Raw genomic sequence first — 55,155 nt, 5'->3', positions numbered from 1 at the left:
CCGCCGCCGCCACGACCGGCCCGGCCAGCGGCCCGCGCCCGGCCTCGTCCACCCCGGCCACCAGCCCCGGATGGTGCAGCAGTTCATGGGCGAAATCAGGCATGGTCGTGAAATCCGAAGGGCGCGCCCATCGGCCCATGGCCCTGCCCCAGACCCGGCGCCAACGCCAGCGCCGCCCGCACATATTTGCGCGCCCGCTCGATGGCGTCGATCAGGTCCAGCCCCTGCCCCAGCCCGGTCGCGACCGCGCTGGCCAGCGTGCAGCCCGTGCCATGGCTGTGCCGCGTGTCGATCCGCGCATTGCTCCACGCCTTCACCACGCCCCGCGGCCCGATCAGCCGGTCGGTCAGCATCGGCCCCTCGCCATGCCCGCCCTTGGCCAGCACATGCGTCGCGAAACGGACCGCGATCTCCTCCCCGCCCAGCGCCGCCAGTTCCGGAATATTGGGCGTCACCAGCGTGGCGAGCGCCATCAGCCGCTCAAACGCCGCGATGGTCTCCCCGTCCGCCAGCACGGACCCGCTGGTCGCCACCATGACCGGATCGAACACGATGGGCACGCCCTCCAGCGCCGCCAGCCGCTCCGCCACCGCCACGGCGGTCTCCGCCGATCCGATCATGCCGATCTTCACCGCATCGACGCCGATGTCGCCGATCACGCTCTCCATCTGCCGCAGCACCATGTCGGTCGGAACGGGATGGACGCCCTGCACGCCGCCCTGAACTCCCAGGGTATTCTGTGCCGTGATCGCGGTGATCGCGGTCATCGCATGGCCGCCCAGCAGCGTCACGGTCCGGATATCCGCCTGGATGCCCGCGCCCCCGCCACTATCGGACCCAGCGATGATCAGGATGCGGGCGACACTCATGCCTTATATTTGCGCTCCGTCGACGCCGGATGCCGCGTCAGCGCATCCCCCATCCGCGTCGGCCGGTCCATCAACTCCCCGCCGCAATTGGGGCAACGATCGTCCAACGCCTCCGCGCAGGGCGCGCAAAAGCTGCATTCGAAGGAACAGATGAACGCCCCCGGCTCATCGGCGGGCAGGTCGACCCCGCAACGCTCGCAATCGGGCCGCATCTCAAGCATCACGCCGCCGCCTTCGCCACCGCGTCGCAGATGCGCTCGACCACATCCTTCACCTGATCCTCCCGGTCGCCCTCGGCCATCACCCGGATCACCGGCTCCGTGCCCGAAGGCCGGATCACCAGCCGCCCGCTGCCGTTCAGCTCCGCCTCCGCCTGGGCAATCACCCGCTTCACATCCTCATGCTCCAGCGGCTTGCCGCCGGAAAAGCGGACATTCTTCAGCAATTGCGGCACCGGATCGAACTGGTGCAGCACTTCGCTCGCGGGCTTGCCGGACCGCACCAGCGCCGCCAGCACCTGCAACGCCGCCACCGTGCCGTCGCCGGTGGTCGCATAGTCGGACAGGATCATATGCCCCGACTGCTCGCCGCCGACGTTGAAGCCGCCCTCCCGCATCCGTTCCAGCACATAGCGGTCGCCGACCTTGGTCCGCTCCAGCGCCATGCCCTGGCCGGACAGGAACCGCTCCAGCCCCAGGTTGGACATCACCGTCGCCACCAGCCCGCCGCCGCGCAGCGTCCCCGCCCGCGCGAAATTGCCCGCGATCAGCGCCATGATCTGGTCGCCGTCGACAATGGCGCCATGCTCGTCCACCACGATCAGCCGATCAGCGTCGCCGTCCAGCGCAATGCCGATATCCGCCCCCGCCGACACAACGCTTTCCTGCAAAAGCTGGGGCGATGTCGAACCGCAACGGTCGTTGATGTTGATGCCGTTGGGCGTGACGCCGATCGCCACCACCTCCGCCCCCAATTCCCAGAAGGCGGAGGGCGCGACCTGATAGGCCGCCCCATTGGCGCAATCGACCACGATCTTCAGCCCGTCCAGCCGCAGATCGGCCGGAAAGCTGGATTTGACCGCATGGATATAGCGGCCCCGCGCATCCTCGACCCGGCGGGCGCGGCCGATGTCCTGCGATGCGGCGAGCGGAATCTCCTGCTCCAGCATCGCCTCGATCTTCATCTCGTCCTCGTCCGACAGCTTGTAGCCGTCCGGCCCGAATAATTTGATGCCATTGTCGAAATAGGGATTGTGGCTGGCCGAAATCATCACGCCCAGATCGGCGCGCATCGAATGGGCCAGCAGCGCCACCGCCGGAGTCGGGATCGGCCCGAACTGCACCACGTCCATGCCCACGGCGGTGAAGCCCGCGACCAGCGCATTCTCCACCATATAGCCGGAAAGCCGCGTATCCTTGCCGATCACCACGCGATGGCGATGCGTGCCGCGCTTGAAATGCTTGCCCGCCGCCATGCCGACCTTCATCGCCAGTTCGGCGGTCATCGGCCATTGGTTGGTGCGCCCGCGAATGCCGTCGGTGCCGAAATATGTCCTGCTCATCGTCCCTGCCCGCCCAGCGGTGAAGCTCTCATGCTTCCCATAGCAATCTTTGTTCGACTTTCCAGCAAGGACCGGCCATCCCCTTGCAAATGGACGGATTCAACGCAGCGGTCGACGCCCTTTCCGGCGCGGTCTTCATGAAGGTGCCGGTGCTGGGCGCGCAGATCGAACTGATCGTGCTCTACCTCGCGCTGCCGATGCTGTTCTTCACCCTCTGGCTCGGCTTTCCCAACCTGACCGCGGTGGGCCGGGCGCTCCGCATCCTCAGGGCGCAGCCGCATGCGGGCGAGGCGAAGGGCGACGTCAGCCAGTGGGGCGCGCTGTCGACGGCGCTGTCGGGCACCATCGGCCTCGGCAATATCGCGGGCGTCGCGGTCGCGCTGACGATGGGCGGGCCGGGCGCGATCCTCTGGATGTTCGTCATCGGCTGGTTCGCCATGACGGTGAAGATGGCGGAAGTGACGCTGGGCCTCAAATATCGCGTCTTCGACGCGCAGGGCCATGTGCATGGCGGGCCGATGTATGTGCTCAAGGCCGTGGGCGCGGCGCGCGGCTGGCCGAAGGCGGGGCTGATCCTGGGCGGCTTCTACGCCTTCTTCGCGCTGTTCGGGGCGATCCCCATGGTGCAGGTCAACCAGAGCTTCGCGCAGGTGAAGGTGGTGACGGGTTTCGCCAATGGCTGGGCCTATGGCACGATGCTGGCCGGCGCGGTGGCGCTGGTGACGCTGGGCGGCGCGGCCTGGCTGGGCGAGGTGGCGAAGCGGCTGACGCCGCTCAAGGTCGCGGTCTATCTGATCGGCGTGGCGACCGTGCTGATCCTCCATGCCGCCGCCATTCCGGGCGCGCTGGCGGACATCTGGCGCGGCGCATGGAGCGGCCAGGCCGCGACCGGCGGCGCGGTGGGCGCCTTCGTCGCGGGCATGCGGCGCGCCGTCTTCGCCAGCGAGGCGGGCGTGGGATCGGCGGTGATGGCGCACAGCCTGGCGCGGGTGCGGCATCCGGTGTCGGAGGGGCTGGTCGCCCTGCTGGAACCGCTGCTCGGCACGATGATCGTCTGCGCGCTGGGCGGGCTGGCGCTGGTCGTGGCGGGCACATGGAATGGCGGGCTGGAGGGGATCGCCATCACCTCCGCCGCCTTCGCGCAGGTTTCGCCCTCCTTCCCCTGGCTGCTGGCGGTGGTCGTGGTGCTGTTCGCCTATTCGACGCTGGTGGCATGGGGCTTTTACGGGCTTCAGGCCTGGGGCTATCTGTTCGGCAACGGGCCGAAGGCGCAGTGGAGCTACAAGATCCTCTACATCGTCGCCCTGCCCCCCGCCGCCGCCATCGACCTGGGCCGGGTGGTCGGCATCGTCGACAGCAGCTTCTTCCTGATGGCGATCCCGAATGTCATCGCGCTCTACCTCTGCGCTGGCGAACTGCGGCGCGACGTGCGGGACTATCTGGCAACGCCCGAAGAGAATTAACGCCCTTTATTTCAGCAAGCCGTGCTCCTGCGAAGGCAGGAGCCCAGTTCCGCCCTTGGGGCCAGGCAGCGTGGACAAAATTCAAGAGAGCCGCCGGATCGAGAGATTTGGGTGGAAAGCGGACCTACCCCATTCCTCCCCATCGAAGGATGGGGAGGGGGACCGCGCGAAGCGTGGTGGAGGGGAATGGGGCACGACCTGGGTATTTCCCCCTCCACCACTCGCTTCGCGAGCGGTCCCCCTCCCCACGCTTAGCGTAGGGAGGAATTAACGTCGGCTATTGGCCATGAGCGGACATCATTTACCGTCACCCCGGACTTGATCCGGGGTCCCGCTTTCTTTCTGAGTCCGCGCCCAGCCCAAGGCAGCGGGACCCCGGATCAAGTCCGGGGTGACGAATAGGGGAACGTCCGCTCCCCACCCAAATTTGTCGCTCCCGCGAAGGCGGGAATGACGATAGCCTTCCGGAAAGACCTTACCCCCCACCAGCCCCCATTATAGAACGCTCGAAAAAATTCCCCTTGCCAGCCACCCCCAACCCGGCAACCCCTGCACAGGAAGGGAGACCGCAATGAGCTGGACGCGCCGCAAACCGATGGAGGCGATGATGCCCGCCCATGAAGGGCACAGGCTGGCGCGCACCCTGTCCTGGCCGCATCTGCTGGCGCTGGGCGTGGGGGCCATCGTCGGCACGGGCATATTGACCCTGATCGGCGTCGGCGCGGACCGGGCGGGGCCTGCGGTGCTGCTGTCCTTCGCCATTGCGGGCGCGATCTGCGCCTGCGCCGCGCTGGCCTATGCGGAACTCTCCACCATGATGCCCGCCGCCGGGAGCGCCTACAGCTACAGCTATGCCGTGCTGGGGGAGGGCATCGCCTGGATGGTGGGATGGAGCCTGATCCTGGAATATTCGCTGGTGGTGTCGACCGTGGCGGTCGGCTGGTCGGGCTATGCCGCGCCGCTGCTGACCTCCGTGGGATTTCCGGACCTGCTGACCAGAGGACCAGAGCTTGGCGGCCTCGTCAACCTGCCCGCCATCTTCATCATCGCCGTGGTCGCCGCGCTGCTGATGCTGGGCACGCATGAAAGCGCCCGGCTCAACAGCCTGCTCGTCCTCATCAAGATCGCGACATTGAGCCTGTTCGTCGCCATCGCCCTCCCCGCCTTCGACGCGCAGAATCTCCAGCCCTTCATGCCCTTCGGCTTCGCCAAGTCGATGGGGCCGGACGGGGTGGAGCGCGGCGTCATGGCGGCGGCGGCGATCATCTTCTTCGCCTTCTACGGCTTCGACGCCATCTCCACCGCCGCGGAGGAGGCGAAGAATCCGGAGCGCGACCTGGCCATCGGCATCGTCGGTTCGCTGTTTGCCTGCACGCTCATCTATGTACTGGTCGCGGCGGCTGCGGTGGGGGCGATGCCCTTCACCCGCTTCGCCGACAGCCCGGAGCCGCTGGCGCTGATCCTGCGCGAAATGGGCAAGGGGCAGGTGGCGCGCATCGTCGCCATCGCGGCGGTGATCGCCCTGCCGACCGTGCTGCTGGGCTTCCTCTACGGCCAGAGCCGCATCTTCCTGGTCATGGCCCGCGACGGTTTCCTGCCGCAAGGGCTGGCGCAAATCTCCAGGCGCGGCACCCCCGCCCGCATCACCGCCGTCACCGCCCTATTGGTCGCCATCGTCGCAGGCCTGCTGCCCATCGACGAGATCGCGGCGCTGGCCAATGCGGGCACGCTGATCGCCTTCACCGCCGTGGGCGCCTGCCTGCTGATCCTGCGGCGGCGCAGCCCGGACATGAAACGCCCCTTCCGCACGCCCGCCGGATGGCTGGTGGGCCTCGGCGCCATCGGCGGCTGCGCCTATCTGTTCGTCAGCCTGCCGGTGAAGACCATCATCGCCTGCCTGATCTGGAACGCCATCGGCCTGGCCGTCTATTTCCTCTATGGGCGCAGGCGGGCATCCCTGAGCACCGCTTAGGGTGGCTTTTTCGCCTCACAGGCCCTACATGCGCCGCACTATGGGCCGTTTTTCGAAAATGCATGGACTGGGCAACGACTTCGTCGTGATCGACGCGCGCGATGGCGCGCTCGACATGACGGAGGCGCGCGCCATGGCCATCGCCGACCGCCATGCCGGGATCGGCTGCGACCAGCTCATCCTGATAGGAAATAGCGACCGCGCCGACGTGTCGATGCGCATCTTCAACAGCGACGGCAGCGAAGTGGAGGCCTGCGGCAACGCAACCCGCTGCGTCCCCCTGTTCGTCGGCCGCGACGTGCTGATCGAGACGAAGGCAGGCCTGCTGGACGCGAAGGCCGTCGACGGCGGCGCGAGCGTCGACATGGGCCAGCCCCGGCTGGAATGGGACGCAATCCCGCTCGCCTACGCCATGGACACGCTGGCCATGCCGGTAAGCTGGGAAGACCTCCCCGCCCCGGTCGCGGTCAATGTCGGCAATCCGCACGTGATCTTCTTCCTGGACGATCTGGACGGTGTGAATTTCGACCGTCTGGGACCGCTGATCGAGCATGATCCGCTCTTCCCCGCCCGCGTGAACGTCAATTTCGCGGCAGTGGTGGGCGACAATCACATCCGCCTCGTCGTCTGGGAACGCGGCGCCGGGCTGACCCGCGCCTGCGGCACCGGCGCCTGCGCGACGGCGGTGGCGGCGGTCCGGCGCAAGCTGGTGAGCGGCCCCACGACGGTCAGCCTGCCGGGCGGCGACCTGGTGATCGACTGGACGCCGGGCGGGCACATCATGATGACCGGCCCCGCCACCCATGTCTTCGACGGCGAGGCTGACTGGGCGCGCTTCTGACATGAGCGGCCCGCAGATCATCACGCTCGGCTGCCGCCTCAACATCGCGGAAAGCGAGGCGATTCGAGAGATGGCTGGCGGCCGGGACGATCTGATCGTCGTCAATAGCTGCGCCGTGACGGCCGAAGCGGTCCGCCAGACGCGGCAGGCGATCCGCCGCGCCCGCCGCGACCGCCCCGATGCGCGGATCATGGTGACGGGCTGCGCGGCCCAGACCGAGCCTGAGACTTTCGCCCAGATGGCCGAGGTCGATGCGGTAATCGGCAACCGCGAAAAGATGACCCCTTCCCCCTACTCGTCATCCCAGCGAAGGCTGGGATCTCAGGCGATAGGGCACGGCGTTGGGCCTGGGATCCCAGCTTTCGCTGGGATGACGCATGAGGAGGGCGCGGCGCAGAAAGTCCACGTCTCCGACATCATGTCGGTCCGCGAGACCGCCCCCCATATGGCGAGCGCCTTCGCCGAACATGCCCGCGCCTTTCTGGAGGTGCAGAATGGCTGCGACCACCGCTGTACCTTCTGCATCATCCCCTATGGCCGGGGCAACAGCCGCTCCGTCCCGGCGGGCGCCGTCATCGACAAGGCCCGCGAACTGGTCGACGCGGGCTACAAGGAAATCGTCCTCACCGGCGTCGACGTCACCAGCTACGGCCCCGACCTGCCCGGCGCGCCCTCGCTGGGCCTGCTGATCGAGCGCATATTGAAGGGCGTGCCCAACCTCCCCCGCCTGCGCCTGTCCTCGCTCGACAGCGTGGAGATCGACGAGCGGCTGTTCGACCTCATCGCCCATGAACCGCGCATGATGCCGCACCTCCACCTCTCGCTCCAGGCGGGCGACGACATGATCCTGAAGCGCATGAAGCGCCGCCACGGCCGCGCCGACGCCGTCCGCATCGTGGAGCGGCTCAAGGCCGCCCGCCCCGACATCAGCATCGGCGCCGACATCATCGCGGGCTTCCCGACCGAGGATGAGGCCATGTTCGAAAACAGCCTCAGGCTGGTTGAGGAATGCGCCATCGTCCACGGCCATATCTTCCCCTATTCCCCCCGCGCCGGCACCCCCGCCGCCCGCATGCCGCAGGTCGACCGCGCCGCGGTCAAGGCCCGCGCCGCCCGCCTCCGCTCGGCCTGCGAAGCGCAGCGGGAAGGCTGGCTGCGAAACCTCATCGGCTCGACCCAATCCGTGCTGGTCGAACGCAACGGGCTTTCGGGCCATGCCGAAAATTTCGCCCCGGTGCGTTTCGGCGCGCCGCAAACGCCTTCCTCCATCATCCATGCGACCATCACGGGCCTTGAGAATGGCGCGCTGATCGCGCAAGAGGCGCAGCAATGACTGAACCCGGCACAAGCTGGCGCGATCGCCTCTTCGGCGGCCTGAAGCGCACGTCCGACAAGCTCGGCGAGAATCTCACCGGCCTCTTCACCAAGGCCGCGCTGGACGAGCAGACGCTGGACGAGATCGAGGAAGCGCTGATCGTCAGCGACCTTGGCCCCGCCATGGCCGCCCGCGTGCGCGACCGCCTATCCGAAGGCCGCTACAATCGCGAACTGACCGAAGATTATCTGCGGGAGATCATCGCGGAGGAGATCGAAAAGACCCTCGCCCCCGTGGCGCGCCCGCTGGAGATAGAGGCCTTCCCGCGCCCGCAGGTCATCCTCGTCATTGGCGTCAACGGCTCCGGCAAGACCACCACCATCGCCAAGCTCGCCAATAATTTCCTGGAGCAGGATTATGGCGTGATGCTGGCGGCGGGCGACACGTTCCGCGCCGCCGCCATCGGCCAGCTCAAGGTCTGGGCGGATCGTCTGGGCATCCCCATCGTCGCGGGCAAGGAGGGCGGCGACGCGGCGGGCATCGTGTTCGACGCCGTCAAGCAGGCGACCGCCACCGGCATCGACGTGCTGATCGTGGACACGGCGGGCCGCCTCCAGAACAAGACCGAGCTGATGGACGAACTGGCGAAGATCCGCCGCGTGCTGGGCCGGTTGAACCCGGCGGCGCCGCATGACGTCGTGCTGGTGCTGGACGCCACCACGGGGCAGAATGCGTTGAGCCAGATCGAGGTTTTCAAGGAAGTCGCGCAGGTGACGGGGCTGGTCATGACCAAGCTGGACGGCACGGCGCGCGGCGGCGTGCTGGTCGCGGCGGCGGAGAAATATCGCCTGCCCATCCATGCCATCGGCGTGGGCGAGAAGATCGAGGATCTGCGCCCCTTCGATCCGGGCGACATGGCGCGGGCAATCGCGGGGACCGCCTATGCGCGGTGAAATCATGCGCTGCAAAGAAATAGCGTGCTCCTGCGAAGGCAGGAGCCCAGTTCGGACGGCGGGCCTGGGCTCCTGCCTTCGCAGGAGCACCGGAGCACCTAGTCATGGCTGACCCCCAAAAACCTACCTCCAAAAAACCCGCCCATAACGGCAATCTCAGCCTGGCGCTGGACTTCGGCCCGCTCCTCGTCTTCTTCCTGACCTACAAGGGCGCGGGGTGGCTGTGGGGACCTGGCAATCCGATCACCGCCATGACCTTCGGCACCGCCGCCTTCATGGCCGCCATCGTCGTCGCCGTCATCGTGTCGAAGGTGAAGCTGGGCCGCGTGTCGCCCATGCTCTGGCTCTCGGCGCTGCTGATCCTCTTCTTCGGCGGGCTCACCATCTATTTCCGCGACCAGAGCTTCATCCAGATCAAGCCGACCATCATCTACGCCTTCTTCGCGCTGATGCTGTTCGCGGGGCTGATGCGCGGCAAGGCGCTGCTCAAATATCTGCTCCAGGCCGCCTATGACGGACTGACCGAGGAAGGCTGGCGCAAGCTGTCGCGCAACTGGGCCTTTTTCTTCGTCTTCATGGCGCTCGCCAACGAAATCATGCGCCGGACGATGAGCTTCGATAGCTGGCTCGCCGTCAAGGTGTGGGGCGTGACCGTCGTGTCGGTCGTCTTCGCCGCCGCCAACATACCGATGCTGATGCGCCACGGCCTGGACCTGGGCGAAAAGCTGGACAGCGAGGATGTCGGCGAAACCACCCCGCCGCAGGGATAGGGGCAGGCGCCACGGGACGCCCGCCCCGCCAGATCAACTGAAATTGACCATGCAATAGAGCATCGCCAGCGACAGCAGGGTGTTGAGGCGGCTGAACATCATCGCGGTTGTGGCCGCCTTCGCCTTCGCGTCGTCCTCCGCCGGAACGATGCCCAGCGCCTTCTTCTGGTTCGGCCAGATCAGGAACCAGACGTTGAACGCCATGATCAGCGCCAGCCACATGCCGATGCCGATCAGCGTGTAGGGCGCCTGCACCAGCAGCGCCTGATGCACATAACCCGCCAGCCAGGCGACGATCAGGCCCGTCAGCACCGTAAAGGCCGCCGCCCAGCGAAAGTAGAAGAGGGCGGCGGGCGCGATATGCTTGGAAACGCCCGGTTTCAATTCCGCCGGGATTTTCGGCATGGTCGGGATCTGGACGAAGTTGAAATAATAAAGCAGCCCGATCCAGATGATGCCGAAGAAGAGGTGCAGCCAGCGGAAAACCGCGTTGGCGTCGACCAGCCCGGCATGCGCGCCGAACATGACAACGATCGCGAGCAGCAGCCCCGCGACCAGCACGAGATTCAGATTGCCGAAGAATTTTGCCATGGACCCTTCCCCCAAGTTCCGACCGCCGCATTCTCCGGGCGGCCTGACCGGCGATGCTATGCCATCGTTACGCCGCTGTCACATGGATATTTCCGCATCTTGGACGAAAATATCCTGTTTTCCGTAGGGCGGTAACACTGCTAGGGGCGGGGAGCCTTCCGGCCGCATCGTCGTTATGCGGCCACCCGACCCAAGAACCCGAGGAGTTCCGACATGGCCTTTGTTCTGCCCCCCCTTCCCTATGCCAAGGATGCCTTTGGCGACATTCTGACCGCCGAAACCTTCGACTTCCACCATGGCAAGCACCACAATGCCTATGTCGTGAAGGCCAATGAACTGGTCGCCGCCGACGCCTCGCTCCAGGGCAAGTCGCTGGTCGAACTGATCAAGTCGTCCAAGGGCGGCCTGTTCAACCAGGTCGGCCAGATCTGGAACCACACATTCTACTGGCAGTCGCTCTCGCCCACCAAGACAGCGCCCAGCGGCGACCTGCTCGCCAAGATCGAGGAAGCCTTCGGTTCGGTCGACGCCCTGATCGAAAAGCTGAAGGCCGAAGCCGTCGGCCATTTCGCCAGCGGCTGGGCCGCGCTGATCCTGAAGGACGGCAAGCTGGAAGTCACCAGCTATCACGACGCCGACACGCCCGTCGCGCATGAGGGCCATGCGCCGCTGCTGATCCTCGATGTCTGGGAACATGCCTATTATATCGACTATCGCAACGCCCGCCCTAACTATGCCGACCGCGTCCTGAAGGAAGCGATCAACTGGGATTTCGCCGCCCAGAATCTGGATGGCCAGGGCGTCAGCCGGGCCGACCAGCCGGCCTGAAAGCCGGGATGCCCGCCGCGTGGAATGCGTGGCGGGCATCCGTTCAAACCTTTGTAAATTCCCGACAACCGTTTCTTAACCCCGTCATTGGAAAATGCCCGGCGGGGATGAGGAAAACGGTGCATGGACCTCGACGAATTGCAGAGGCAGCATGATGAGATCGAGGCGATGATCGCCCGCTTTCATCAGGCGATCGCGGACGAGAATATTCCGCAAAGGCTTGGCCCGCTGCGCTGGCAGTTCGCGCGCCTGCTGATGGCGCATCTGGCGCTGGAAGATCGCATCTTCTACCCCAATATGCAGCGGCAGCCGCATGAAAAGCTGCGCGGCACGGCGGCGCGCCTCGAAAGCGAAATGGCGCCCATGGCCAGCGACTTCGCCGCCTATATGGCGCGCTGGAGCGATGATCGGATCGAACGCGAATGGGCGGATTTCTGTCGTGAAACCCGTGAGATGCTGGCCGGCATCCTGAACCGCCTGCAAAAGGAGGAAGGGCTGCTGATGCCCTTGCTGTTCGACGCCGGGCTGATCGAATCGTCCCGGATCAGGCGGGCAGGCTGATTTCAGCCTCGCCTTCCGGCAGGCAGGTTCAGCGCTCCGGCCAGTTCATCCAGATCGGCGCCGGGACGCACCAGCAACCAGTCGCGCGATTGCCCGCCGTCCACGACCGTCACCGCTCCCTTGGGGCAGACGCCCAGGCAATTGACCTCGACGATCCCCGCCGCCGCCTTGCGCCCCTTTTTCAGCGAAAGGTGCCGTCGCAGCGCTTTGGCCAACCGCTCGCCGCCGTCGGGACCGAAACCGCCGTCCAGCCTCTTCGAACATTTGCGGCAGACGAGCACCGCATGGTCCCAGTCAGACCGGACGCGATCCTTCAATCCGCCCGCTCCCGCGGTTTCCACGTCCGCCGCTCCTCCGCGGCGCGCAGCACTTCATAGGCGGCCTGGATCGTCTGGAAGCGCACGGCCGCCTGCGCGTCGCCGGGCTTCACGTCGGGATGATATTCCTTCGCCAGACGCCGCCAGCTTTTCTTTACCGCGTCGAAATCGGCGTCATCCTCCAGCTCCAGCGCCTGGAGCGCGTGCATCTCGTCCCGCGAGCGGCTGCCGTCGCCCGGTCCGCCCCAGCCATGATAGGCGCTGTTCTGATAGCCGCCCGCGTCGCGCCGCTCCGTCCGCTCGCGCTGTTCGCGTTCCTCCTGGTCGAGGCCCTGAAAATAGTCCCAGTTGCGGTTATATTCCGCCGCATGGTCGGTGCAGAAATACCAGCGTTCGCGGCTATTGGGCGATTTGGGCGCGGGACAGTCGCCGGGCCGGTCGCAACCATGCCGGTCGCACAGGCGCACCTGCTGCGCCTCACGCGATGCGCCATAGCTGCGCCAGCGGGGAAAGCCCCAGTCGTTGGATCGGCTGCTTCTTGCCATGGTTCCAAATTAGGCAGGCCGCAGGCAGAACGCCACCCCGGAAGGCAATGAAATTGCGGTTATGGGTGGAAAGCGCACCTATCCTAGTTCCTCCCCATCGGGAGATGGGAGGGGGACCGCGCAAAGCGTGGTGGAGGGGAATGGGGCACGACCTCCGAAATTTCCCCTCCACTATTTGCTTCGCGAACGGTCCCCCTCCCCATGCTTCGCATAGGGAGGAATTTAGTGGCAGCTAATGACCAATCCAAGACATTCCCCTCCCGCAGGCGGGAGGGGCCAGGGGTGGGCGCGAGCGAAGCGAGCTTCTGACTTAGCCGTTGCAAAACAACGCTGATGTTGCGCCAGCCCACCCCCTAACCCCCTCCCGCAGGCGGGAGGGGGAACGTCCGCTCTCCACCCAAATCTCTCGGTCAGGCGGCTGTCTTGAATTTGTCCACGCTGCCCAGGCTCCTGCCTTCGCAGGACCACTTTTCCCCGGAACGGAAACACACCCTCGACAAGTCCATCGCCCTCTGCAACTCTCAACCCCATGAAAGAGCGGGAACTCAGGCTCGCACTGGTCTGCTATGGCGGGATCAGCCTGGCTGTCTACATGCACGGCATCACCAAGGAAATCTGGCATCTGGCCCGCGCCAGCCGGGCGTTCCATGACGACGTGCCGTCCGGCAACAGCAGCGAGGCGGTCTATCGCAAGCTGCTGGAGGATCTGGAAAAGGCCTGCGGCATCAAGTTGCGCGTGATGCCCGACATCATCGCCGGGGCCAGCGCGGGCGGCATCAACGGCATCTTCCTGGCGCAGGCGATAGAGACGGGCCAGTCGCTGGACCCGCTGACCGACATGTGGCTGGACAATGCCGATGTCGAAAAGCTGCTGGACCCCGACGCCCGGCCGGCGCGGCGGATCACCAAATTCTGGGCGACGCCGCTCGTCTGGATGGCGGCGCGGCATCCGGGCGACACGGTCGAGCGCACAGTCGCCCCCGACACGCGGGAGGAGGTGCGACACAAGCTGTCCCACTTCATACGTTCCCGCTGGTTCGAACCGCCCTTCGGCGGGGACATCTTCACCGCCATGATCCTGGACGCCTTCGACGCGATGGAGGCGACCGGGCACGGCCCCGCGCTGCTGCCGCCCGGCCATCCGCTGGACCTGTTCGTCACCGTCACCGATTTCGAGGGGCATCCGCAAAGCCTGAACCTCAACAGCCCGCCCCAGGTGGTGGAGACGGAACATCGCCTCTCCATCGGCTTTCGCGCCCGCGGCCATGGCGAGCGCAATCTTGCCGATCCCGCCGAACTGGTCTTCGCCGCCCGCGCCACGGCCAGCTTCCCCGGCGCTTTCCCGCCCTTCACCGTGCGCGAGCTGGACCGGGTGCTGAAACGCCGTCATCGCGCCTGGCCGACGCGGGACGCCTTCCTGGCGCGCGCGCTGCCCCGCCATGCCGCGCGGGGCCGTGCCGAGGATGCGGTGCTGATCGACGGTTCGGTGCTGGCCAACGCCCCCTTCGCCCAGGCCATCGGCGCGCTCAGGAACCGGCCCTCCCGGCGGGAGGTCGACCGGCGCTTCGTCTATATCGATCCCAAGCCGGGCCATCGCTCGATCCAGCTCAATCGCCACGGCGAGGCGGAGGACGCGCCCTCGGGCGCGGATGCGCCGCTGCCCAGCTTCTTCCGCACCATCTTCGGCGCGCTCAGCGACATTCCCCGCGAACAGCCGATCCGCGACAATCTGGACGCCATAGACCGGCACAGCGCCCGCATCCGCCGCATGGCGCGCATATTGAACGCGCTGCGGCCGGGCATAGAGGCGGAGGTGGAGAGCGCCATCGGCGGCATGCTGTTCTTGGACCGGCCGACGCCGGCCCGGCTGTCCGCCTGGCGCAGCAAGGCGCAGCAGCGGGCGGCCGGTTCCGCCGGTTTCGCCTTCCCCGCCTACGGACATCTGAAACTCTCCGGCATCGTCGAGGATCTGGCCGACCTGCTGTTCCGCCTGAGCGGGGAGGAAAGCCCGCTGATGCGCGAAAGCTACCGCCAGGCGCTGTGGGGCCATGTGCGCGCCGTCGGCGCGGACCGGCTGACGGAGGATGTCGGCCCCGCCTCCGCCCCGGTCGGCTTCTTCCGCCAGCACGACCTGTCCTTCCGCATCCGCCGCCTGCGTTTCCTGGCCCGGCGGCTGTCCGAAACGCTGGAGGTGGAGGCGACCGCCGACGACGCCGTCATCCAGAAGATGCACGACGCCATCTACGCCGCCCTGTCGCACTATACCGAATGCGAGGGCGCTGACTTCTACAATGGGGAGATCAAGGCGGCGGCCGGGCAAGTCCCCAACGATCCGGGCGCCGCGCTGGAGGCGGTCGCGCGGCTGCGCGGCCTGCGCGAACGGGACGAAGCGGCGGACATGATGCTGGCCGAAGCCCTGGCGGCGCTGCCCAAGGCGGCGCGTCGGACCATGCTGCTCGCCTATCTGGGCTTCCCCTTCTACGACATCGCCACCCTGCCGCTGCTGCAAGGCCATGGGATGGACGAATATGACCCGGTCAAGGTCGACCGCATCTCGCCGGAGGATTGCGGCGCGATCCGCTCCGGCGGGGCGGAAGCGACGCTGAAAGGCATAGAATTCAACAATTTCGGCGCGTTCTTCAGCCGCGCCTATCGGGAGAACGACTATCTCTGGGGGCGACTGCATGGGGTGGAGCGGCTGCTGGATATCGTAATTTCGGCATGTCCCGCGGCAAGCCGTCTTTCCCAGGAGGCCGTGCATCAATATAGGCGGACCGCTTTTCTGGCGATTCTCGATGAAGAGCAGAAGCGGCTGGACCATGCCGCCGACCTGATCGCCGGCTTGAGAGAGGAGATCGGGTGAACGCAGGCAAGACGCTGTTTCCGATGCTGGCGCTGGCGCTGGTCGCCGGTTGTTCTCCAGGCTCCAACGGACAGAGCGGCGCAAAGGCGGAGGAACGGCCGGGCGAGCCGCGTGAGGCCGTCGGTTCCCTCGCGATGCCCGACATGCCTCCGCGCCGCGAAGAGGCGGCAGAGGCGCTTCCCGCGTCTTCCGGCATTGACGCCGCGCCTTTGCACGCTGGCGAAAAGGGCGCCGGACGGCTGGCGGACGCCGGCGCGGCGAGCGCCGCGCCCCTGCGGTTGCTGCCGATGAAGCCTTCGGTGGTCAACATCCCGCCGCCGCCCTATGTCCCGGACCTGCCGCCATCGGACGGGGCAGCCGACCTCCAGCCCTTTCCCGATGAAGTGACGCGTTACATGGTCGACCGCGACGGGTGCGACCATTTCCGCGGCGAGGAAGCTTATGACGCGGAACGGCTGGCCTATTTGCAGGACAATATCGCCGCGCTCTGCACCGGCACCGATGCGCGGCTGGCGCTGCTGCGGCACCGCTACGCCCATGACCCGGCGGTCATGTCCGCGCTCAGCGGCTATGACGACCGGATCGAAGGGAACGCATCGCAATAGAGGCCTATAGAAGGGCGTCGATCCGAGCGGCCAGCTCGACGTCCCGGCGCGACAGGCCGCCCGCATCATGAGTGGTGAGCAAGATGTCTACCCGGTTGTAGACGTTCGACCATTCGGGATGATGGTCCGCCTTTTCCGCCAGCAGCGCCACCTGCGTCATGAAGCCGAAGGCGGCCGTGAAATCCCGGAAGGCGAAAAGGCGACGGATGCCGTCCGGATCCTGCACCGGCGTCCATTCCGGCAGTTGCCTCAGCGCCAGCGCGCGTTCCTCCCCGTCCAGTTTCGCGATCATCTGTCTTTTCCCGTCCCTTGCCCGGCCGATTCCGGCGGCGTTAACTCATTTTCCCATGCGTCGGCGGTTTGCAGACGATTCGGAACATGCTTTATGTCTCTCCCATGGACGATGCCGGTCAACCGCCCCGATTTGCGCCGACGCGCGAGGATATAGAAAGCCTGGCGCTGGCGGCCCTGTCGCGCCTGCCCGAACCGTTCCGATCGCACCTGTCGAACGTCGTGCTGTTCGTGGAGGAATTTGCCGATCCGCAGGTGCTCAAGGAAATGGAGATCGACGATCCCTTCGGCCTCACCGGCCTCTACACCGGGCGGCCGGTCGGGGAAGCGGCGCAGACCGGCGACCTGCCGCCGACCGTCCACCTGTTCCGCCGGCCGCTGCTGGACGAATGGGTGGAAACGGGCGTGCCGCTCGACATGCTGATCACCCATGTGGTGGTGCATGAGATCGGCCATCATTTCGGCCTGTCCGACATCGACATGCATGTGCTGGAGGACATGGTCACCCTATGAGCCGGGCGGGATTGCACCTGTCGGGCGTCGCCTGCGCGCGCGGCGGGCGGCTGCTGTTCCGCGGCGTCGACCTGGCGATGGAGCCGGGCGGCAGCGCCTTGCTGAAGGGGCCGAACGGCATCGGCAAGTCCAGCCTGATCCGGATCTGCGCCGGGCTGCTGCGCGCGACCGCCGGAACGGTCGCGCGCCATGGCCGGGTCGCGATGACGGACGAGCGGCTGGCGCTGGACATGGAACAGCCGCTCGAAGCCGCGCTGCGCTTCTGGGCGCGACTGGATGCCGCGGCGCCCATGGCGCTGGACGCGGCGATGGCGGCGATGGCGCTGGAACCGCTCCGCCAAGTGCCGGTGCGCATGCTGTCGACCGGGCAGCGCAAGCGCGCCGCGCTGGCGCGGGTGATCGCGAGCGGCGCGCCGATCTGGCTGCTCGACGAGCCGGGCAACGGGCTGGACGAGGCGGCGCTGGACCTGCTGGGGCAGGCGGTCGCGGGGCATCTGGCAAAGGGCGGCATGGTGGTCGCCGCGTCGCACCAGCCGCTGCCGCTCGCTAGCCCGGTCGTCCTGGCGATGCGGGACCATGCATGGGCGGAGGAGGAGGCATGACCATCCTCCTGGCGCTGGCGGCGCGCGATTTGCGGCAATCCTGGCAATCCGCCGGGCTGTGGCTGCCGATCGCATTCCTGTTGCTGGTCGCCAGCCTCTACCCCTTTGCCGTCGGCCCCGACGCGGCGCTGCTGCGGCGGAGCGGCGGCGGCATGCTGTGGATCGCGGCGCTGCTCGCCAGCCTGCTGCCGGTGGACCGGCTGGTGGCGCCGGACCGGGACGCGGGCGTGCTCGACCAGATCGCGCTGCGCGGCATCGGGGAGGAGACGGTCGTGCTCGCCCGGCTGGTCGCGCATTGGCTGGGCTTCGGCCCGGCGCTGATGATCGCGACCCTGCCCGCCGCCGCGCTGTTGAAGCTGGACGCGGCGACCATAGGCTTGCTGGAGGCGGGATTGCTGATCGGCACGCCCGCCCTGGCGGCGCTGGGACTGCTGGTGGCGACGCTGACGGCCGGATTGCGCTCCAGCGGCGCGCTGGCGGGGCTGCTGGCCCTGCCGCTTGCCGTGCCGTTGCTGATCTTCGGCGCGGGGACGCTGGGCGACGGCAGCGGCGCCGCACTCAAATTCCTGGGCGCGGCCTCCCTGCTGCTGGTCGCGATCACGCCCTTCGCCGGCGGCGCGGCCATTCGCGCCGGACGGGAATGAAGCGGGTTCGGGTGGAGAGCGGACCTATTCTATTCCTCCCCATCGATAGATGGGGAGGGGGACCAGCCGAAGGCTGGTGGAGGGGAATGGGGCACGGTCTGCGTATTTCCCCTCCACCATCGGCTGCGCCGACGGTCCCCCTCCCCACGCTACGCGTAGGGAGGATTTAATGTCCGCTATTGGCCAACCCCAGCCACACCCACCGCTTTCCTGACCCATCGCACGCCTCGACAGGCGGACGCCGATAGGCCAAAGGCCGGCGCATGATCGTTGGCCTCGCTTCCCTTCTGTTCGTCCTTATCTGGTCGACCGGCTTCATCGTCGCGCGGGCGACGGTGCCGCATGCGACGCCGGAGTTGATCCTGGCCGTGCGGCTGGCGCTGACGACGGCGTTGCTGGGCGGCGCGGCGTTCCATGCGCGGCAGGCCCTGCCGCGCGGGCGGCGACTGGGGCTGCACCTGGCGGCCGGCGCGATGCTGCACGGCTTCTACCTGACGCTGAGCTGGTGGGCGGTGAACAACGGCATGCCCGCCGGCGTCATGGCGCTGCTGGGATCATTGCAACCGCTGATGGTGGCGGTGGCGAGCGTGGCCTTCCTGGGCGACCGGCTGCCGCAGCGCGCCTGGGTCGGCCTGGCCGCCGCGATCATCGGCGTGGGGTGCGTATTGCTGCCCGCGATCGAGCGGTCAGGCGCCGGATCGATCGCGGTCGGCCCGGCGGTCGCGGCCGTGTTCGCCGTGCTGAGCATGGCGGGCGGCACGCTGATCCAGCGCGGATCGATAGCGGGCGACGGCATCGCGATTTCCGGGGCGGTGCAGAATGGCGGCGGCGCGATGATCGCCATCGCGGCTACGCTGTTCGTCGGGGACTATCGCTGGGACGGCTCACCCATGCTGTGGATCGGCCTCGCCTGGTCGGTGCTGGCGCTATCGACCGCCGGACTGTCCTTGCTGGTATGGCTGGTGCGGCACCAGGGACCGACGCGCATGTCGATGCTGTTGCTGCTGGTGCCCCCGCTCGCGGCGGTCGAGGCGTGGCTGCTGTTCGGGGAGCGGCTGGGTCCGGTTCAGCTTATCGGCTTCGCGCTGGCGCTGGGCGGGGTGATGCTGGGCCGGTCGACGCGGCCCGCGCGCGACCGGGACATCGCCGAACCGGCTTAGGCTGTAATATTCAGCCCTCGCGCAGCCTTTCATGGTGGCGGATCACCTCGTCGATGATGAAGCGCAGGAATTTCTCGGTGAAATCGGGGTCCAGATGGGCGTCGGTGGCGAGTTGGCGCAGGCGCGCGATCTGGCGTTCCTCCCGACCCGGATCGGCGGGGGGCAGGTCGTGGGTCGCCTTATGCTCGCCCACCGCCTGGGTGATCTTGAACCGCTCGGCCAGCATGAAGACCAGCGCCGCGTCGATATTGTCGATGCTCTCGCGATAGCGCTTCAAAGTCTCGTCCACCATGGTCCTCCAGCAGAGCATCGCCAGGAAAAGCGGGTACGGGTTTTCCGCCCGAGCGATGCGTCATCCAATATCGGGGGCTTTTTGCCTCTTCCGCGGCGTCAGGCAAGCTATTCCCGCTTGCCTTTAGCATTTCGCGCCGCCACATGGCGCTTGTCATGACAGCATCCGCCACCGGCAATGTCCATCCCATCGGCCGCGCCAGCAGCGCGCCTTCGCTCGCCCCCATGATGGCGCTGGTCGCCGAGGGCATGAACCAGGTGAACGCCGTCATCCTGGACCGGATGCAGTCGCGCATCCCGCTGATCCCCGAACTGGCCGGCCATCTGATCGCGGGCGGGGGCAAGCGGATGCGGCCGATGCTGACGCTCGCCTGCGCCGATCTGGTCGGCTATGCGGGGTCGCGCCACTACAAGCTGGCCGCCGCGGTCGAGTTCATCCACACCGCGACCCTGCTGCACGACGATGTGGTCGACGGATCGGGGCTGCGCCGGGGCCGCAAGACCGCCAACATCATCTGGGGCAACAGCGCCAGCGTTCTGGTGGGCGATTTCCTCTTCTCCCGCTCCTTCGAACTGATGGTCGAGGCGGAGTCGCTGAAGGTGTTGAAGATCCTCTCCAACGCATCGGCCGTGATCGCGGAGGGCGAAGTCAACCAGCTTACCGCCCAGCGCAAGATCGACACCAGCGAAGAGCAATATCTGGACATTATCGGCGCGAAGACGGCCGCCCTGTTCGCCGCCGCCTGCCGCATTTCCGCCGTGGTGGCCGACCGCGACGAGGCGGAGGAGCAGGCCCTGGACGTCTATGGCCGGAACCTCGGCATCGCCTTCCAGCTTATCGACGACGCCATCGACTATGAATCGGACGGCGCGACCATGGGCAAGGATGCGGGCGACGATTTCCGCGACGGCAAGGTGACGTTGCCGGTCATCCTGGCCTATGCGCGGGGTTCGGACGAGGAACGCGCCTTCTGGAAGGCGGCGATTGCGGGCAACCGGGTGAGCGACGAGGATCTGGCCCATGCGACCGGCCTGCTGCGCAAGACCGGCGCGATTGCGGACACGCTGGCGCGGGCGCGGCACTATGGCCAGCGGGCCATCGACGCGCTCGGCATGTTCGACAATGGCAAGGCCAGGGCGGCGCTGACCGAAGCGGTCGAGTTCGCCATTGCGCGCGCCTATTGAGGGAACAGGCGGCCGGTTCGTTTGAGTTTGGTGTTCCTGCGAAGGCAGGGACCCAGTTCAGACGGCAGGACCGGGTTCCTGCCACACATACCCTTTTTCATTCAGCAAGACCAAACCGCCGCTTATGATCCCCTCCCCTGAAACCATTGCCTTCCTGATGGCCGCCGCGTTGATCGCGGGGTGCATCGACGCGATGGCGGGCGGCGGCGGGCTGATCGCGATGCCCGCCTTGCTGGCCGCCGGAATCCCGCCCGTGGCCGCGGTCGCGACCAACAAGCTGCAAAGCTCGCTAGGCACGTTCGGCGCCTGCGTCGCCTATGCGCGGGCGGGACATATGGATTTGAAGGCCTATCGCTGGCCCATATTCGCGGCGTTTGCGGGATCGGTCGGCGGCGCCTGGCTGGTGCAGAGGGTCGATCCGTCCATTCTCGCCGGACTGATGCCCGCGCTGCTGATCGCGCTGGCGGCCTATTTCACCTTCTCGCCCAAGGTCGGCGAAATGGACCGGCACCAGCGGGTCGGCATGGTCGCGCTCAGCCTGCTGATCGGCGTCATCGGCTTTTACGACGGTTTTTTCGGGCCGGGCGCGGGGGCCTTCTACACCACCATCTTCATCGCTCTCGGCGGCCTTGGCCTCGTGCGCGCCACGGCCCAGACCAAGGCGGCCAATTTCGCCAGCAACCTGGCCGGACTGATCACCATGATCGCGGGCGGCCATGTGATCTGGATCGTCGGGCTGGCCATGGCGGTGGGCAGCATCACCGGCGGGCAGATCGGTTCGCGGCTGGCCATGCGCTTCGGCAGCCGACTGATCCGGCCGCTGCTGATCATCCTGTCGCTGGCGCTGACCGCCAAGATGCTGCTGGACCCCAAAAACCCGATCCATATTCTGTTGTTCGGCTGAATCATTGCGTTGAGGCGTGAATGGCGCGAGAGGAAGCGGCGATGACCGCCCTGCCCATCCATGCCGTATTGCCCGACCTGCTCGCCGCGCTGCGCGAAGGGAGCAATGCCGTGCTGGTGGCTCCGCCGGGCGCGGGCAAGACCACCGCCGTCGGACCCGCCCTGCTGGACCAGTCCTGGTGCACGGGCCAGATCCTGCTGCTCTCCCCCCGGCGGCTGGCGGCGCGGGCAGCGGCGGAGCGGATCGCCGAACTGATGGGCGAGGATGTCGGCGGCACGGTCGGCTACGCAACCCGGATGGATTCGAAGGTTTCGAAGGCCACGCGGCTGCTGGTCCTGACCGAGGGCATTTTCGTGCGGCGGATTCAGGACGATCCGGAGCTTTCGGGCGTCTCCGCCATCCTGTTCGACGAAGTGCATGAGCGCAGCCTGGACAGCGATTTCGGGCTGGCCCTGGCCCTCGACGCGCAAGGAGCGCTGCGGCCCGACCTGCGGATCATACCCATGTCGGCTACGCTGGATGGCGCGCGTTTCGCGGCCCTGCTCGACGGCGCGCCCGTGGTGGAGAGCGAAGGCCGCATCCAGCCGCTGGCGTTACGCCATGTCGGGCGCGCATCGGAAAAGCGGATCGAGGAGGAGATGGCGGCGACCATCCGCCGGGCGCTGAGCGAGGAGGCGGAAGGCGACCTGCTCGCCTTCCTGCCCGGCGTGGCGGAGATCGAACGGACAGCGGAACGGCTGGAGGGCGCGGGGGTGGAGGTGCACAAGCTCCACGGCTCGCTCGACCCGGCGGCGCAACGGGCGGCGATCCGCCCCTCGCGGGAGGGACGGCGGAAGGTGATCCTCGCCACGTCCATCGCGGAAACCAGCCTGACCATCGACGGCGTGCGGATCGTGGTGGATAGCGGTCTGGCGCGGCGGCCGCGTTATGACCGGGCGGCGGGCGTAACGCGGCTGGTGACGGAACGCGCCAGTCAGGCGGCGGCGATCCAGCGGGCGGGCCGCGCGGCGCGGCAGCGGCCGGGCGTCGCCTATCGCCTCTGGGAAGCGGCGGCGACCGCCGGCATGCCGCCCTTCGACCCGCCGGAGATATTGGAGAGCGACCTGTCGAGCCTGATCCTGGACTGCGCGCTTTGGGGGGTGGGCGATCCGGGCGAGTTGCGCTGGCTGGACCCGCCGCCCGCCGCCGCCGTGGCGGAGGCGCGCAGACGGCTGACGGCGCTGGAGGCGCTGGACGAGGACGGACGCATCACCGCCCATGGCAAGGCGCTCGCCGCCCTGCCGCTGGAACCGCGCATCGGCCATATGCTGGTGCGGGCGGGCGAAATCGGACTGGCGGAGGTCGCGGCGGAGGTTGCCGTGCTGCTGAGCGAACGGGGAATCGGCGGGCAGGATACGGACCTGACGCAGCGACGAATGCGCTGGCGGCGTGAGAGCGGCAAGCGCGCCGATGCGGCACGGACGATGGCGCGACGATGGGCGAAGCTGGTTCCACCGCTTGCGGCCAAGGGAACCCTTGGCGCGGAGCATGGCCATGAAACCGGCCTCTGTCTCGCCCTCGCCTTCCCGGATCGCGTTTCCAAGCGCCGCTCCGCCGACGGCGCGGACTGGGCAAGCGTCGGCGGACGCGGCTTCCGGCTCGATCCGCTCAGCCCCCTGGCGCGGGAGGAATGGCTGGCGGTGGGCGAAGTGCAAGGCAGCGCGGCAGGCGCCCGCATCCTCTCCGCCGCGCCGATCGGCGAGGCGGAGGTGATCGCCCTGTTCGCGGCCCGGATCGCGGAGCATCGCACCGTGCGATTCCGGGCCGCCAATGGCGGGATAGAGGCGTTGCGCGAAAGGCGGCTGGGCGCGGTGCGGCTCTCGTCCGGCTCTGATGACCGGCCCGATCCGGATGCCGTGGTCGCAGCCCTGACCGACGGCGTGCGGCTGGGCGGGCTGGACCTTCTCCCCTGGTCCGACGCGGCGCGATCGCTCAGGATGCGCGCTGCCTTCGCCGGCGTGGAGGCCCTGTCGGATGCCGCGTTGATGGAGACGCTGGACGAATGGCTCCCCCCGCTGCTGCAAGGCAGGCGCCGTCTCTCCGACATCGACCGTTCGCAGCTTTCCGGCGTGCTGGAAGGGCTGATCGGCTGGGACGGCAAGCAGCAGGTCGACCGGCTCGCCCCGCCCGAATTCCGCTCCCCCGCCGGCAGCGGCCATGAGATCGACTATGCGGCGGAGGGCGGCCCCCGCGTCGAACTGCGCGTCCAGGCCCTGTTCGGCCTCAACGAGCATCCGGTGGTCGGCAGCGCGCGCGTTCCGCTGGTGCTTTCCCTCACCTCGCCGGCCGGCCGGCCGATCCAGACGACGCGCGACCTCCCCGGCTTCTGGGCGGGCAGTTGGAGCGCGGTGGCGAAGGAAATGCGCGGCCGATACCCCAGGCATCCCTGGCCGGACGATCCGGCGGCGGCCAGCGCCACGCTGCGCACGAAACGCGCCGAGGCCAAGGGGAAGCCTTGACTTCGATCCATTCGCTGGTGCAACGCAACCCGATCTTCCCTCAGGAGTCTTCCTCGCGATGAGCGCGCGCATCTATCAGATCCAGAAGAACGCCATGCAGTCCGGCAAGGCGCTGACCCGCAAATGGGTGCTGGAATATGTGGCGGCCGAAGCGAAGAAGCCCGATCCGCTGACCGGCTGGGCTGGCTCGGGCGACACGAAGCAGCAGATCAGGCTGACCTTCTCCTCCGAAGAAGCCGCCCGCGCCTATGCGGAGCGGGAGGGGATCGCCTATGCCGTCATTCCGACCGCGCCCAAGACGCTCAAGATCCAGGCCTACGCCGACAATTTTCGGTAATTTGCCGGGGCATTCGCCCGCCCCTTCCCCGTCATGCTGATGGGGGCAAGCAAAGCGCTCCCCTCAACCCCACCCCAGTCCCAAATCCACCACCAGCGCGACAAAACTCGTCACTACGCCCGCCAGGAACAGCCGATAGGCATAGCCCAGCCAGCGATATTTCCGCCGCTGGAGCACCTGCCCGTTCTGGTACATGTCGCGCAGCATCGCCCGGCACAGCGCATCGTCGTCCGACACCAGGGCCATCATCCGGTCGCTGAATTCCGCCTCGCTGAGGCTGGTGAAGATGCCGAAGAACAGCAGATTGTCGTCCGTTCCCACATCCCCGCGCGACCGGCCGACGCTGGGCAGCACGGCCATGATCGCGCAGGTCGCGGCCAGGAACACGCCCACCGCCAGCACCGCCACCGGCCAGACCAGCGCCCCCGACCGCAATTGCGCGACGCAAAGCGTGAAGATCACCATCGACGCGCCGATCAGCATGTTGGCCTTCTGATCGGCCATCTGGCTCAATTGCATATTGGTCTGCACCGCCGTGCGCAGCAGGTGGATCGCATTGGGCACCGGAGCATTCGTCGCGTCCATCTTTTCCCCCTCCCCCTTTTTCGCGACAGTCATGCCCGATTGCCGCCTTATTCCCTTGCCAAAGAGCGACGCTTGAGGGCAAAAGCCGCTCTTTCACGGAAAGCACCACGGATAATGACGGATCGCCAGCCAATTTTCGACAGCGTTTTGAGCCAGATCGCGCCTTTCAACAAAAAGGGCGTCGAACTGACCGAAGCCACCACCTTCGCGGGCGATCTGGAATGGGACAGCCTGACGGTGATGGATTTCGTCGCCGCGATCGAGGATGAATTCGACATCATCATCACCATGAACATGCAGGCCGAGATCGAGACCGTCGGCCAGCTCGTGGACGCCGTGGCGAAGCTGAAGGGCTGAAAGCCGCCTGACTTTTATTGCCGTTCGTCCTGAGTAGCCATTGAGCCTGTCGAAATGGCGCATCGAAGGACAGGGACCGGCGCAGGGCGCTTCGATACGAGGCCTTTGCCTTCCCACCTAACTCAGCACGAACGGGTCGAGGAACCAATATGACGACGCAAACCCGCGACCTCTTCTCCAAATTCGACCCCCTGATCGCCGAGCGCGAGGCGCTGTTGGCGACAGGCGTGCGCGATCCCTTCGCCATCGTCATGGACGAGGTGAAGTCCCCCACCCAGGCCGTCATCAAGGGCAAGGACACGATCCTGCTCGGCACCTACAACTATATGGGCATGACCTTCGACCCGGACGTCATCGCCGCGGGCAAGAAGGCGCTGGACGATTTCGGCGCGGGCACCACCGGCAGCCGCCTGCTGAACGGCACCTATCAGGGGCACAAGGAAGTCGAGGAAGCGCTCAAGGACTTCTACGGCACCAGCGGCGCGATGGTCTTCTCCACCGGCTATCAGGCCAATCTGGGCATGATTTCCACCCTGGCGGGCCGGGGCGATTATGTCGTGCTGGACGCGGACAGTCATGCCTCCATCTATGACGGCTGCTTCCTGGGCGATGCGGAGATCGTCCGTTTCCGCCACAACAGCGTGGAGGATCTGGACAAGCGCCTGGGCCGCCTGCCCGCCGACGCGCTGAAGCTGGTGGTGCTGGAAGGCGTCTATTCGATGCTGGGCGACGTCGCGCCGCTGCCGGACATGGTGGCCGCCGTGCGCAAGCATCCCAATTGCATGATTCTGGTGGACGAGGCGCATGGCATGGGCTTTTTCGGTCCCAATGGCCGCGGCGTCTATGAGGAGCAGGGCGTCGAGAAGGACGTCGATTTCGTCGTCGGCACCTTCTCCAAGTCGGTCGGCACGGTCGGCGGCTTCTGCGTGTCCAACCACCCGAAGTTCGAGGTGTTGCGCCTCGTCTGCCGTCCCTATGTCTTCACCGCGTCGCTGCCGCCCAGCGTCGTCGCCACCGCCGCGACGTCGATCCACAAGCTGATGCATGCGGGCGAGAAGCGCGCCCATCTGTGGAAGAACAGCCAGCGGCTGCACAAGGGCCTCACCGACCTCGGCTTCAGGCTGGGCACGGAAACGCCGCAGTCCGCGATCATCGCCGTTATCCTGACCGACCAGACCCAGGCGGTGGCCATGTGGCAGACGCTGCTGGAGCTGGGGCTCTACGTCAACATGGCGCGCCCCCCGGCGACCCCCGCCGGAACCTTCCTGCTGCGCTGTTCGCTTTGCGCGGAACATAGCGATGAACAGGTCGGCCAGATCATCGCCATGTTCGAGGCCGCGGGCAGGGCCACGGGCGCGATCGGCTGATCGCTCCTTCGCGTCGACGCCGCGACCGGACGGGCATTTAACGCGATGGAATCTGCCGCAAAAGCGGAACCTTTCACCTGCGGCATTTCTCCGTTAATATTGTTCATCTAGTGTAACTGTCGATGGCGGACGGGTTTTTCATGGATGAACATGCGACAGGGTGGCGGGCGTTCGTGGCGCGCTTCCTGCCGCTGGTGCTCGTCATCCTGCTGGTGGGTTCTCTCGGCACGCTGCTCTACAGCGCCAGCCACGCGGCCCGCGACCATGAGCGCGCGCTGAAGGAACAGCGCCGCAGTTTCGAGGTGATCGCCCTCGCCCGCGCTTTCGAGGCGAAGACGGCGCGGGCCGAAGTGACGCTGGCCCGCTATGTCATCAGCCTGGACCCCGATACCGGCCGCCTGTTCCAGGACCAGTGGCGCACCGCCGCAAGCCAGCTCAAGACGCTGAACTACACCACCCGCCATTCCGACTGGCAACGCGGCAATGTGATGGCGTTGCAGGCGGCGTTCGAACAGCGCGGCAAGACGCTGAGCGAGATCGGCCTGCGCACCACCTACGATCAGAAGATGGCGGCGCTCGCCCAATTCCACCAGGCTGGCAAGTCCCGCGACCTGATGCGCATCACGGCGCTGCTGGACCGGGTCATCCAGGCGGAAAACGCCCGGTTGCAGGAACGCAGCCAGGCCGTGTCGCTGGCGGGGGACCGCAATGCATGGTTCGGCAAGACGTCCCAGCTTTTCGGGCTGGTGCTGCTGGTCTGCGTGCTGTTCGCGCTCTGGTTCGCCAATGCCGCCTATAGCGAGCGGCGCAATGCGCGCAGGCAGGCGGACGACGAGGCGGAGCGCGCCGACCGGCTGGAGGAGGCCGTCGCCACCCGCACCGCCGAATTGTCGGATGCCTATGAACGACTCAAGAAGGAGACCGCCGAACGCGCCGCCGCCGAGGAAAATCTGCGCCAGATGCAGAAGATGGACGCGGTGGGCCAGCTGACCGGCGGCATCGCCCACGACTTCAACAACATGCTGGCGGTGGTGGTCGGCGGGCTGGAACTCGCCAAGCGCAAGCTGCGCCTGAAACCGCAGGAGGCGAACCGCCATCTCGACAATGCGATGGAGGGCGCAAACCGCGCCGCCGCGCTGACCCGCCGCCTGCTGGCCTTCGCCCGGTCGGAACCGCTGCTGCCCAGCGCGGTGGATCCCGATGCGCTGGTGGCCGGGCTGTCCGACCTGATCGACCGATCGATCGGGGACCAGATCACCATGGCCTTCGAAAATGAGGCGAAGGGCTGGCGGATCTTCGTCGACCAGCATCAGATGGAAAATGCGATATTGAACCTGTGCGTCAACGCCCGCGATGCGATGGACGGACGAGGTCGCCTGATCATCCGGACCGGGCAGGTCCAACTCGCCCACCATGAGGTCGGCGAATGCGCCGGCGGGGAATATGTAACGCTCAGCGTCAGCAACGACGGCTGCGGCATGACGCCCGAAATCCTCTCCCGCGTGTTCGAACCCTTCTTCACCACCAAACCGGTGGGCAAGGGGACGGGCCTCGGCCTCAGCCAGATTTTCGGCTTCGTGCATCAGAGCGAGGGCGAAATCCGCATCGAATCCGAACCCGGCAGGGGCACCAGCGTCCACCTCTATCTGCCCCGCCATATCGGCGCGGAAGGCGAGGACGCGATGGATGCGCCCACGCTGGACCGGGAACCCGTGCTTCATCCCCCGACCCGCATCCTGGTGGTGGAGGACGACCCCCGCGTCCTCAACCAGACGATGGCGGCGCTGGCCGAACTGGGCCACCTGCCCGTCGCCTGCGACCATCCGTCCAAGGCGGTGAAGCTGCTCGCCAGCCATCGCGACATCGGCCTGATCGTCAGCGACGTGCTGATGCCCGACATGACGGGGCCGGAAATGGTCCGCACCCTGCCCGCCGTCTACGCGCACCTGCCGGTGCTGTTCGTCACCGGCTATGCCGGCGACACGGCCGAAAGCGCGGATTTCGGCGGGCATGAAGTGCTGCGCAAGCCCTATACGCTGACCGTCCTGGCACAGGCGCTGTCGAATGCGCTCAGCGGATCGCACCACCCCGGAACAGCCGCGGCAGCAGAGTAAGCGCGCCGATCAGCGGCCAGCGGCGCTGCCATGGCTTGATCTGTATCGCGGTGCCCGCATGGCGGTTGATCTTCCATGCCAGATAATCGATGCCGCCGGCATAGGTGAAGCTGGCCTTGGCGAGGCGGACGACGGACAGCCATTTGCCGCGCCTTTGCAGCACCCGCCAGCGGGCAGCCGCCTGATCCGGCTCCGGCGATGGCGGCAGGCCCTGGGTCAGCGCGGCGTTCCCGAAGCGGCGATAGCGGTCGGGATCGGCATCGACGATGGAAAGCGACCGGCCCTTCCGCTCGGCCCGCAATTCCGCGCCATAGGTCAGGGCGAAACCCGTCCGCCAGAGCGACAGCGCGTCCTGCTCCTGCGCCATCGGGCGGGCGAGCGACAGCAGGGTCGGGGCGGCGCCGGCGACGGCGGCGATGGCGCGTTGGCGGGCCAGATCGTCCGCCGCCCAGAGCAGCCGCGCAGGCTGGGCAAAGCGCGCCCAGACAGAGACATTGTCGGCGGCCGGACTGTTCAGCCGCGCAAAGTCGGCCTCCGACAGCACGGCATATTTGGCGACCAAGCCATTATGCTCGAAGGGAAAGACATTGGGCGGGATCAGCCGGTTGGCGGTGGCGAGCCAGCGCTTTCCATAAGCTGCCCGATAGTCGGACACGATCAGGTAGAAATCCAGCATCAGGCCATCGAGATTCTTCTCCCGCAGGCAGGAGCCGTAAAAGAGCACCGCTCGCGAAGCCGCGGGATATTGCGCCGCCAGCGCGCCCGCCATCGCCGCCGCGCGCGGGTCGACGGGCGCGGCCAGTTCGACGGTGACGAGGGAGAGGAGAGTGTGAGGCATTCATTCCGTTCGGCGCACGCCGTGCCCCCGCGAAGGCGGGAGCGCAGTTCCGGCGTCCGGTCTGATGTCCTGCCTTCGCAGGAGCGGGGGTGACTTTCAAGCCCGCCGTTCGAATATCGGGGAGGGTTCATTCGCGGGAGGGCGGGGCGAACGCCATTGCATCCAAATCCGACCGAAACCCGATCCCCGCGCCAAGCGTTTCGCTTGCGCAATGTCTTGATCTATGCCCTTATTCTTCCATCGAGGGAGTGATCTATGACCGACAGCCAGGATGCCGAAATGCGAACCCACGACCGCCGGAACGCTTTGGCGGCGATGGCCGCCATTGCCGCTGGCGTCGGTTTCGCGTCGGAAGCGTCCTCGCAGATCATCAAACGCACGGATTTGGGAGGGATCGATCCTTTCGACCCCACCAATTTCGTGCCTATCGAGCCGATTCAGGTTCCCAAGGTCAAGATATTCGACGGAACGACCGAGGCGGAGGTCTATTGGGCATCGCTGGCCGAAAAGAAAAGACGCGCCCTGATGTCGAATCAGGATGCGAAGGTCACTGTCGAAAAGGTGAATGACGGCGGTGGCCTGACATTCCTGACGGGCGCGCTGACCGGCGAAAAGGGCCGCTATCGCGTCACTGTCGACTATATGCGGTTCATGCAGGACAGCATCATGATGGACGGGAAAACGGCCGGCCGCGCAAAAGTAGGCGTGGGACTTCGCGTGATCGCGAACATCCACACGAAGAAAGCCGGACTGAATCTGAACGGCCTGTTCCCGATTGGCTTCAACGCTTCGACGGATGCGCTTTCGGGAGATTTGGAGGTCAAGACCATCGGATTGAATTCGGATCAAATCTCCAAACTGATCACGACTCCGTCGGAATTGAACCAGACGTCGATCACCAAGGCGCTTGAGGCGATGGGAGCCGTTCGCGTCCTCGTTGATGCCGAAACCACGGAAAGCGTCCCTCATATATTGGCGGTCAGCCGGAATGTGCGGAATACGCCCGATCTGATCAAATTCCTCGGTTGAACCTCGCCGATTCAGTTCCCGGCCGTTTCGATCAGGACCGGCGCGAACGGTAAATCAGGATGAGATTGTTGGCCGGCATTTCCATCCGCCGGACTTGCGCAAGGCCGAATGCGTCGCCGACCCGATCGAGCTCGGCGACATCGCGAAGCCCCCATTCGGGGTTACGCGCCTTCAGCGAGCGATCGAACGCCCTATTGGTCGGAGCCGTTTCGACGTCGGCTTCGAGGAAAGGGCCATAGATTATCAGCGGAGCGCCGGCGGGCAGCAGTTTAGCGCATCCTTTGAACAGCCCGGCGGTGGCCGCCCACTGGCTGATGTGAACCATGTTGATGCACAGGACTGCGTCAGCCGCTTCCACCGGCCAATCGGCGGCTGCATCCAGCCGGATCGGTGGACGCACATTGGCAAGGCCCGCTTCCTCCCGCCATGCCTCTATGGAGGCGAGCGCCGCCGGATCGGGATCGCTCGGCTGCCAGTCGAGCGCGGGCAAGGCCGCGGCGAAATGGACTGCATGCTCGCCGCTGCCGCTCGCCACCTCCAGCACGAGGCCGGAGGATGGCAGTTCCTCGCGAAGCACCGCCAATATGGCGTCGCGGTTGCGCGCCGTCGCCGGCGCGTGGCGCTTGCCCGCAGAGGCGGGGCCGGAACCGGGTTCCCACGGTTCCGGCCTGTCCGTCATTCGGCGGCTTCCGCCAGTTCCGGCTCGGTCCAGGTCAGGACCGGCTTGCGGGCGGCCAGCGTCTCGTCCAGGCGGCGCCGGGGCGCGAAATAGGGCGCGCCCTTCAACGCCTCGTCGCCCGCCTTGGCGCGTTCCGCCAGGCTGCGCAGCGCCAGGATGAACTGGTCGAGCGCGGCCTTGCTTTCCGTCTCGGTCGGTTCGACCAGCATCGCGCCGTGGACGACCAGCGGGAAATACATGGTCATCGGGTGAAAGCCCTCGTCGATCAGCCCCTTCGCGATGTCGAGCGTAGTGAAGCCTTCCGCCAGCCCCTTGTCACTGAACAGCGCCTCATGCATGCAGGGGCCGCTGCCGCCGAAGGGCGCGTCCAGCACATCGTCCAGGCTGCGCAGGATATAGTTGGCGTTCAGCACCGCATCGCTGGCGACCTGCCGCAGGCCGTCCGCGCCATGGCTGAGGATATAGGTCAGGGCGCGGGTGAACATGCCCATCTGGCCATGGAAGGCGACCATGCGGCCAAAGGTCTGGCCGTGATGGTCTTCCGCCGTCTCTTCCTCGACCAGCACGAATTTGTCGCTCTGCCTTTCGACGAAGGGCAGCGGCGCGAAGGGGGCGAGCGCTTCGGACAGCACCACCGGGCCGGAGCCGGGACCGCCGCCGCCATGGGGCGTGGAGAAGGTCTTGTGCAGGTTGATGTGCATCGCGTCGACGCCCAGGTCGCCGGGGCGGACCCGGCCGACAATGGCGTTGAAGTTCGCGCCGTCGCAATAGACGAAGGCCCCGGCGGCGTGCACCGCGTCGGAAATCGTCTTCATGTCCCGCTCGAACAGGCCGCAGGTGTTGGGGTTGGTGATCATCACCGCCGCGACATCGGGGCCGAGGCGGGCCTTGAGCGCCTCCAGATCGACACGGCCGTCCGGGGTCGCCGGAATATCCTCTACCTTGTAGCCGCAGAAGGCGGCGGTGGCGGGGTTGGTGCCGTGCGCGCTTTCGGGGACCAGGATGACGCTGCGCGCATCGCCGCGCGCTTCCAGGGCGGCGCGGATCGCCAGCAGGCCGCAAAGTTCGCCATGCGCGCCCGCCTTGGGGCTCATCGCGACGGAATGCATGCCGGTCAGCGTCACCAGCCAGGCGGCCAGTTCATGGATCACCGCCAGCGCGCCCTGCACCGTCGATTGGGGCGCAAGCGGGTGGAGATCGGCGAAACCGGGCATCCGCGCCACCTTCTCGTTCAGGCGCGGATTATGCTTCATCGTGCAGGAGCCGAGGGGGAACAGGCCAAGGTCGATGGCATAATTCTGGCGGCTGAGGCGGGTGTAATGGCGCACCGTCTCCTGCTCCGACAGGCCGGGCAGGCCGATGCCGTCGGTGCGGGCGAGGTTGCCCAGGCGGCTGGCGACCTTGGGCGCTTCGGCGAAATCGACGCCGGTGGTCTCGGTCGAGCCGATCTCGAAGATCAGCGCCTCCTCCAGCATCAGGGCGCGGTTGCCCGTGGCGGTCGCGGGGACCGCATCGGCTTCGTTCAGGGCTTGCGGCGCGGTGGGGCGGCCTTCCTTCAGCATGGTCATTGTGCTTTACCTTCCCAGAACCGCTCGGGCTGAGCTTGTCGAAGCCCTTCCCTTTTCTTGAAGAACAGTGGAGCCCTTCGACAAGCTCAGGGCGAACGGGGTAAGGGGGCAAATCATGCCAGTTCCTCCTCAAGCGCCTTGGCAAAGGCTTCGATATCCTCCGCGGTCACGGTTTCGGTGACGGCGACGACCAGCCCGTTGCCGATCTCCGGCGCATCCGGGAACAGGCGGCCGAGCGAGACGCCGCCCAGAACCCCTTTGTCCGCGAGGTTGCGGACGACTTCGCGGGCGTCCTTCGACAGGATCAGGGTGAATTCGTTGAAGAAGCTGTCGTTGAGCAGCGTGACGCCGGGCACCCGGGCCAGCCGGTCGGCGGCCTGAACGGCGAGGGCATGGTTGAGCGCCGCCAGTTCCCGCAGCCCCTTTTCGCCCAGCAGCGTCATATGGATGCTGAACGCCAGCGCGCAGAGGCCGGAATTGGTGCAGATGTTGGACGTCGCCTTTTCGCGGCGGATATGCTGTTCGCGGGTCGAAAGCGTCAGCACGAAACCGCGCTTGCCCGCCGCGTCCACCGTCTCGCCGCAGAGGCGGCCCGGCATCTGGCGGACATATTTCTGCTTGCACGCGAACAGGCCCAGATAAGGCCCGCCAAATTGCAGGCCGACGCCGATGGACTGGCCCTCGCCCACGACGATGTCCGCGCCCATATGACCCGGCGTCCGACAAGCGCCCAGCGCCACAGGCTCGGTGACGACAGCGACCAGCAGCGCGCCCGCCGCATGGGCGGCGTCGGCCAGCGGCGTCAGGTCGGCGATGCGGCCGAGAATGTCGGGATATTGGACGACGACGCAGCTTGTATCCTTGTCGATCCCGGCGATCAGCGCGTCGATGTCGGGCGCGGCGTCCAGAGTCGGCGCCTGATGCACCAGCGCGTCGCCGGTGAACTTCGCCATGGTGTTGGCGACCGAGACATAATGGGGATGCAGGCCGGATGACAGGATCGCCTTGCCGCGCTTGGTGATGCGGCGGGCCATGCCGATGGCCTCCCAGCAGGCGGTCGACCCGTCATACATGGAGGCGTTGGCGACGTCGCAACCCAGCAGGCGCGCCACCTGCGTCTGGAATTCGAACAGCACCTGGAGCGTGCCCTGCGCGATTTCCGGCTGATAGGGCGTGTAGGCGGTCAGGAACTCGCCGCGCTGAATCAGATGATCGACGCTGGCGGGGACATGATGGCGATAGGCGCCCGCGCCCAGGAAGAAGGGCGCTTCCCCCGCCGACAGATTCTTCCGCGCAAGGGCCGCCATGTGCCGCTCGACCGCCAGTTCGCTGGCATGGTCGGGCAGGCCCGCGATCTTGCCGGGAAGCCGGGCTTCGGCGGGAACGTCCACGAACAGGTCGTCGACCGACGATGCGCCGATGACGGTCAGCATGTCCTGCCGGTCAGTGTCGGTAAGGGGTAGGTAGCGCATTTCACATATCTCCTCTCCCCTCCCCTTCAGGGGAGGGGCCCGGGGTGGGGGCTATCCACAGGCGCGGCGCTCAGGGCGATCCCCCACCCCAACCCCTCCCCTGAAGGGGAGGGGCTATTTGTCCTCAAAGGCTCGCCACGAACTTCTTGTAGGCGGCTTCGTTCATCAGGCCTTCCAGTTCGCTCGCATCAATGACGCGCAGCTTGAAGAACCAGCCATCCTCTTCGGCATCGCTGTTCACCAGCGCGGGTTCGTCCTCCAGCGCGCTGTTGGTTTCGACCACTTCGCCCGAAATAGGCGCATAGACGTCCGACGCGGCCTTGACCGACTCCACCACGGCGGCGTCGTCGCCCTTTTCGAAGGCCGTACCCTCGGCGGGCAGTTCGACGAACACGATGTCGCCCAACTGCTCCTGCGCATAGTCGGTGATGCCGACGGTAGCGATTTCGCCCTCGACATCGATCCATTCATGTTCGTCGGTGAAATAACGGCTCATAATTTACTTCCCTCCGAGTGATTTGCTTGAAAATCACGACCAATCAGAAACCAGAAAGGACTCAGGCTTTGCGGCGATAACGGTGCGGAACGAACGGCATCTGCGCAACCTCCGCCGCGATGCGCTTGCCGCGCACCTCGATCTCCAGCGCGGCGCCGATCGCGCTGTGCGGCAGGCTGACCCAGCCCATGGCGATCGGCGCGCCCACGGTCGGCGCGAAGCCGCCGGACGTGACCTCGCCCACCCGCGCGCCGCCGGCAAAGATAGGCGCGCCCTCGCGCGCGGGCAGGCGACCCTGAATCCTCAGGCCCACGCGCTTCGAACCCGGCCCGTCCGCCAATTCCTTCATCACCCGCGCATGGCCGATGAAGCCGCCTTCTTCGCGCCTGCGCTTCTGGATGGCGAAGCCCAGATCGGCGCCGATGGTGCTGACGGCAGGCGTCAGGTCATGGCCGTAGAGCGGCAATCCCGCCTCCAGGCGCAGCGAATCGCGTGCGCCAAGCCCGATCGGCTTCACCTGCGGCAACGCGCAGAGCGCATCGGCGAGCAGAGCGGCATCGGCGGCGGGAACGCTGATCTCGAAGCCGTCCTCGCCGGTATAGCCCGACCGGCTGATCCACAGCGGAACGCCGCGCCAGGTGAAGAGACCGGATTGCATGAAGATCAGATCGGCGGTTTCGGGGATCAGCGTGGCCAGCGCCTCCCCCGCCTCCGGACCCTGCAAGGCGAGCAGGGCCTGCTCGTCCATGTGGTTCATCACCACTTCGTCGGGCAGATGCTCGATCATCCAGCCCATGTCGTCATATTTGGTCGCGCCGTTGACCACCATATAGATGTCCGCGCCGCCGAAAGCGCCGTCCCCCAAGCGGGAGACCATCAGGTCGTCCAATATGCCGCCTTCTTCGTCGAGCAGCATGGAATAACGCTGGCGAAAGGGCTTCAGCCCCTTGATGTCGCTCGGCAACAGGATTTCCAGCGCGTCGTCCACGCCCTCGCCGGAGAAGCCGAGCTGGCCCATATGGCTGACGTCGAACAGCCCGGCATGTTCGCGAGTCCAGACATGTTCGGCCATGATGCCTTCATATTGGATCGGCATGTGATAGCCCGCAAAGCCGACCATGCGCGCGCCCCTGGCGCGGTGCCAACCATCAAGCGGCAGGTTCTGCAACGGCAATTCTTCTTCGATATGGGCGATGTCGTCATTGCCGGACATGAGGGGCGGCCTTTCCATGCGAGGGTCATTGGCGACAGACGCGCCCGTCCGGAGTCGGACTCATCGCGTTTGCCACCCCCTCTGTCACGGAACCTGAGAGCTTTGACCACCGGCCAGGCGACCGGATGGCTTACCCCTTCGGTGGGACAGCATGAACCGTCCGCTTTCCAGAGTGCCTGCCCATGATGCGGTCCATTGGCCTGAGAGATTCCGGGGCGGTTGCTCCTTCGGCGACGGGCTGGCCTGAAAGGCCTCCCATGCTCTCCCGCATCAAGTCCGATAACCGAATCCACGGCACCGGCGACAGTTCCGCATTGCGTGAAACGCGCCGCGCCGTCAATCGCTCAATCGGCGCGCTCCTCTTTTGCCGGCCGTTCGGCCCTATGCGCCCGGCCTGCCGCCGTCCGCCTCAGGCCAATGCCGCTTCGCCGAAAATCTCGGCATGACGCTTTTCGGCGTAGCGGTCGGTCATGCCGGCGATGAAGTCCGCTATATGGCGGCTGCGCCGGGGTTCGAAAGTCGCGCAATCGTCGCGCCACTCCTGCGGCATCAGCGTCGGGTCCGCCTGATAGGCGCGGAACAGGTCGGTCACGATCACGCGCGCCCGGTCGGCCGCCGCCAGTTGTGAAGGGTGGTGGTAGAGCGTCGCATACATGAAGCGCTTAAGGTCGCGCTCCTGCGCGGCGAGTTCGGGCGAAAAGCCCACCAGCGCGCGCCCGGCCCGGCGGACGTCGTCGACGCTCTCCACGCCCGCCGCCGCGATATTGGCGCGGGTGGCGGCGATCAGGTCGTTCGCCATCACGCCGATCTGCTCCCGCACCAGTTCGCGCAGCAAGCGATCCTGCGCCACATCGGGATAGCGCGCGCGAACCCGGTCCCAGCAGCCCTTCACCAGCGGCACGCTCAAAAGCTGGTCCAGCGTCAGCAGGCCGGCGCGCAGCCCGTCATCGATGTCGTGATTGTCATAGGCGATGTCGTCCGCAATCGCCGCCAACTGCGCCTCCAGCGACGCATGGCTGGCAAGGTCGAGCGGGAACAGCGCGTCCACCTCCCGCATTGCCCAGCCGGGCCGCGTGACCGGGCCGTTATGCTTTGCCAGCCCCTCCAGCATCTCCCAGCTCAGATTGAGGCCGCGGAATAGAGGATAGGGACTTTCCAGCAGCATCAGCGTGCGCAGCGTATGGGCATTATGGTCGAAGCCGCCATGCGCGTCGAGCGCCGCCTCCAGCGCGTCCTCCCCCGCATGGCCGAAGGGCGGATGGCCGATGTCATGCGCCAGGCACAGCGCTTCGGTCAGGTCTTCGTTGAGGCCCAGCGTCCGCGCCGTCGTGCGGCCGATCTGCGCCACCTCCAGGCTGTGGGTCAGGCGGACGCGGAAATGATCGCCGTCGGGCGACACGAACACCTGCGTCTTGTGGCGCAGGCGGCGGAAGGCGATGCTGTGGATGATGCGGTCGCGGTCCCGCTGGAACATGTCGCGTGGCCCCCGCACCTCCCCGCCGGGTTCGGCGTGGAGGCGGCCCCGGCTGCGGCCGGGATGCGAGGCATAGGGTGCAAGCAGCGTCATGCCGCGCCCTTTAAAGTCCTTTTCGGCCATTGCCGAGTCGTTCGATGTGCCCGCCGTGGTAAATCGCCTTATTTGGCCGGGAGCCGCTCGACCACTTCCCCGGCATCGCTTTTCCAGGCGAACACGTCCGCGCCCGCCGCCTTCAGCTTGTCCTCCAGCGTCCTGGCCCGCGTGAAGCTGCTGAACGGCCCGACAAGCAGGCGATTGGTGCGGCCCCAGCTCGCCACCCAGGCGTCCTGCGGTTCGAGCGACGCATATTTCTTGCGCAAGCCCTTCATGGTGAAGGCCAGCGCGCCCTTGTTCGCACCCGTACCCACCTGGAGCCAGCTACGCGAGGGATTGGCGGCAAGGCGCGCCTTTTCCTCGGCCGCCTTCTTCTTTTCCTCGGCCAGTTGCTTGGCCTTGGCGTCCGCTTCGGCCTTCGCCTTGGCGGCGGCGGCCTTCTTCGCCTTGTCCGCGGCGGCGGCGGCGGCCGCCTCCCGCTCGGCGCGGCGGGCGGCCTGGATCTGGGCGATCTCCGACAGGTCGACCGCGACGACGCTCGACCGGCGCTCGGATTCGGGCACGTCGATGGCGTGGATGATGTCCGCCAGCGAACGGGTGACGGCCGGGTCGATCTGCTGCTGCGGCGGGGGCGCTGGGGCCGGCGTCGCGGCGGCCAGTGGGGCGGGGGGCGCCGTCTCGCCCTGCGGCGGGGTGGATGTGCGCGGCGCCGACGCCTGGGCGAGCGTGATCGCGTTGAGCTGGCTCGGCGGCGGACTGGCGGGTGCCGGGCTTTGCGCCGGGACGGATTCGAAGCCGGGCGCTGGCGGACCCTGCACATTGGAGGCGGCGGGAGCGGCAGCCCGCGGCGGCGCCTGCGTCTGTGGAGCGGAGGCGGCGGGAACGGGCTGGCTTGGCGCCGGCGCGCTAAGGGGCGGCGCTTCGGCCTGCGCGAGCCTCGTGGCGGTTTCAGCGCGGCGCGAACGACGATCCTGCTGCGCGGATCGAGCCGGCGGCGTCTGGGCGGCAGGTTGGCTGGCCTGCGGTGCGGCAGGGGTGGCGGAGGCGAAAGCGGGCGGGGTCGGCGTGATCGCGGCCATGGTCGAACCGACATTGGCCGGGAAATGCCCGAAATGCACCGCCGCCGCCTTCTGCGCGGCGGTCAGATAAGGCATTTTCTGCATATAGGGCAGGATCGCCGCGGCAAGCTGCGACGGCATGGTCTGCTCCGCGATCTTCCTGGCGTCCGCCTGTCGGTTGTTCATCGCCAGGATGAACGCGCGGTAGCGCCAGGCGGCCCGGTCGCTCTTGTAGAGCAGCGGTTTCAGCACCCGCTCCGCCGCGTCCACCTGGCCGGAAATGCCCAGCGAGGCGGCATAGCGATGGGTGAGTTCGACATCGTCCGGCGTCCGCTGGAGCGCCGCCTGATAGTCGCGCTGCGCCCCCGCCTGATCGCCGGTCATGTCCCTTGCAAGCCCCCGGTCGGCCAGCAGCGTCGCTTCGGGAAAGCCCAGCCGCGTCGCCTGGTCGAACAGGCGCAGCGCTTCGGCGGGGTTCTGGTTCTTCAGCATGACGCGGCCAAGGCCCGCCTTCACCTTGCCGTTGTTCGGCGCCAGCGTATCGGCCCGGGCGAAGAAGCCCGCCGCCGCGCGCGCATCGTCCATGTCCAGCGCCGCCTCGCCCGCGCCGATCAGCGCCGTCACGTCGCGCGGATTGGACGCCAGGCGCGCCAGATGATTGTTGAGGTTTTCCGCGCTGGAGGGACGCATCGCCTGCACCTGGGCGGGCTGCGCCAGAGCCGGTTGCGCCATCGCGGTGCCCGCTAGAAGCAGTCCGCGGAGAATCCAAATGTCATAACGTCTCACAGACAGCCCTTTAGCGGATGGAGGCGGGACAAGGGAATATGTCGAAAGAAAAAGCGCGCCCGGTTGCCCATGGCAGCCGATGGCGCGCTTTCATAGGGCGTGTGGGGCGAACCCCGTGGCCGCTTACTGGTTGCTCTGGCGGTTCAGGAAGCGCGGAATGTCCGGAGCGGGCGTTCCTTCGTCGCTGGCGACAGCGCCCTTTTCGGCGCCGCGGGTCAGGCCCGCCATGCGCTCGAACAGCGTGCCCCCGGTGGCGACGCGGGGCGCGGCCTGCGGCGCCGGAGCGGGCTGGGCCGGCGCTGCCTCGGCCGCGTCCTCACCCAGCAGCAATTCGTCCTGCGCCGGGTCTTCGTCCGAAAAGACAGCGGCGGGACGCGGCGGACTGAAGGGCGCGGGCTTCGCCGCCGCCGGCGCGGCGGCAGGCGGAGTCAGCGGCGCCGGGGCAGGCGCGGCGGGCACGTCGAGTTCCAGCGTTTCAGGCTCGGCTTCGGGCGCGGGATCGGGAGCCGCCACCGGAGCCGGAGCGGCCTGCGGCGCGGGCTTGGTCGCGGCGGCGGTCGGCACGGCGACGGCCGGACGGCTGGCGAAGCTGAACGGCTGGGTCAGCGGCGCGGCATTGGCGGCGGCATCGCTGTCGATGCCGGTGGCGACCACGGAGACGCGGATCTTGCCGTTCAGATTGTCGTTGAACGCCGAACCCCAGATGATGTTCGCGTCGGGATCGACCAGTTCGCGGATATGGTTGGCGGCCTCGTCCACTTCCATCAGGCGCATGTCGTCGCCGCCGACGATGGAGACGATCACGCCCTTCGCGCCGCGCATCGACACGCCGTCCAGCAGCGGATTGGCGATCGCCTTTTCAGCGGCCTGCAGCGCGCGGCCGTCGCCCTCGGCTTCGCCGGTGCCCATCATCGCCTTGCCCATCTCGCCCATCACCGAACGAACGTCCGCGAAGTCCAGGTTGATGAGGCCCGGCATGACCATCAGGTCGGTGATGCCGCGCACGCCCTGCTGCAACACCTCGTCCGCCATCTGGAAGGCTTCCTTGAAGGTGGTGTTGGGGTTGGCGATCAGAAAAAGGTTCTGGTTCGGGATGACGATCAGGGTGTCGACATGCTTCTGCAGTTCCTCGATGCCCGCCTCCGCCGACTTCATGCGGCGATTGCCCTCGAAGGTGAAGGGCTTGGTCACCACGCCGACCGTCAGGATGCCGCGATCGCGCGCCGCCTTGGCGATGACGGGCGCGGCGCCGGTGCCGGTGCCGCCGCCCATGCCGGCGGCGATGAAGCACATATGCGCGCCGTCCAGCGCCTGCTCGACCGAGGCGATGGTCTCTTCCGCCGCCGCCTTGCCGATTTCGGGGCGGGAGCCGGCGCCCAGCCCTTCGGTGATCTGCGGACCAAGCTGGATGCGCCGTTCGGCGGGCGACGCGTTCAGCGCCTGCGCGTCGGTGTTGGCGACGATGAAATCCACGCCCTCGACGGAGGCGGCGATCATGTTCGCGATGGCGTTGCCGCCCGCGCCGCCGACGCCGATCACCGCGATGCGTGGCTTCAACTCGTCCACATGCGGCGGGCTGATTTCAATGCTCATAAACTTTAGCTCCCTCCAGCTTCGGTGACGTGAGCGAAACTGTCATCGAAGGTTAATGCAACAGATAATGGCGTATTTCACCAGTAAAATTCGTCTGACCTGTGTTTTATTTCAATAGTTCGTCTTCATCGCCTTCACCATTCTCTGCCACCATGCTGGCGCGCCGATACGATGAACGGTCTGGGGAGCGGGCGCTATCGTTCTAAGGTCAACCGGGTTCGAAGCGCCGTAAAGCGCAAGTCCGGCCAGCGTCGCGAAGGCCGGGCCGCTATGCGCCTCCGGCATGGCGGCAAGGCCTCTCGGCCGCCCGATCCGCACCGCGCGGCCCAGCGCGCCCTGCGCATAGTCGGCAATGCCCTTCATTTCCGCGCCGCCGCCGGTCAGCACGACCTGCCGCCCGGTGGGGGTGTTGAAGCCCATGCCGGCCAGCGCGGCGTTCACCTCCACCATGATCTGGTTGAGCCGCTCGCAGATCACCGCCACCAAAGCAGCGCGGGTGATCTTGCCGCCGTCGGCATTGGGACCGGCGCTCTGTCCCGGAATGGCGACGTCGCCATGGGGGGCGGCGATCTCTATCATGTCGCGGAAATCGCGACGGTTCTGCATGGCGGACCCATAGAAGCATTTGATCCGCTCCGCCTGGCTTCGGCGGATGCCGAAGGCGGAGGCGATGTCGTCCGTGATGTCGGACGCGCCGATGGGAATGCTGTGCAGCCCGACCAGCATGCCGCCCGCATAGAGCGAGACATTGGTGACGCCAGCGCCCAGTTCAACCAGCGCGACACCCAGGTCGCGCTCCTCCTCCGACAGGCAGGCGAGGCCGGTGGCGATGGGAGACGCCACGATGGAGTTGACGTTGAGATAGGCCCCGCGCACGCAGAGGTCGAGATTGGCGAGCGGCGCCCCGTCGGCCAGCACGACATGGATGTCGACGCCCAGCAGGTCCGCATGCATGCCGAGCGGCTTCTTCACCGGCACCCGGCCGTTGATGGTGAAGCAGGTCGGCTGAGCGTGCAGAACCACGCGACCGTCCGGATCGATCCCCTGCTGGCCGGTGGTCAGCAGGTCGTCGATGTCCGCCTGTTCGACGCGATAGCCGCCCATGTCGCGCTCGACCGTGACGACGTCGCTGACCAGCGAGCCGCCGGAGAAGCTGACCCACACATCCTCTATATTGGTGCCCGCGACGCGTTCCGCCTGCTCCACGGTTTCCCGGACGGCGAGTTCGGTCCGCTCCATGTCCGCGATGAAGCCGCGCCGCACGCCCCGGCTTTCGCGCTGGCCCGTGCCCAGGATCGCCAGTTCGCCATTTTCGGTGCGACCCGCGATCAGCGCGGACACCTTCCACGATCCGATGTCGATCGCGGTGACGAACTTATCGACCTTGGGCTGGGCCATGGGGGTTCAGCCTTCCTCGCCCTTGGCAGGCGCTTCGGCGCTCGCGGCCGGCTCGTCGCCGGACGACCCGCTTCCCTGGCCCTGCGGCAGGCGCAGCACGAAACGGTCGGGATCGCGCATGTCGAACTTGACGATGCCCCGGCCCAGCAGGCGGTTCACCCCGTCCATCCGCGCGAAATTGACCAGCGCGGTGGCGGACGGCCTGTCGCCTTCGGGCAGGGAAAGCGTCTCGCCCGACTGAAAGCGCAAGTCCCAGCGCCGGTTCCCGACCCAGGTGGCGCCCGCCAGCATGGGTTTGAGCGCGGGCGCATTTTCCATCAGCTTGTTGAGGCCGGCGGTCTGGAGATTGGCGTTGGGACCGACCACCAAAGGCAAGTCCGGCATCGCCCCGGCGGACACGGATTGCAGCACAACGCCAGTCACGTCGATCAGGTGAAGCTGGCCGTCATGCTGCCACACCGCGACCGGATCGCGCTCGACGATGTCGACCACCAGCGTATCGGGCAGGCGGCGGGAAATGCGCGCATCCTTGACCCAGCCCAGCTTCAGCATGTCGGCGCGCACCTTGGGCAGGTCGAGCGAGAGCATGGACCGGCTCACCTGGCCCAGGGCGATATTGTAGATGGGCAGTTCATCCATCCGCTCGACGCCGCGCACCTCGACCTTCTCGACTTCGAAACCGGCCTGGGCGGCAAGTTCGGACGCCTTCTGCCCCGCCATGGCGGGAACGCCCATCAGCATGGCGATGCCGACCAGAGCCGCCAGCACGATGCCGACGATGGTCCAGCTCGCCATGCGCTGGAGCGTCTCCTCGCTGACCGGCAGCAGGTCGATCAGGCCGTCGATCCAGCTTCGCTGCCTGGCCGAACGCCCTCGTCCCCCGCTGCGGCCGCGCGCGCCGGTCGTGCGCGTCAGCCGCGCCGTTCCGCCACGCCGAATGCGTGCTTCAGCCATGCTTCGCTCCCCCATTGGCTGCAGTTCGGGCGCCGTTCAGCGCGTCCTCGACTATACGCTCCACCAGTTCGGCATAGTCAATGCCCAGCCTGGCCGCCTGTTCGGGGACCAGGCTGAGCGGCGTCATGCCCGGCTGGGTGTTCACTTCCAGCAGGAACAGCCCCTCGATGCCCTGCTCGTCATCCCAACGGAAATCGGAGCGCGAAGCGCCCTTGCACCCCAGCAACTGGTGCGCGCGCAGCGCGATGGCCTTGCAGGCTTCGCCGATCTCCGGCGGAATATCGGCGGGGCAGACATGCTCGGTCATGCCGTCGGTATATTTGGCGTCGAAATCGTAGAAGCCGCTTTTGGGACGCAATTCCGTCACCAGCAGCGCTTCGTCGCCGAGCACGGCGGTGGTCAGTTCCCTCCCGCGAATATAGGGTTCGGCCAGCAACTCATCGAAATGCAACCAGGGGCCCTCGACATCGCGGCCGATGGGCGAACCGTAATTGCCCCCCTCCGTCACGATGGCGACGCCGACCGAACTGCCCTCATTGACCGGCTTCACCACATAGGGACGCGGCAGCGGATCACCCTCGAACAGGCTTTCGCTGGGGACGATATGACCGCCGGGCATGGGGATGCCGTGGGGCACCAGCGCCTGCTTGGTAAGCTGCTTGTCGATGGCGATGACCGAGGTGGCGAGGCCCGAATGGGTGTAGGTGAGGCCCATCAGGTCCATCATGCCCTGTACCGTGCCATCCTCGCCCGGAACGCCGTGGAGGGCGTTGAACACGACATCGGGTCGGGTTTCGGAGAGCCGCAGCGCGACGTCGCGGTCCATGTCGATGCGCGTGACCCTGTGGCCGCGCGATTCCAGCGCCTTGGCGACGCCCTCGCCCGACGAGAGCGAAACCGGCCGCTCGGCGGACCAGCCGCCCATCAGGACGGCTACATGCCAGGGGCCACGGGTCATGATTTCTGTTCCTTCAAATAGTCCCCCTCCCACTTGCGGGAGGGGGACTGGACGCCCACCCGCTGAATTTCCCATTCAAGGTCGATGCCGCTCTTTGCCTTCACGCGGCGGCGGACCTCCTCGCCCAGGGCCTCGATGTCCGCGCTGGTCGCATCGCCCAGGTTGAGGAGGAAATTGGTATGCTTTTCCGAAACCTGCGCGCCGCCCAGTCGCAGGCCGCGGCAACCGGCCTCGTCCACCAACTGCCAGGCCTTGTGGCCATCGGGATTCTTGAAGGTCGAACCCCCGGTCTTGCTCCGCAACGGCTGGCTTTCCTCGCGGGCGGCGGCGATGCGGTCCATCTCTGCCTGGATCGCGGCCGGTTCGCCCGGAACGCCCCGGAAGACCGCGCTCACCACCACCGCGCCTTCAGGCAGAATGCTGTGGCGGTAAGTATAGCCCAGCGCATCGAGCGGCATCGTCACCCGTTCGCCCGAACGCAGCACGACCTCGCACTCGACCAGAATATCGCAAGTCTCGCGCCCATAGGCGCCCCCGTTCATCCGCACGAAGCCACCCACCGTTCCTGGAATGGAGCGCAGGAATTCAAGCCCCGCTATGCCCGCATCCCGCGCGGTCGAGGAAACGAGGATGCCCGATGCTCCTCCCCCGCAGCGCAGGCTGGTCGCATCGACCTGCTCCACCCTGGCGAATGGCTTGCCAAGGCGGACCACCACGCCCGGAACGCCGCCGTCCCGCACGATCAGGTTGGAGCCAAGCCCCAGCGCCATCACCGGAATCGCCGGGTCAAGCCGCGCCAGAAAATCGGAAAGATCGTCCGCATCCTTCGGCTCGAACAGCCATTGCGCGACACCGCCCGCCTTGAACCAGACGAGGGGGCCAAGCGGCGCATCGGCCTTGAGCGAGCCGCGAACCGCAGGAAGGGACGTGGTCGCCAGCGTCAATCGCGCATCCCCCAGAGCCGCATCCAGCCCTTCATCGCCTTCATCCCCGCCTCGCCGGCCCTGGTCGCGGCGAGACCCGCCTCCGCATTGCGCTGGGCCGCGTCAACCATCTGCCGCGCGGCTTCGACGCCCTGCATCTGGATGTCGATCATCCGCTTCTGCATTTCGAGGCCGACATTAAGGAGTTCGAACATCAGGCGGCTTCCTTCTCCGCAACGGCGGAGGCAAGCCCCGCCGCCCATTTGGTGATGTCTCCCGCGCCCAGGCAGATGATCATGTCGTCCGCCTGCACATCGGCGGCGATCAGGCGGGCAAGGTCGTCCGCGCCCTCGACCGTCGCGGCGTTGCGATGGCCCCGGCGCTTGAGGCCCGCGACCAGTTCCGCGCTGTCCACGCCCTCGATCGGCTGCTCGCCCGCCGGATAGACCGGGGCGGCGTAGACGATGTCGGCGTCGTTGAAGGCCTGCTGGAAATCATCCATCAGATCGCGCAGGCGGGTGAAGCGGTGCGGCTGGACCACGGCGATGACCCGGCCTTTCGCCCCTTCGCGGGCGGCGGCCAGCACCGCCTTGATCTCGACCGGATGGTGGCCGTAATCGTCGATCACGGTCGCGATCCCGCCGCCGGCGGCGATTTCCCCGACCTTGGTGAAGCGCCGCTTCACGCCCCCGAACTTGGCGAAGCCGGTCTGGATCGTCGCGTCATCGATGCCCATCTGCAACGCCACGCCGATCGCCGCCATGGCGTTCAGTACATTGTGGCGGCCCGGCATCGGCATTTCGATGCCCTCGATCCGGCGGAGCGAACCGTCCCGCTCGCGAATCTGCACGTCGAAGCGGTTGCCGCCGGGGATCGGCTGGACATTCTCGCCGCGTATATCGGCCTGCGCCGAGAAGCCATAGGTCACGATCCGCCGGTCCTGAACGCGGGGCAGGATCGCCTGCACCTCCGGATGATCAAGGCACAGCATCGCCGCGCCGTAGAAGGGCACATTCTCGACGAATTCGACGAAGGCGTCCTTCACCTTGTCGAAGCTGCCATAATGGTCGAGATGCTCCGGATCGATATTGGTCACGACCGCCAGCGTGCCGTCCAGGCGCAGGAAGCTGCCGTCGCTCTCATCGGCCTCCACCACCATCCACTCGCTGTTGCCGAGGCGGGCGTTGGAACCATAGCTGTTGATGATGCCGCCGTTGATGACGGTCGGGTCCACACCGCCCGCGTCCAGCAACGCCGCGACCATGGAGGTGGTCGTGGTCTTGCCATGGGTGCCCGCGACCGCGACGGTGGATTTGAGGCGCATCAGTTCCGCCAGCATTTCGGCGCGACGGATGACGGGTATGCGCTTCTCCAGCGCCAGATCGACTTCGGGATTGCCCTTCTTGATCGCGGTGGAGGTCACGACCACGGCCGCATCGCCCAGATTTTCGGCCTTGTGGCCGATCATCACGGGGATGCCCTTCTTGCGCAGCCCTTCCACGACATAGCCTTCGGCGACGTCGGACCCCTGAACCTTGTAGCCCAGATTGTGCATCACCTCGGCAATGCCGGACATGCCGATGCCGCCAATGCCGATGAAATGGATCGTGCCGATGTCGGTGCCGACACCCTTCATGCCTGATATTCCTTGTTCCAATGTCCGTTCGCCCTGAGCGAAGTCGAAGGGCCACGCTGAGCCGCAGGTGAAGTCGCCTCGCTCCTCTCGGCAAAGGGCTTCGACAGGCTCAGCCCGAACGGGGAGAGGTTGAAACTCTTCACGCAGGGACGCCCTGCAAATTCAGGCTGGTCGGCGTCGGGCCGACTTTCAGCGGATCGTTCATGATCGGCGCGGGACCGATGCTTTCCAGCAGGTCCGCCATGTCGCGGGCCGCATCGGGACGGCCGCAGGCGCGGGCGCGCTTCGCCGCATTCTGGAGGGCGCCGGGTTCCAGCGCCATTTTCTGCATCTGCTTGGCAAGCTCCACCGCGGTAAAGCGCGCCTGCGGGATGGTGCGCGCCCCGCCCGCCTCCGTCATCTCACGGGCATTGGCGGTCTGGTGGTCGTCCATCGCGCTCGGCAGCGGGATCAGGATCGCCGGTCGCCCCGCGCAGGTCAGTTCCGCCAGCGTCGATGCCCCCGCCCGCGCGATCACCAGATGCGACCAGCCCAGCTTTTCCGGCACGTCGTTGAAATAGGTCGCAAGGTCGGCCGGAATTTCCAGGTCGGCGTAGAGCCGGCGCACCCGCTCAATATCCTCCGCCCGGCATTGCTGCGTCACCTGCAGGCGGCGGCGCAGGCTGAGCGGCAACATGCCGAGGCCATCGGGCACGACGCTGGAAAGGATCGTCGCGCCCTGGCTGCCGCCGATCACCAGCACGCGGAACACGCTTTCGTCGGTGAGGGCGGGGAATTCCTCCTCGCGAAGCTGCTTCACCTCCTCGCGCACCGGATTGCCGATCAGATGGACCTTCCCGGCATATTTGTCCTTCAGGCGCTCGACATCCGGATAGGCGGTGGCGATGGCGTCCACCCGGCCCGCCAGATAGCGGTTCACCCGGCCCAGCACCGCATTCTGCTCATGGATCGCGGTCGGAATCCCGTCGGCCAGCGCTCCCAGCAAGGCGGGCATCGCCGGATAGCCGCCGAAACCGACCACGGCGGTGGGGCGGAAGGTCTCGTTCAGCCGCCGCGCCATAGCCCGGCCTGCCAGGATCGCCTTCAACGCGCCCGGCCAGCTTTTCGGATTGCTGGTCATCCGGCCGGCGGGCATGACATGGACCTGAGCCTTATCGAAAATGCCGGGAATCTTCGCGCCGCGCTCATCCGTGACCAGCGCGACATGATGCCCGCGCAGCATCAACTCCTCAGCGACGGCATGCGCCGGAATCATATGACCACCCGTCCCGCCCGCGGCGAGGACGAAGTGTCGAGAAATGCTCATCGACCACTCCATTTGACGACCGTGTGCCGACCCATGAAGGGATTGCGCCGCGTGAACGCGAGCAACAGGCCGACGCCGATACAAAGCGCCAGCATAGAGGAGCCGCCATAGCTGATAAAGGGCAGCGTCATGCCCTTGGACGGAAATATCTGGGCATTGACGCCCATGTTGATGATCGCCTGGAGCCCGAACTGGGTGGTCAGGCCCGCCGCCGCCAGGATGGTGAAATTATCGTCCTCGTCCAGCATGCGCAGGAACACCCGCACGACGATCGCCAGATAGACGCAGGCAATGCCGATGCAGGCGAGCAGGCCGAACTCCTCCCCGATGACGGAGAAGATATAGTCGGTATGCGCTTCGGGCAGGCGGAACTTGTTTTGCCCGCCGCCCGGCCCCACGCCCAGGAAGCCGCCGTGGGTGATCGTGCGGAAGGCAAGCTCGGTCTGGTCTGGTCCGACATCCTGCGCCACGCCGATGCCCAGGAAGTCGTTGATGCGCTGACGGCCATTTTCATAGAACATGTACATCAGCACCAGCCCGCCAAGTCCCGCGCCCGCCATCGCGCCGATGAAGCGCATCGACACGCCCGACAGCAGCAGCAGGCCGCCCCAGCAGGCGAGGAAAATCACCGTCTGGCCGAAGTCGGGCTGCTTCATCAGGATCGCCGCGATCAGCAATGTCAGCACGCCGGTCAGCGGGATCACGGGCAGCGTCATGTCCTTGCCGCGCAGCGACAGCAGCCAGGCCATGGTGACGACATAGACGGGCTTCAGGAACTCCGACGGCTGGAAGCGGAAGCCCGGCAGGTCGATCCAGCGCTTCGCCCCGTTCACCACGGACCCAAGCACCGGCACCAGCAGCAGCGCCACGGCAAAGACGATGCACAGGATGAAGGCCAGCCTGCGCGCCTGCGTCCGGGGGAGCATGGAGATCACCAGCATGATCGGCAGGCCGATGAACACCCACATCAACTGGCGGTAGAAATAGATGAGCGGCGTCACCGAAACCGTGCTGGTCGACCGATCGATCGCCGCCACGGGGGAAGCCGCCGCAACGGCGACCAGCCCGATCGCCATCAGCGCGACGATCAGCGACAACAGCACGCGGTCGATTTCCCAGAACCAGATGGCCAGCGCCGTGCGCTCGCGCGGGACGGTGCGGTTCCTGAACTCCTTTACAAGGTCGCCTGCCCTCGACATGCCTCCCAAGCTCCTCCGCTTCCCTCTATTCCAACGCGGCGACGGCAGCGGCGAAGGCATCGCCCCTCGCCTCGAAATCGCGGAACTGGTCGAAACTCGCGCAGGCGGGCGACAACAGCACCACGTCCCCCGGCTGGGCCACCCGCGCCGCGCGGCGGACGCCGGCGGACAGCATCTCAGAATCGTCCACCGCCATATGCGGGCGCAGCAGTTCCGCGAACATGGGGCCAGCCTCGCCGATGGTATAGGCCTGCGCGACATGGCCGAACCAGGGCGCGCACTCGTCCAGATTGTCCGTCTTGGCAAGGCCGCCGACGATCCAGTGCAGCCGCTTGCGCCCGTCGACCGGGGGATAGGCGGCGAGGGCGGGCGCGGTCGAGGCGGCGTTGGTCGCCTTGCTGTCGTTGACGTAGAGGACGCCGTTCAACTCCCGCACCCGCTGCATCCGGTGCGGGAGAGAGGCATAGCTTTGCAGGCCCTGTTCGATGGTCGCTTCGTCGATGCCCAGCGCGCGGGCGACGGCGATGGCGACGGCGGCGTTCTGGGCGTTGTGCGGGCCTTGCAATGCGGGCCAGCCGGCCTGAGCGGACGGATCGATGTCGCCCGATTGCACCTCCACAACCCCGTCATTCCCGCGAGGGGGGGGATCCATCTCCCCATCGTCGCGTCCAGATGCAAGGTCCGGAGATGGATTCCCGCCTCCGCGGGAATGACGGATGGAATGGAATATCCCCCGGCTCGGTTCATCTTCCGTCGCGATTACCGCGACATGGCCGGCCGACTGCATCGCAAACAGCCGCGCCTTGGACGCCACATAGCCCTCAAAGCCATTATAGCGATCCAGATGGTCCGGCGTGATGTTGAGCAGCACCGCCACGTCGCAGTCGAGGCTCTGCGTCAGGTCGATCTGGTAGCTCGACAGTTCCAGCACATAGACGCCGCCCTCCGGCAACGGGGTCTGGCCGAGGATCGGAAGCCCGATATTGCCGCCCATGCGCGTCGGGATGCCCGCCGTCTCGATGATATGATGGACCAGCGCGGTCGTGGTCGACTTGCCGTTGGTTCCGGTGATCCCGACCACCCGATGCTTCGGCAGGCTTGGCCGGGCGAGCGCGAACAATTCTATGTCGCCAATGACCGGCACGCCCGCCAGCTTCGCATGCATGGCGATGGGATGCTTGTTGAGCGGCACGCCGGGCGACACCACCACGCCGTCAAAGCCCTTGAGGTCGATTTCGGTGGGATCGGCCAGTTCCGCCTTGTCCGCGACCGCCTCACGCGCTTCCTCGCGGCTGTCCCATGCCACGACCTGCGCTCCGCTCCCCGCCAGGCATTCCACCGTGGCGAGGCCGGACCGCGCCAGGCCCAGCACCGCATATTTCCTGCCCGCAAAGACGTCGGAGACGATCCCCATGGCGCTCACCGCAGCTTCAACGTGGCGAGTCCCGCCAGCGCCAGCACGAAGGAGATGATCCAGAAGCGGATCACGACCGTGGGTTCGGCCCAGCCCAATTGTTCGAAATGATGGTGGATCGGCGCCATCTTGAACACGCGCTTGCCGGTGCGCTTGTAGAAGAAGACCTGGATGATGACGGACATCGCCTCCACCACGAACAGCCCGCCGATCACGCCCAGCACGATCTCATGATGCGCGGTGACGGCGATCACGCCGATGGTGCCGCCCAGCGCCAGGCTGCCCGTATCGCCCATGAAGACGGCCGCGGGCGGCGCGTTGAACCAGAGGAAGGCCAGCCCCGCGCCGATGATCGCCCCGCACAATATGGTGAGGTTGCCCGCCCCCGGCACATGCGGAATGCCAAGATAGCCCGCAAAGTCGGCGCGCCCCACCAGATAGACGATGGCCATGAACGCCATGCAGGCGATGATGACCGGCATGGTGGCCAGCCCGTCCAGCCCGTCGGTCAGGTTCACCGCATTGCCGAACGCCACGATCACGAAGGCGGCGAACAGGAAATAGAAGGGCCCCAATTCGATGGCCGGACCATTGTAGAAGGGCACGTAAAGCGCGGTATTGCCATGCTGGCTGACGATCAGCCACGCCGCGAAACCGGCGATCAGGAACTCGAAGGCGAGGCGCATCTTGCCCGAAAGCCCCTTGTGGCTGGCCTTTGTCACCTTGTCATAATCGTCGAGGAAACCGATGGCGCCGAAACCCAGCGTCACGAACAGGCAGGCCCAGACATAGATGGAGGACAGGTCCATCCACAGCAGCACCGACGACACCATGGAAGTCAGGATCATGAGGCCGCCCATGGTCGGCGTGCCGCGCTTGGCGAGGTGCGTCTGCGGGCCGTCGTCGCGGATCGGCTGCCCCTTGCCCTGCCGCACGCGCAGCCATCCGATGAAGCGCGGGCCGATCAGCAACCCGATGACCAGCGCGGTAGCGATGGCCGCCCCGGCCCGGAAGCTCAAATAGCGGATGAGGTTGAAAACACCCGCGAAATCCATGGTCTGGGCAAGCCAGTAGAGCATCAGTTCTTCGCTTCCTGTAGCGCGGCGACCAGGCGCGACAAACCGATGCCGTTCGACCCCTTCACCAGGATCGCATCGCCAGCGCGCATTTCATTTCGAATGAGATCGGTGGCCCTGGCGGCGTCAGGCACATGGTCGAAGGCCATGATGCCGCCCAGCGCCTGGGCCAGCGGGTCCATCTCGTCCCCCACCAGGACCGCATAATCCACCTGTCCCGCCGTCAGCGGCTCGACCAGCCCGGCGTGCAGTTCGCGGCTGCGGTCACCCAACTCGCGCATCCCGCCCAGCACGGCAATGCGGCGCTCCGCCTGCTCGCGGCCCAACTGCTTGAGCGTGGCGGCCATGCTCAGCGGATTGGCGTTATAGCTTTCGTCGATCAGCAACGCCTCGCCGCCCTCGACCGGCAGGACGCTCCGCTGACCCCGGCCCGGCAGGCCGGGCATTTCCGCCAGCGCCAGCCCCGCCGCCGCCAGATCGCCGCCCAGCGCCTCGACCGTCGCCAGCACCGCCAGCGCGTTGGAAACCCAATGTTCGCCCGGCGCGCCCACGGTGAAGCACAGTTCCACGCCCGGCAGCGCCGCCGTGACCAGCGTGCCGCCGCCCGCCGCCGGCACGGTTTCGCGGGCGCGAACGTCGGCCTGCGGATCGAAGCCGAAGGTCAGGATGCGCGCCGCATGCTTCTCCGCCTTGGCATAGAGGGTCGCGACATGCGGGCTGTCATAGGGGATGACCGCCGTGCCGCCCGGCTCCAGCCCTTCGAAAATCTCGGCCTTGGCCTCTGCGATCTTCTCTTCCGTGCCGAAAAATTCGATATGAGCGGGCGCGATAGCGGTGACGATGGCGACATGGGGCCGCACCTGCCGGGTCAGCGCGGCCAGTTCGCCCGCATGGTTCATGCCCATTTCGAACACGCCAAAGGCCGATTCCCTCGGCATGCGCGACAGGCTCAGCGGCACGCCGACATGGTTGTTGTAGCTCTTGACCGAGCGGTGCACCTCCCCGGGACAGACGCGGTCGAGCGCATGGAACAGCGCCTCCTTGGTGCCGGTCTTGCCCACCGATCCGGTGACGCCGACCACCTTGCCCTGCATCCGCGCGCGAGAGGCCCGGCCAAGCGCCTCCAGCGCCGCCGCGCTGTCAGGCACCAGCACATGGGGCTGGGCGATGGGCTGGCTGACGATCGCGCCCGCCGCGCCCTGGCCGAACGCCTTGTCGACGAAGCGATGGCCATCGGTCGCCTCGCCCTTCATCGCGACGAACAGGTCGCCGCCCGTCACTTCGCGGCTGTCGAACGCCACGCCAGAAACGGCGAAGGGCGCCGAAGCGACGCCCCCCGTGGCCTGAGCAATCTCTTCGGAGGTCCAGAGGTCAGTCATTCACCGCCCTCCATTCGGTTCGAGCGAAGTCGAGAACCGCTGCGCATAACCGCTTCGACCTTGGCAGGTAGTCGAAAGGCTAGACGCGAAAGGCTGGCGGGAAAATGCATCATCCGGCGCATTCCCGCGCCACCGTCACGTCGTCGAAGGGCAGCACCCGGTCCCCGATGATCTGGCCCTGCTCATGCCCCTTGCCCGCGAGCAGGACGATGTCGTCCGCGCCCGCCTGCGCGATGGCGGCGGCAATGGCGGCGCGGCGACCGCCGATCTCCTCCGCGCCCGGCGCGCCGGCCATCACGGCGGCGCGGATGGCGGATGGCTCCTCCGAACGGGGATTGTCGTCGGTGACGATCACATGGTCGGCGAGGTCAGCCGCCACCTTGCCCATTTGCGGCCGCTTGCCCGCATCGCGATCCCCGCCAGCGCCGAACAGCGCGATCAGCCGGCCCCGCGTATGCGGTCGCAGCGCCTCTATGGCGGCGCGCAACCCATCGGGCGTATGGGCATAGTCGACATAGACCGGCGCCCCCGCCTTGGTGATGACGGCACGCTCCAGCCGCCCGCGCACGGGCTGCACCCGGCCCAGCAGTTCCAGAACCTTGCCCGCATCCTCGCCGCCCGCGATCGCCAGACCCGCGGCGGTCAGCGCATTGGCCGCCTGATAAGCGCCGATCAGCGGCAGGTTGACCTTGTAGTTCTTGCCCTCGACCTCGATGTCCAGCGTCTGGCCCAACTGGGTCGGGGTGCGGTTGGCAAGACGCAATGCCTGCCCCTGCACCCCGACGCTCAGCACACGAAGCCCCCGCTTCGTAGCCCGCTGGATGACCTTGTCCGACCACTCGTCATCGGCCCAGACGACTGCGGCGCCCTGCGGAGCGACCACTTCGTCGAACAGGCGCATCTTGGCCTCGAAATAGCTGTCCATGTCGCCATGATAGTCGAGATGATCGCGCGACAGGTTGGTGAAGGCCGCCGCCGAAACCGGCAGCCCTTCGGTGCGATATTGGGCAAGGCCATGGCTCGAAGCCTCGAACGCGGCATGGGTGATGCCCTCGCGCTTCAGGCCCGACATGTTGGCGAGGAAGGTCACGATGTCCGGCGTGGTGAGGCCCGTCGATACCTGGTCGACTGACGTGGTGACGCCCAAGGTGCCGATGGAGGCGGATTTATGCCCCAGCATCCGCCAGATCTGCCGGGTCAGTTCGACCGTGGAGGTCTTGCCGTTGGTGCCGGTGACGGCAACGGTCACCTCCGGAAATGGGACGAAATAGCGGGCGGCAAGCTGCGCGAACAGGCGGCGCGGATTGTCCGACGCGATATGGATCGCGCCCTCGACCCTGGCTTCCGGCCGGGCGACAACCGCCGTCGCCCCGGCCTGCACGGCGGCGGGGATGAAATCCTCGCCATTCACCCGCGCTCCCTGGAAGGCGCCGAACACCGTGCCCGGCGCCACCTTCCGGTTATCGATCGCAAAGCCCGACACCGGAACGTCCAGCGACGCCCCGGCATCGGGCTTTGCATCCAGCCCCTCGATCAGCGACCCGAGGCGCATTATTCTTTCTCCTTGTCGCCGTGCAGCAGCGGCATGAGGTCGGAAATGTCGACGTCGCGCCGCTCGTCGGGCAGCACGCCCAGCATCGGCCCGGTGCGCTCTACCACCCGCTTCACCACCGGCGCCGCTGTCCAGGCGGCCGTGCGCAGGCCATAT

At 66.8% G+C, this 55,155-nt stretch carries 54 protein-coding genes and 1 riboswitch (2 of these 55 running past the window's edge); of the genes, 22 read left to right on the top strand and 32 right to left on the bottom strand.

Annotated elements, in window-relative coordinates; all coding sequences use genetic code 11:
• The 4 genes in view from SIDU_RS01145 to glmM are tightly spaced (each overlapping or abutting the next) and all read right to left on the bottom strand, a layout consistent with a single transcriptional unit that may run on beyond the window.
• Positions 1 to 103, bottom strand: partial view of a ribonuclease HII gene (locus SIDU_RS01145; protein ID WP_007683571.1) — the start only. Its footprint begins 497 nt before the window's first position; 103 of the gene's 600 nt are visible here — the first part of the coding sequence; the start codon lies at positions 101 to 103; its stop codon lies off the left edge, out of view.
• A complete protein-coding gene (gene thiD / locus SIDU_RS01140; RefSeq protein WP_007683569.1) occupies positions 96 to 869 on the bottom strand; it encodes a bifunctional hydroxymethylpyrimidine kinase/phosphomethylpyrimidine kinase in 774 nt (257 codons plus the stop codon). Before thiD ends, SIDU_RS01145 begins: the two co-directional genes overlap by 8 nt.
• The gene (locus tag SIDU_RS01135; RefSeq protein ID WP_007683567.1) at positions 866 to 1,090 is read right to left on the bottom strand and encodes a DUF1272 domain-containing protein; all 225 of its coding nucleotides are present in this window, start codon (positions 1,088 to 1,090) and stop codon (positions 866 to 868) included. Before SIDU_RS01135 ends, thiD begins: the two co-directional genes overlap by 4 nt.
• The gene (glmM, locus tag SIDU_RS01130) at positions 1,090 to 2,430 is read right to left on the bottom strand and encodes a phosphoglucosamine mutase (RefSeq protein WP_007683565.1); all 1,341 of its coding nucleotides are present in this window, start codon (positions 2,428 to 2,430) and stop codon (positions 1,090 to 1,092) included. The genes SIDU_RS01135 and glmM overlap by 1 nt, the downstream gene beginning before the upstream one ends.
• Before the next feature lie 89 nt (positions 2,431 to 2,519).
• On the opposite strand from glmM, the gene SIDU_RS01125 reads away from it, so the two are divergent.
• The 6 genes from SIDU_RS01125 (at position 2,520) to ispZ (ending at position 9,744) form a co-directional block, all read left to right on the top strand.
• Positions 2,520 to 3,893: an alanine/glycine:cation symporter family protein gene (locus tag SIDU_RS01125; RefSeq protein WP_007684396.1), complete on the top strand. Its 1,374-nt coding sequence runs from the start codon at positions 2,520 to 2,522 to the stop codon at positions 3,891 to 3,893.
• Between the two features lie 571 nt (positions 3,894 to 4,464).
• Positions 4,465 to 5,865, top strand: a complete 1,401-nt coding sequence (locus SIDU_RS01120) for an amino acid permease (RefSeq protein ID WP_007684395.1) — start codon at positions 4,465 to 4,467, stop codon at positions 5,863 to 5,865.
• 40 nt (positions 5,866 to 5,905) lie between these two features.
• The gene (gene dapF, locus SIDU_RS01115) at positions 5,906 to 6,706 is read left to right on the top strand and encodes a diaminopimelate epimerase (protein ID WP_007684394.1); all 801 of its coding nucleotides are present in this window, start codon (positions 5,906 to 5,908) and stop codon (positions 6,704 to 6,706) included.
• 1 nt (position 6,707) lies between these two features.
• Entirely contained in the window at positions 6,708 to 8,039 is a 1,332-nt protein-coding gene (gene mtaB / locus SIDU_RS01110) for a tRNA (N(6)-L-threonylcarbamoyladenosine(37)-C(2))-methylthiotransferase MtaB (RefSeq protein ID WP_007684393.1), read from the top strand.
• Positions 8,036 to 8,974, top strand: a complete 939-nt coding sequence (gene ftsY / locus SIDU_RS01105) for a signal recognition particle-docking protein FtsY (RefSeq protein ID WP_007684392.1) — start codon at positions 8,036 to 8,038, stop codon at positions 8,972 to 8,974. The genes mtaB and ftsY overlap by 4 nt, the downstream gene beginning before the upstream one ends.
• 104 nt (positions 8,975 to 9,078) lie before the next feature.
• Positions 9,079 to 9,744, top strand: a complete 666-nt coding sequence (ispZ, locus tag SIDU_RS01100; protein WP_007684391.1) for a septation protein IspZ — start codon at positions 9,079 to 9,081, stop codon at positions 9,742 to 9,744.
• 33 nt (positions 9,745 to 9,777) lie between these two features.
• On the opposite strand, the gene SIDU_RS01095 is transcribed toward ispZ, so the two are convergent.
• A complete protein-coding gene (locus SIDU_RS01095) occupies positions 9,778 to 10,335 on the bottom strand; it encodes a urate hydroxylase PuuD (RefSeq protein WP_007684390.1) in 558 nt (185 codons plus the stop codon).
• A 213-nt stretch (positions 10,336 to 10,548) separates the two neighbouring features.
• Here SIDU_RS01095 and SIDU_RS01090 point away from each other — a divergent pair, with 213 nt between their 5' ends.
• Complete coding sequence (locus SIDU_RS01090) at positions 10,549 to 11,163, top strand: superoxide dismutase (RefSeq protein ID WP_007682320.1); 615 nt, start codon at positions 10,549 to 10,551, stop codon at positions 11,161 to 11,163.
• A gap of 123 nt (positions 11,164 to 11,286) precedes the next feature.
• Entirely contained in the window at positions 11,287 to 11,724 is a 438-nt protein-coding gene (locus tag SIDU_RS01085; protein WP_007682318.1) for a hemerythrin domain-containing protein, read from the top strand.
• A gap of 2 nt (positions 11,725 to 11,726) precedes the next feature.
• Here the strand turns inward: SIDU_RS01085 and SIDU_RS01080 are convergent, their stop codons facing one another.
• Together SIDU_RS01080 and SIDU_RS01075 are read right to left on the bottom strand one after the other, a co-directional pair.
• On the bottom strand, positions 11,727 to 12,065 hold the full coding sequence (locus SIDU_RS01080) for an NADH-quinone oxidoreductase subunit NuoE family protein (protein ID WP_007682316.1): 339 nt from the start codon (positions 12,063 to 12,065) through the stop codon (positions 11,727 to 11,729).
• Positions 12,038 to 12,586 (bottom strand): J domain-containing protein, encoded by a 549-nt coding sequence (locus tag SIDU_RS01075; RefSeq protein WP_007682314.1) that lies wholly within the window; start codon positions 12,584 to 12,586, stop codon positions 12,038 to 12,040. The genes SIDU_RS01080 and SIDU_RS01075 overlap by 28 nt, the downstream gene beginning before the upstream one ends.
• A 529-nt stretch (positions 12,587 to 13,115) precedes the next feature.
• Between SIDU_RS01075 and SIDU_RS01070 the strand changes: the two genes are divergently transcribed.
• Together SIDU_RS01070 and SIDU_RS01065 are read left to right on the top strand one after the other, a co-directional pair.
• Positions 13,116 to 15,449 (top strand): patatin-like protein, encoded by a 2,334-nt coding sequence (locus SIDU_RS01070; RefSeq protein WP_007681941.1) that lies wholly within the window; start codon positions 13,116 to 13,118, stop codon positions 15,447 to 15,449.
• Positions 15,446 to 16,054 (top strand): hypothetical protein, encoded by a 609-nt coding sequence (locus SIDU_RS01065; protein WP_007681940.1) that lies wholly within the window; start codon positions 15,446 to 15,448, stop codon positions 16,052 to 16,054. Before SIDU_RS01070 ends, SIDU_RS01065 begins: the two co-directional genes overlap by 4 nt.
• 4 nt (positions 16,055 to 16,058) lie before the next feature.
• Here SIDU_RS01065 and SIDU_RS01060 read toward each other — a convergent pair whose 3' ends face one another.
• The gene (locus tag SIDU_RS01060; protein WP_007681938.1) at positions 16,059 to 16,346 is read right to left on the bottom strand and encodes a 4a-hydroxytetrahydrobiopterin dehydratase; all 288 of its coding nucleotides are present in this window, start codon (positions 16,344 to 16,346) and stop codon (positions 16,059 to 16,061) included.
• Between the two features lie 86 nt (positions 16,347 to 16,432).
• Here SIDU_RS01060 and SIDU_RS01055 point away from each other — a divergent pair, with 86 nt between their 5' ends.
• The 4 genes from SIDU_RS01055 to SIDU_RS01040 all read left to right on the top strand — a co-directional run bounded on the left by SIDU_RS01055 (position 16,433) and on the right by SIDU_RS01040 (position 19,264).
• A complete protein-coding gene (locus SIDU_RS01055; protein ID WP_007681931.1) occupies positions 16,433 to 16,858 on the top strand; it encodes a metallopeptidase family protein in 426 nt (141 codons plus the stop codon).
• A complete protein-coding gene (gene ccmA, locus SIDU_RS01050; RefSeq protein ID WP_007681928.1) occupies positions 16,855 to 17,460 on the top strand; it encodes a heme ABC exporter ATP-binding protein CcmA in 606 nt (201 codons plus the stop codon). The genes SIDU_RS01055 and ccmA overlap by 4 nt, the downstream gene beginning before the upstream one ends.
• Positions 17,457 to 18,104, top strand: coding sequence for a heme exporter protein CcmB (locus SIDU_RS01045; protein ID WP_007681926.1), 648 nt, complete (start codon positions 17,457 to 17,459; stop codon positions 18,102 to 18,104). Before ccmA ends, SIDU_RS01045 begins: the two co-directional genes overlap by 4 nt.
• A gap of 263 nt (positions 18,105 to 18,367) precedes the next feature.
• Complete coding sequence (locus tag SIDU_RS01040; RefSeq protein WP_007682460.1) at positions 18,368 to 19,264, top strand: DMT family transporter; 897 nt, start codon at positions 18,368 to 18,370, stop codon at positions 19,262 to 19,264.
• Positions 19,265 to 19,274: 10 nt separating this feature from the next.
• Here the strand turns inward: SIDU_RS01040 and SIDU_RS01035 are convergent, their stop codons facing one another.
• A complete protein-coding gene (locus SIDU_RS01035; protein WP_007682458.1) occupies positions 19,275 to 19,556 on the bottom strand; it encodes a chorismate mutase in 282 nt (93 codons plus the stop codon).
• Between the two features lie 155 nt (positions 19,557 to 19,711).
• On the opposite strand from SIDU_RS01035, the gene SIDU_RS01030 reads away from it, so the two are divergent.
• From SIDU_RS01030 to SIDU_RS01015, 4 genes are all read left to right on the top strand, one after another.
• Positions 19,712 to 20,740: a polyprenyl synthetase family protein gene (locus SIDU_RS01030; RefSeq protein ID WP_007682456.1), complete on the top strand. Its 1,029-nt coding sequence runs from the start codon at positions 19,712 to 19,714 to the stop codon at positions 20,738 to 20,740.
• 124 nt (positions 20,741 to 20,864) lie between these two features.
• Positions 20,865 to 21,644: a TSUP family transporter gene (locus tag SIDU_RS01025; RefSeq protein WP_007682454.1), complete on the top strand. Its 780-nt coding sequence runs from the start codon at positions 20,865 to 20,867 to the stop codon at positions 21,642 to 21,644.
• 41 nt (positions 21,645 to 21,685) lie between these two features.
• Complete coding sequence (gene hrpB / locus SIDU_RS01020) at positions 21,686 to 24,142, top strand: ATP-dependent helicase HrpB (RefSeq protein WP_007682452.1); 2,457 nt, start codon at positions 21,686 to 21,688, stop codon at positions 24,140 to 24,142.
• A 58-nt stretch (positions 24,143 to 24,200) separates the two neighbouring features.
• A complete protein-coding gene (locus SIDU_RS01015) occupies positions 24,201 to 24,479 on the top strand; it encodes an ETC complex I subunit (protein ID WP_007682450.1) in 279 nt (92 codons plus the stop codon).
• A gap of 63 nt (positions 24,480 to 24,542) precedes the next feature.
• Here SIDU_RS01015 and SIDU_RS01010 read toward each other — a convergent pair whose 3' ends face one another.
• Positions 24,543 to 25,097 carry a Pycsar system effector family protein gene (locus SIDU_RS01010; RefSeq protein ID WP_020819511.1) on the bottom strand — a complete coding sequence of 185 codons (555 nt, stop codon included), beginning with the start codon at positions 25,095 to 25,097 and terminating at the stop codon, positions 24,543 to 24,545.
• 81 nt (positions 25,098 to 25,178) lie between these two features.
• On the opposite strand from SIDU_RS01010, the gene SIDU_RS01005 reads away from it, so the two are divergent.
• The 3 genes from SIDU_RS01005 (at position 25,179) to SIDU_RS00995 (ending at position 28,902) form a co-directional block, all read left to right on the top strand.
• The gene (locus SIDU_RS01005) at positions 25,179 to 25,421 is read left to right on the top strand and encodes an acyl carrier protein (protein WP_007685626.1); all 243 of its coding nucleotides are present in this window, start codon (positions 25,179 to 25,181) and stop codon (positions 25,419 to 25,421) included.
• A gap of 149 nt (positions 25,422 to 25,570) precedes the next feature.
• A complete protein-coding gene (gene spt, locus SIDU_RS01000) occupies positions 25,571 to 26,788 on the top strand; it encodes a serine palmitoyltransferase (RefSeq protein WP_007685624.1) in 1,218 nt (405 codons plus the stop codon).
• 122 nt (positions 26,789 to 26,910) lie between these two features.
• Positions 26,911 to 28,902, top strand: a complete 1,992-nt coding sequence (locus SIDU_RS00995) for an ATP-binding protein (RefSeq protein WP_073507105.1) — start codon at positions 26,911 to 26,913, stop codon at positions 28,900 to 28,902.
• Here the strand turns inward: SIDU_RS00995 and SIDU_RS00990 are convergent.
• Entirely contained in the window at positions 28,859 to 29,740 is an 882-nt protein-coding gene (locus SIDU_RS00990) for a hypothetical protein (protein ID WP_007685620.1), read from the bottom strand. The genes SIDU_RS00995 and SIDU_RS00990 overlap by 44 nt on opposite strands.
• Positions 29,741 to 29,995: 255 nt before the next feature.
• On the opposite strand from SIDU_RS00990, the gene SIDU_RS00985 reads away from it, so the two are divergent.
• A complete protein-coding gene (locus tag SIDU_RS00985) occupies positions 29,996 to 30,769 on the top strand; it encodes a hypothetical protein (RefSeq protein WP_007685617.1) in 774 nt (257 codons plus the stop codon).
• 31 nt (positions 30,770 to 30,800) lie between these two features.
• On the opposite strand, the gene SIDU_RS00980 is transcribed toward SIDU_RS00985, so the two are convergent.
• From SIDU_RS00980 to SIDU_RS00880, 21 genes are all read right to left on the bottom strand, one after another.
• Entirely contained in the window at positions 30,801 to 31,448 is a 648-nt protein-coding gene (locus tag SIDU_RS00980; RefSeq protein WP_007685615.1) for a DUF938 domain-containing protein, read from the bottom strand.
• Positions 31,445 to 33,016, bottom strand: a complete 1,572-nt coding sequence (gene gcvPB / locus SIDU_RS00975; RefSeq protein WP_007685613.1) for an aminomethyl-transferring glycine dehydrogenase subunit GcvPB — start codon at positions 33,014 to 33,016, stop codon at positions 31,445 to 31,447. Before gcvPB ends, SIDU_RS00980 begins: the two co-directional genes overlap by 4 nt.
• A 113-nt stretch (positions 33,017 to 33,129) precedes the next feature.
• On the bottom strand, positions 33,130 to 34,488 hold the full coding sequence (gcvPA, locus tag SIDU_RS00970; protein ID WP_007685611.1) for an aminomethyl-transferring glycine dehydrogenase subunit GcvPA: 1,359 nt from the start codon (positions 34,486 to 34,488) through the stop codon (positions 33,130 to 33,132).
• A 124-nt stretch (positions 34,489 to 34,612) separates the two neighbouring features.
• A complete protein-coding gene (gene gcvH, locus SIDU_RS00965) occupies positions 34,613 to 34,984 on the bottom strand; it encodes a glycine cleavage system protein GcvH (protein WP_007685609.1) in 372 nt (123 codons plus the stop codon).
• A 61-nt stretch (positions 34,985 to 35,045) separates the two neighbouring features.
• On the bottom strand, positions 35,046 to 36,197 hold the full coding sequence (gene gcvT / locus SIDU_RS00960) for a glycine cleavage system aminomethyltransferase GcvT (protein ID WP_007685608.1): 1,152 nt from the start codon (positions 36,195 to 36,197) through the stop codon (positions 35,046 to 35,048).
• Between the two features lie 178 nt (positions 36,198 to 36,375).
• Positions 36,376 to 36,475: riboswitch (glycine riboswitch) on the bottom strand.
• Between the two features lie 131 nt (positions 36,476 to 36,606).
• Positions 36,607 to 37,764: a deoxyguanosinetriphosphate triphosphohydrolase gene (locus SIDU_RS00955; RefSeq protein ID WP_025161166.1), complete on the bottom strand. Its 1,158-nt coding sequence runs from the start codon at positions 37,762 to 37,764 to the stop codon at positions 36,607 to 36,609.
• 68 nt (positions 37,765 to 37,832) lie between these two features.
• On the bottom strand, positions 37,833 to 39,557 hold the full coding sequence (locus SIDU_RS00950; RefSeq protein WP_007685604.1) for a tetratricopeptide repeat protein: 1,725 nt from the start codon (positions 39,555 to 39,557) through the stop codon (positions 37,833 to 37,835).
• Positions 39,558 to 39,734: 177 nt separating this feature from the next.
• Positions 39,735 to 41,204 (bottom strand): cell division protein FtsZ, encoded by a 1,470-nt coding sequence (gene ftsZ, locus SIDU_RS00945; protein WP_007685602.1) that lies wholly within the window; start codon positions 41,202 to 41,204, stop codon positions 39,735 to 39,737.
• 111 nt (positions 41,205 to 41,315) lie between these two features.
• The gene (gene ftsA / locus SIDU_RS00940) at positions 41,316 to 42,602 is read right to left on the bottom strand and encodes a cell division protein FtsA (RefSeq protein WP_007685600.1); all 1,287 of its coding nucleotides are present in this window, start codon (positions 42,600 to 42,602) and stop codon (positions 41,316 to 41,318) included.
• Positions 42,603 to 42,608: 6 nt separating this feature from the next.
• Positions 42,609 to 43,556 carry a cell division protein FtsQ/DivIB gene (locus SIDU_RS00935; RefSeq protein ID WP_007685597.1) on the bottom strand — a complete coding sequence of 316 codons (948 nt, stop codon included), beginning with the start codon at positions 43,554 to 43,556 and terminating at the stop codon, positions 42,609 to 42,611.
• Complete coding sequence (locus SIDU_RS00930) at positions 43,549 to 44,514, bottom strand: D-alanine--D-alanine ligase (protein ID WP_007685595.1); 966 nt, start codon at positions 44,512 to 44,514, stop codon at positions 43,549 to 43,551. Before SIDU_RS00930 ends, SIDU_RS00935 begins: the two co-directional genes overlap by 8 nt.
• The gene (gene murB, locus SIDU_RS00925; RefSeq protein WP_007685592.1) at positions 44,511 to 45,458 is read right to left on the bottom strand and encodes a UDP-N-acetylmuramate dehydrogenase; all 948 of its coding nucleotides are present in this window, start codon (positions 45,456 to 45,458) and stop codon (positions 44,511 to 44,513) included. Before murB ends, SIDU_RS00930 begins: the two co-directional genes overlap by 4 nt.
• The gene (locus tag SIDU_RS00920) at positions 45,455 to 45,652 is read right to left on the bottom strand and encodes a hypothetical protein (protein WP_007685591.1); all 198 of its coding nucleotides are present in this window, start codon (positions 45,650 to 45,652) and stop codon (positions 45,455 to 45,457) included. Before SIDU_RS00920 ends, murB begins: the two co-directional genes overlap by 4 nt.
• A complete protein-coding gene (gene murC, locus SIDU_RS00915) occupies positions 45,652 to 47,073 on the bottom strand; it encodes a UDP-N-acetylmuramate--L-alanine ligase (protein WP_007685590.1) in 1,422 nt (473 codons plus the stop codon). The genes SIDU_RS00920 and murC overlap by 1 nt, the downstream gene beginning before the upstream one ends.
• Before the next feature lie 139 nt (positions 47,074 to 47,212).
• Positions 47,213 to 48,379, bottom strand: coding sequence for an undecaprenyldiphospho-muramoylpentapeptide beta-N-acetylglucosaminyltransferase (gene murG / locus SIDU_RS00910; protein ID WP_020821206.1), 1,167 nt, complete (start codon positions 48,377 to 48,379; stop codon positions 47,213 to 47,215).
• A complete protein-coding gene (locus SIDU_RS00905) occupies positions 48,376 to 49,578 on the bottom strand; it encodes an FtsW/RodA/SpoVE family cell cycle protein (protein WP_007685587.1) in 1,203 nt (400 codons plus the stop codon). Before SIDU_RS00905 ends, murG begins: the two co-directional genes overlap by 4 nt.
• A gap of 25 nt (positions 49,579 to 49,603) precedes the next feature.
• Positions 49,604 to 50,992: a UDP-N-acetylmuramoyl-L-alanine--D-glutamate ligase gene (murD, locus tag SIDU_RS00900; protein WP_020821205.1), complete on the bottom strand. Its 1,389-nt coding sequence runs from the start codon at positions 50,990 to 50,992 to the stop codon at positions 49,604 to 49,606.
• Positions 50,993 to 50,997: 5 nt separating this feature from the next.
• The gene (mraY, locus tag SIDU_RS00895) at positions 50,998 to 52,071 is read right to left on the bottom strand and encodes a phospho-N-acetylmuramoyl-pentapeptide-transferase (RefSeq protein ID WP_007685584.1); all 1,074 of its coding nucleotides are present in this window, start codon (positions 52,069 to 52,071) and stop codon (positions 50,998 to 51,000) included.
• Positions 52,071 to 53,447 (bottom strand): UDP-N-acetylmuramoyl-tripeptide--D-alanyl-D-alanine ligase, encoded by a 1,377-nt coding sequence (locus SIDU_RS00890; RefSeq protein ID WP_007685583.1) that lies wholly within the window; start codon positions 53,445 to 53,447, stop codon positions 52,071 to 52,073. Before SIDU_RS00890 ends, mraY begins: the two co-directional genes overlap by 1 nt.
• 109 nt (positions 53,448 to 53,556) lie before the next feature.
• Positions 53,557 to 54,999 (bottom strand): UDP-N-acetylmuramoyl-L-alanyl-D-glutamate--2,6-diaminopimelate ligase, encoded by a 1,443-nt coding sequence (locus tag SIDU_RS00885; protein WP_020821204.1) that lies wholly within the window; start codon positions 54,997 to 54,999, stop codon positions 53,557 to 53,559.
• Positions 54,999 to 55,155, bottom strand: partial view of a peptidoglycan D,D-transpeptidase FtsI family protein gene (locus SIDU_RS00880; protein WP_007685581.1) — the 3' end only. It continues 1,544 nt past the right edge of the window; the window shows 157 of its 1,701 coding nt (coding positions 1,545-1,701); the start codon falls outside the window, past its right edge; it ends in the stop codon at positions 54,999 to 55,001. The genes SIDU_RS00885 and SIDU_RS00880 overlap by 1 nt, the downstream gene beginning before the upstream one ends.

This window comes from Sphingobium indicum B90A, from assembly GCF_000264945.2.
Taxonomy (GTDB): domain Bacteria; phylum Pseudomonadota; class Alphaproteobacteria; order Sphingomonadales; family Sphingomonadaceae; genus Sphingobium; species Sphingobium indicum.
The sequence above is the reverse complement of the archived record's forward strand: the minus strand, read 5'-3'. Positions and strand labels throughout refer to the sequence as shown.

What these genes read in the sequence shown, in the direction of transcription:
- murD (WP_020821205.1), bottom strand. Translation starts at nt 50,992, where the DNA reads ATGGGGATCGTCTCCGACGTCTTTGCGGGCAGGAAATATGCGGTGCTG.
- hrpB (WP_007682452.1), top strand. Translation starts at nt 21,686, where the DNA reads ATGACCGCCCTGCCCATCCATGCCGTATTGCCCGACCTGCTCGCCGCG.
- SIDU_RS00955 (WP_025161166.1), bottom strand. Translation starts at nt 37,764, where the DNA reads ATGACGCTGCTTGCACCCTATGCCTCGCATCCCGGCCGCAGCCGGGGC.
- ccmA (WP_007681928.1), top strand. Translation starts at nt 16,855, where the DNA reads ATGAGCCGGGCGGGATTGCACCTGTCGGGCGTCGCCTGCGCGCGCGGC.
- SIDU_RS01085 (WP_007682318.1), top strand. Translation starts at nt 11,287, where the DNA reads ATGGACCTCGACGAATTGCAGAGGCAGCATGATGAGATCGAGGCGATG.
- SIDU_RS01070 (WP_007681941.1), top strand. Translation starts at nt 13,116, where the DNA reads ATGAAAGAGCGGGAACTCAGGCTCGCACTGGTCTGCTATGGCGGGATC.
- SIDU_RS01095 (WP_007684390.1), bottom strand. Translation starts at nt 10,335, where the DNA reads ATGGCAAAATTCTTCGGCAATCTGAATCTCGTGCTGGTCGCGGGGCTG.
- gcvH (WP_007685609.1), bottom strand. Translation starts at nt 34,984, where the DNA reads ATGAGCCGTTATTTCACCGACGAACATGAATGGATCGATGTCGAGGGC.
- SIDU_RS00995 (WP_073507105.1), top strand. Translation starts at nt 26,911, where the DNA reads ATGGCGGACGGGTTTTTCATGGATGAACATGCGACAGGGTGGCGGGCG.
- mraY (WP_007685584.1), bottom strand. Translation starts at nt 52,071, where the DNA reads ATGCTCTACTGGCTTGCCCAGACCATGGATTTCGCGGGTGTTTTCAAC.
- spt (WP_007685624.1), top strand. Translation starts at nt 25,571, where the DNA reads ATGACGACGCAAACCCGCGACCTCTTCTCCAAATTCGACCCCCTGATC.
- gcvPB (WP_007685613.1), bottom strand. Translation starts at nt 33,016, where the DNA reads ATGACCATGCTGAAGGAAGGCCGCCCCACCGCGCCGCAAGCCCTGAAC.
- SIDU_RS01015 (WP_007682450.1), top strand. Translation starts at nt 24,201, where the DNA reads ATGAGCGCGCGCATCTATCAGATCCAGAAGAACGCCATGCAGTCCGGC.
- SIDU_RS01060 (WP_007681938.1), bottom strand. Translation starts at nt 16,346, where the DNA reads ATGATCGCGAAACTGGACGGGGAGGAACGCGCGCTGGCGCTGAGGCAA.
- SIDU_RS00930 (WP_007685595.1), bottom strand. Translation starts at nt 44,514, where the DNA reads ATGACCCGTGGCCCCTGGCATGTAGCCGTCCTGATGGGCGGCTGGTCC.
- SIDU_RS01005 (WP_007685626.1), top strand. Translation starts at nt 25,179, where the DNA reads ATGACGGATCGCCAGCCAATTTTCGACAGCGTTTTGAGCCAGATCGCG.
- SIDU_RS01025 (WP_007682454.1), top strand. Translation starts at nt 20,865, where the DNA reads ATGATCCCCTCCCCTGAAACCATTGCCTTCCTGATGGCCGCCGCGTTG.
- SIDU_RS01040 (WP_007682460.1), top strand. Translation starts at nt 18,368, where the DNA reads ATGATCGTTGGCCTCGCTTCCCTTCTGTTCGTCCTTATCTGGTCGACC.
- murC (WP_007685590.1), bottom strand. Translation starts at nt 47,073, where the DNA reads ATGAAGGGTGTCGGCACCGACATCGGCACGATCCATTTCATCGGCATT.
- SIDU_RS01035 (WP_007682458.1), bottom strand. Translation starts at nt 19,556, where the DNA reads ATGGTGGACGAGACTTTGAAGCGCTATCGCGAGAGCATCGACAATATC.
- SIDU_RS00950 (WP_007685604.1), bottom strand. Translation starts at nt 39,557, where the DNA reads ATGGCGCAACCGGCTCTGGCGCAGCCCGCCCAGGTGCAGGCGATGCGT.
- ispZ (WP_007684391.1), top strand. Translation starts at nt 9,079, where the DNA reads ATGGCTGACCCCCAAAAACCTACCTCCAAAAAACCCGCCCATAACGGC.
- SIDU_RS00935 (WP_007685597.1), bottom strand. Translation starts at nt 43,556, where the DNA reads ATGGCTGAAGCACGCATTCGGCGTGGCGGAACGGCGCGGCTGACGCGC.
- ftsZ (WP_007685602.1), bottom strand. Translation starts at nt 41,204, where the DNA reads ATGAGCATTGAAATCAGCCCGCCGCATGTGGACGAGTTGAAGCCACGC.
- SIDU_RS01135 (WP_007683567.1), bottom strand. Translation starts at nt 1,090, where the DNA reads ATGCTTGAGATGCGGCCCGATTGCGAGCGTTGCGGGGTCGACCTGCCC.
- SIDU_RS01090 (WP_007682320.1), top strand. Translation starts at nt 10,549, where the DNA reads ATGGCCTTTGTTCTGCCCCCCCTTCCCTATGCCAAGGATGCCTTTGGC.
- SIDU_RS00920 (WP_007685591.1), bottom strand. Translation starts at nt 45,652, where the DNA reads ATGTTCGAACTCCTTAATGTCGGCCTCGAAATGCAGAAGCGGATGATC.
- SIDU_RS00890 (WP_007685583.1), bottom strand. Translation starts at nt 53,447, where the DNA reads ATGACTGACCTCTGGACCTCCGAAGAGATTGCTCAGGCCACGGGGGGC.
- gcvPA (WP_007685611.1), bottom strand. Translation starts at nt 34,488, where the DNA reads ATGCGCTACCTACCCCTTACCGACACTGACCGGCAGGACATGCTGACC.
- SIDU_RS00905 (WP_007685587.1), bottom strand. Translation starts at nt 49,578, where the DNA reads ATGTCGAGGGCAGGCGACCTTGTAAAGGAGTTCAGGAACCGCACCGTC.
- ftsA (WP_007685600.1), bottom strand. Translation starts at nt 42,602, where the DNA reads ATGGCCCAGCCCAAGGTCGATAAGTTCGTCACCGCGATCGACATCGGA.
- gcvT (WP_007685608.1), bottom strand. Translation starts at nt 36,197, where the DNA reads ATGTCCGGCAATGACGACATCGCCCATATCGAAGAAGAATTGCCGTTG.
- dapF (WP_007684394.1), top strand. Translation starts at nt 5,906, where the DNA reads ATGGGCCGTTTTTCGAAAATGCATGGACTGGGCAACGACTTCGTCGTG.
- SIDU_RS01055 (WP_007681931.1), top strand. Translation starts at nt 16,433, where the DNA reads ATGCTTTATGTCTCTCCCATGGACGATGCCGGTCAACCGCCCCGATTT.
- SIDU_RS00990 (WP_007685620.1), bottom strand. Translation starts at nt 29,740, where the DNA reads ATGCCTCACACTCTCCTCTCCCTCGTCACCGTCGAACTGGCCGCGCCC.
- thiD (WP_007683569.1), bottom strand. Translation starts at nt 869, where the DNA reads ATGAGTGTCGCCCGCATCCTGATCATCGCTGGGTCCGATAGTGGCGGG.
- SIDU_RS01010 (WP_020819511.1), bottom strand. Translation starts at nt 25,097, where the DNA reads ATGACTGTCGCGAAAAAGGGGGAGGGGGAAAAGATGGACGCGACGAAT.
- SIDU_RS01030 (WP_007682456.1), top strand. Translation starts at nt 19,712, where the DNA reads ATGACAGCATCCGCCACCGGCAATGTCCATCCCATCGGCCGCGCCAGC.
- SIDU_RS01075 (WP_007682314.1), bottom strand. Translation starts at nt 12,586, where the DNA reads ATGGCAAGAAGCAGCCGATCCAACGACTGGGGCTTTCCCCGCTGGCGC.
- mtaB (WP_007684393.1), top strand. Translation starts at nt 6,708, where the DNA reads ATGAGCGGCCCGCAGATCATCACGCTCGGCTGCCGCCTCAACATCGCG.
- murG (WP_020821206.1), bottom strand. Translation starts at nt 48,379, where the DNA reads ATGAGCATTTCTCGACACTTCGTCCTCGCCGCGGGCGGGACGGGTGGT.
- glmM (WP_007683565.1), bottom strand. Translation starts at nt 2,430, where the DNA reads ATGAGCAGGACATATTTCGGCACCGACGGCATTCGCGGGCGCACCAAC.
- SIDU_RS01125 (WP_007684396.1), top strand. Translation starts at nt 2,520, where the DNA reads ATGGACGGATTCAACGCAGCGGTCGACGCCCTTTCCGGCGCGGTCTTC.
- SIDU_RS01120 (WP_007684395.1), top strand. Translation starts at nt 4,465, where the DNA reads ATGAGCTGGACGCGCCGCAAACCGATGGAGGCGATGATGCCCGCCCAT.
- SIDU_RS00985 (WP_007685617.1), top strand. Translation starts at nt 29,996, where the DNA reads ATGACCGACAGCCAGGATGCCGAAATGCGAACCCACGACCGCCGGAAC.
- SIDU_RS00885 (WP_020821204.1), bottom strand. Translation starts at nt 54,999, where the DNA reads ATGCGCCTCGGGTCGCTGATCGAGGGGCTGGATGCAAAGCCCGATGCC.
- ftsY (WP_007684392.1), top strand. Translation starts at nt 8,036, where the DNA reads ATGACTGAACCCGGCACAAGCTGGCGCGATCGCCTCTTCGGCGGCCTG.
- SIDU_RS01045 (WP_007681926.1), top strand. Translation starts at nt 17,457, where the DNA reads ATGACCATCCTCCTGGCGCTGGCGGCGCGCGATTTGCGGCAATCCTGG.
- SIDU_RS00980 (WP_007685615.1), bottom strand. Translation starts at nt 31,448, where the DNA reads ATGACGGACAGGCCGGAACCGTGGGAACCCGGTTCCGGCCCCGCCTCT.